The organism is Methylomonas defluvii (genome assembly GCF_033949435.1).
GTDB classification, from domain to species: Bacteria; Pseudomonadota; Gammaproteobacteria; order Methylococcales; family Methylomonadaceae; genus Methylomonas; species Methylomonas defluvii.
Map to the genome: position 1 here is coordinate 111658 of NZ_JAXARY010000011.1, position 57671 is coordinate 169328.

At 54.1% G+C, this 57671-nt stretch carries 55 protein-coding genes, 1 other RNA gene and 1 riboswitch (2 of these 57 only partly in view); of the genes, 30 read left to right on the forward strand and 26 right to left on the reverse strand.

The window, feature by feature from the left end:
• The 9 genes from QLH52_RS13240 to QLH52_RS13280 form a co-directional block, all read left to right on the forward strand.
• Nucleotides 1-22, forward strand: the 3' end of a protein-coding gene (locus QLH52_RS13240) for a hypothetical protein (protein WP_084153507.1). Its footprint begins 518 nt before the window's first position; 22 of the gene's 540 nt are visible here — the last part of the coding sequence; the start codon falls outside the window, past its left edge; its stop codon occupies nt 20-22.
• 74 nt (nt 23-96) lie between these two features.
• On the forward strand, nt 97-219 hold the full coding sequence (locus QLH52_RS13245) for a hypothetical protein (RefSeq protein WP_256438917.1): 123 nt from the start codon (nt 97-99) through the stop codon (nt 217-219).
• Nucleotides 220-224: 5 nt separating this feature from the next.
• On the forward strand, nt 225-539 hold the full coding sequence (gene nifW / locus QLH52_RS13250; protein WP_033159105.1) for a nitrogenase-stabilizing/protective protein NifW: 315 nt from the start codon (nt 225-227) through the stop codon (nt 537-539).
• Nucleotides 536-1012 (forward strand): nitrogen fixation protein NifZ, encoded by a 477-nt coding sequence (locus QLH52_RS13255; RefSeq protein ID WP_033159092.1) that lies wholly within the window; start codon nt 536-538, stop codon nt 1010-1012. Before nifW ends, QLH52_RS13255 begins: the two co-directional genes overlap by 4 nt.
• A complete protein-coding gene (gene nifM / locus QLH52_RS13260) occupies nt 1012-1866 on the forward strand; it encodes a nitrogen fixation protein NifM (protein WP_319961903.1) in 855 nt (284 codons plus the stop codon). The genes QLH52_RS13255 and nifM overlap by 1 nt, the downstream gene beginning before the upstream one ends.
• 1 nt (nt 1867) lies before the next feature.
• Nucleotides 1868-3169 carry an ATP-dependent Clp protease ATP-binding subunit ClpX gene (clpX, locus tag QLH52_RS13265; protein WP_101054171.1) on the forward strand — a complete coding sequence of 434 codons (1302 nt, stop codon included), beginning with the start codon at nt 1868-1870 and terminating at the stop codon, nt 3167-3169.
• Between the two features lie 74 nt (nt 3170-3243).
• The gene (gene grxD, locus QLH52_RS13270) at nt 3244-3861 is read left to right on the forward strand and encodes a Grx4 family monothiol glutaredoxin (protein ID WP_033159089.1); all 618 of its coding nucleotides are present in this window, start codon (nt 3244-3246) and stop codon (nt 3859-3861) included.
• A 24-nt stretch (nt 3862-3885) separates the two neighbouring features.
• Nucleotides 3886-4416, forward strand: coding sequence for a flavodoxin (locus QLH52_RS13275; protein ID WP_020483339.1), 531 nt, complete (start codon nt 3886-3888; stop codon nt 4414-4416).
• 10 nt (nt 4417-4426) lie between these two features.
• Complete coding sequence (locus QLH52_RS13280; RefSeq protein ID WP_205451327.1) at nt 4427-4867, forward strand: SoxR reducing system RseC family protein; 441 nt, start codon at nt 4427-4429, stop codon at nt 4865-4867.
• 57 nt (nt 4868-4924) lie between these two features.
• Here the strand turns inward: QLH52_RS13280 and QLH52_RS13285 are convergent, their stop codons facing one another.
• The 4 genes from QLH52_RS13285 to QLH52_RS13300 all read right to left on the reverse strand — a co-directional run bounded on the left by QLH52_RS13285 (nt 4925) and on the right by QLH52_RS13300 (nt 9984).
• A complete protein-coding gene (locus QLH52_RS13285) occupies nt 4925-5854 on the reverse strand; it encodes a 2OG-Fe(II) oxygenase (RefSeq protein ID WP_319961904.1) in 930 nt (309 codons plus the stop codon).
• Nucleotides 5855-5986: 132 nt separating this feature from the next.
• Entirely contained in the window at nt 5987-7297 is a 1311-nt protein-coding gene (locus tag QLH52_RS13290; protein ID WP_319961905.1) for a hemolysin family protein, read from the reverse strand.
• Between the two features lie 89 nt (nt 7298-7386).
• The gene (locus QLH52_RS13295; protein ID WP_101054162.1) at nt 7387-8184 is read right to left on the reverse strand and encodes a transglutaminase domain-containing protein; all 798 of its coding nucleotides are present in this window, start codon (nt 8182-8184) and stop codon (nt 7387-7389) included.
• 99 nt (nt 8185-8283) lie between these two features.
• Entirely contained in the window at nt 8284-9984 is a 1701-nt protein-coding gene (locus tag QLH52_RS13300; RefSeq protein ID WP_319961906.1) for a glycoside hydrolase family 17 protein, read from the reverse strand.
• Between the two features lie 331 nt (nt 9985-10315).
• On the opposite strand from QLH52_RS13300, the gene QLH52_RS13305 reads away from it, so the two are divergent.
• The 10 genes from QLH52_RS13305 to QLH52_RS13350 all read left to right on the forward strand — a co-directional run bounded on the left by QLH52_RS13305 (nt 10316) and on the right by QLH52_RS13350 (nt 21505).
• On the forward strand, nt 10316-10834 hold the full coding sequence (locus tag QLH52_RS13305) for a sigma-70 family RNA polymerase sigma factor (protein WP_319961907.1): 519 nt from the start codon (nt 10316-10318) through the stop codon (nt 10832-10834).
• A gap of 137 nt (nt 10835-10971) precedes the next feature.
• Entirely contained in the window at nt 10972-12123 is a 1152-nt protein-coding gene (locus QLH52_RS13310; protein WP_319961908.1) for a FecR family protein, read from the forward strand.
• A gap of 301 nt (nt 12124-12424) precedes the next feature.
• Nucleotides 12425-14959: a TonB-dependent siderophore receptor gene (locus tag QLH52_RS13315; protein ID WP_319961909.1), complete on the forward strand. Its 2535-nt coding sequence runs from the start codon at nt 12425-12427 to the stop codon at nt 14957-14959.
• 78 nt (nt 14960-15037) lie between these two features.
• Nucleotides 15038-15116, forward strand: a riboswitch (cyclic di-GMP riboswitch).
• Nucleotides 15117-15185: 69 nt separating this feature from the next.
• Nucleotides 15186-15974: a hypothetical protein gene (locus tag QLH52_RS13320; protein WP_319961910.1), complete on the forward strand. Its 789-nt coding sequence runs from the start codon at nt 15186-15188 to the stop codon at nt 15972-15974.
• A gap of 319 nt (nt 15975-16293) precedes the next feature.
• Nucleotides 16294-16959, forward strand: coding sequence for a hypothetical protein (locus tag QLH52_RS13325; protein WP_319961911.1), 666 nt, complete (start codon nt 16294-16296; stop codon nt 16957-16959).
• Nucleotides 16956-17816 carry a hypothetical protein gene (locus tag QLH52_RS13330; RefSeq protein WP_319961912.1) on the forward strand — a complete coding sequence of 287 codons (861 nt, stop codon included), beginning with the start codon at nt 16956-16958 and terminating at the stop codon, nt 17814-17816. Before QLH52_RS13325 ends, QLH52_RS13330 begins: the two co-directional genes overlap by 4 nt.
• Nucleotides 17816-19606 carry a hypothetical protein gene (locus QLH52_RS13335; RefSeq protein WP_319961913.1) on the forward strand — a complete coding sequence of 597 codons (1791 nt, stop codon included), beginning with the start codon at nt 17816-17818 and terminating at the stop codon, nt 19604-19606. Before QLH52_RS13330 ends, QLH52_RS13335 begins: the two co-directional genes overlap by 1 nt.
• 117 nt (nt 19607-19723) lie before the next feature.
• Nucleotides 19724-20305: a cohesin domain-containing protein gene (locus QLH52_RS13340; protein WP_319961915.1), complete on the forward strand. Its 582-nt coding sequence runs from the start codon at nt 19724-19726 to the stop codon at nt 20303-20305.
• Nucleotides 20306-20446: 141 nt separating this feature from the next.
• Nucleotides 20447-20983 carry a GNAT family N-acetyltransferase gene (locus QLH52_RS13345; protein ID WP_033159076.1) on the forward strand — a complete coding sequence of 179 codons (537 nt, stop codon included), beginning with the start codon at nt 20447-20449 and terminating at the stop codon, nt 20981-20983.
• A gap of 366 nt (nt 20984-21349) precedes the next feature.
• The gene (locus tag QLH52_RS13350; RefSeq protein WP_171697586.1) at nt 21350-21505 is read left to right on the forward strand and encodes a hypothetical protein; all 156 of its coding nucleotides are present in this window, start codon (nt 21350-21352) and stop codon (nt 21503-21505) included.
• Nucleotides 21506-21522: 17 nt separating this feature from the next.
• Here QLH52_RS13350 and ubiH read toward each other — a convergent pair whose 3' ends face one another.
• From ubiH to QLH52_RS13375, 5 genes are read right to left on the reverse strand one after another with little or no spacing between them, the layout of a single operon-like run.
• Nucleotides 21523-22737, reverse strand: a complete 1215-nt coding sequence (gene ubiH, locus QLH52_RS13355) for a 2-octaprenyl-6-methoxyphenyl hydroxylase (protein WP_171697587.1) — start codon at nt 22735-22737, stop codon at nt 21523-21525.
• A gap of 5 nt (nt 22738-22742) precedes the next feature.
• Complete coding sequence (locus tag QLH52_RS13360; protein WP_101054125.1) at nt 22743-22979, reverse strand: DUF2442 domain-containing protein; 237 nt, start codon at nt 22977-22979, stop codon at nt 22743-22745.
• A gap of 12 nt (nt 22980-22991) precedes the next feature.
• Complete coding sequence (locus QLH52_RS13365; RefSeq protein ID WP_171697588.1) at nt 22992-23261, reverse strand: DUF4160 domain-containing protein; 270 nt, start codon at nt 23259-23261, stop codon at nt 22992-22994.
• Between the two features lie 19 nt (nt 23262-23280).
• Nucleotides 23281-24591 (reverse strand): Xaa-Pro aminopeptidase, encoded by a 1311-nt coding sequence (pepP, locus tag QLH52_RS13370; RefSeq protein WP_171697589.1) that lies wholly within the window; start codon nt 24589-24591, stop codon nt 23281-23283.
• Between the two features lie 16 nt (nt 24592-24607).
• A complete protein-coding gene (locus QLH52_RS13375) occupies nt 24608-25135 on the reverse strand; it encodes a UPF0149 family protein (protein WP_033159072.1) in 528 nt (175 codons plus the stop codon).
• A gap of 103 nt (nt 25136-25238) precedes the next feature.
• Here QLH52_RS13375 and QLH52_RS13380 point away from each other — a divergent pair, with 103 nt between their 5' ends.
• The 6 genes from QLH52_RS13380 (at nt 25239) to QLH52_RS13405 (ending at nt 30641) form a co-directional block, all read left to right on the forward strand.
• Nucleotides 25239-25466 carry a TIGR02449 family protein gene (locus tag QLH52_RS13380; protein WP_033159102.1) on the forward strand — a complete coding sequence of 76 codons (228 nt, stop codon included), beginning with the start codon at nt 25239-25241 and terminating at the stop codon, nt 25464-25466.
• Complete coding sequence (locus tag QLH52_RS13385; protein ID WP_101054117.1) at nt 25463-25762, forward strand: cell division protein ZapA; 300 nt, start codon at nt 25463-25465, stop codon at nt 25760-25762. The genes QLH52_RS13380 and QLH52_RS13385 overlap by 4 nt, the downstream gene beginning before the upstream one ends.
• Before the next feature lie 23 nt (nt 25763-25785).
• Nucleotides 25786-25965, forward strand: a non-coding RNA gene (ssrS, locus tag QLH52_RS13390) — 6S RNA.
• Nucleotides 25966-26191: 226 nt separating this feature from the next.
• Nucleotides 26192-28090, forward strand: coding sequence for a GspE/PulE family protein (locus tag QLH52_RS13395; RefSeq protein WP_033159070.1), 1899 nt, complete (start codon nt 26192-26194; stop codon nt 28088-28090).
• Nucleotides 28091-28112: 22 nt separating this feature from the next.
• A complete protein-coding gene (locus tag QLH52_RS13400; protein ID WP_319961916.1) occupies nt 28113-28949 on the forward strand; it encodes an HDOD domain-containing protein in 837 nt (278 codons plus the stop codon).
• A 162-nt stretch (nt 28950-29111) separates the two neighbouring features.
• Nucleotides 29112-30641, forward strand: a complete 1530-nt coding sequence (locus QLH52_RS13405; RefSeq protein WP_319961917.1) for a hypothetical protein — start codon at nt 29112-29114, stop codon at nt 30639-30641.
• Between the two features lie 466 nt (nt 30642-31107).
• Here QLH52_RS13405 and QLH52_RS13410 read toward each other — a convergent pair whose 3' ends face one another.
• The 11 genes from QLH52_RS13410 to nifH all read right to left on the reverse strand — a co-directional run bounded on the left by QLH52_RS13410 (nt 31108) and on the right by nifH (nt 39879).
• The gene (locus QLH52_RS13410; RefSeq protein WP_319961918.1) at nt 31108-31968 is read right to left on the reverse strand and encodes a GNAT family N-acetyltransferase; all 861 of its coding nucleotides are present in this window, start codon (nt 31966-31968) and stop codon (nt 31108-31110) included.
• Nucleotides 31969-32028: 60 nt separating this feature from the next.
• Nucleotides 32029-32358 (reverse strand): hypothetical protein, encoded by a 330-nt coding sequence (locus tag QLH52_RS13415; RefSeq protein WP_319961919.1) that lies wholly within the window; start codon nt 32356-32358, stop codon nt 32029-32031.
• A gap of 103 nt (nt 32359-32461) precedes the next feature.
• The gene (locus QLH52_RS13420; RefSeq protein WP_319961920.1) at nt 32462-33424 is read right to left on the reverse strand and encodes a hypothetical protein; all 963 of its coding nucleotides are present in this window, start codon (nt 33422-33424) and stop codon (nt 32462-32464) included.
• Nucleotides 33417-34181, reverse strand: coding sequence for a 4Fe4S-binding leucine-rich repeat protein (locus tag QLH52_RS13425; protein WP_033159065.1), 765 nt, complete (start codon nt 34179-34181; stop codon nt 33417-33419). Before QLH52_RS13425 ends, QLH52_RS13420 begins: the two co-directional genes overlap by 8 nt.
• 9 nt (nt 34182-34190) lie before the next feature.
• Nucleotides 34191-34457 (reverse strand): DUF6129 family protein, encoded by a 267-nt coding sequence (locus QLH52_RS13430; RefSeq protein ID WP_026603355.1) that lies wholly within the window; start codon nt 34455-34457, stop codon nt 34191-34193.
• 2 nt (nt 34458-34459) lie between these two features.
• Nucleotides 34460-35152: a nitrogen fixation protein NifX gene (gene nifX, locus QLH52_RS13435; protein ID WP_319961921.1), complete on the reverse strand. Its 693-nt coding sequence runs from the start codon at nt 35150-35152 to the stop codon at nt 34460-34462.
• A gap of 4 nt (nt 35153-35156) precedes the next feature.
• The gene (locus tag QLH52_RS13440; RefSeq protein WP_020483289.1) at nt 35157-35357 is read right to left on the reverse strand and encodes a 4Fe-4S binding protein; all 201 of its coding nucleotides are present in this window, start codon (nt 35355-35357) and stop codon (nt 35157-35159) included.
• Nucleotides 35358-35361: 4 nt separating this feature from the next.
• On the reverse strand, nt 35362-35583 hold the full coding sequence (nifT, locus tag QLH52_RS13445; protein WP_033159063.1) for a putative nitrogen fixation protein NifT: 222 nt from the start codon (nt 35581-35583) through the stop codon (nt 35362-35364).
• Between the two features lie 99 nt (nt 35584-35682).
• Nucleotides 35683-37266, reverse strand: a complete 1584-nt coding sequence (nifK, locus tag QLH52_RS13450; RefSeq protein ID WP_033159062.1) for a nitrogenase molybdenum-iron protein subunit beta — start codon at nt 37264-37266, stop codon at nt 35683-35685.
• A gap of 149 nt (nt 37267-37415) precedes the next feature.
• Entirely contained in the window at nt 37416-38897 is a 1482-nt protein-coding gene (nifD, locus tag QLH52_RS13455; RefSeq protein WP_033159061.1) for a nitrogenase molybdenum-iron protein alpha chain, read from the reverse strand.
• A 103-nt stretch (nt 38898-39000) separates the two neighbouring features.
• Nucleotides 39001-39879 (reverse strand): nitrogenase iron protein, encoded by an 879-nt coding sequence (gene nifH / locus QLH52_RS13460; protein ID WP_033159060.1) that lies wholly within the window; start codon nt 39877-39879, stop codon nt 39001-39003.
• 478 nt (nt 39880-40357) lie between these two features.
• Between nifH and QLH52_RS13465 the strand changes: the two genes are divergently transcribed.
• The 3 genes from QLH52_RS13465 to QLH52_RS13475 all read left to right on the forward strand — a co-directional run bounded on the left by QLH52_RS13465 (nt 40358) and on the right by QLH52_RS13475 (nt 45211).
• Complete coding sequence (locus tag QLH52_RS13465) at nt 40358-41683, forward strand: cyclic di-GMP phosphodiesterase (protein WP_101054099.1); 1326 nt, start codon at nt 40358-40360, stop codon at nt 41681-41683.
• 156 nt (nt 41684-41839) lie between these two features.
• Nucleotides 41840-42316 (forward strand): type IV pilin protein, encoded by a 477-nt coding sequence (locus QLH52_RS13470; RefSeq protein ID WP_033159058.1) that lies wholly within the window; start codon nt 41840-41842, stop codon nt 42314-42316.
• A 15-nt stretch (nt 42317-42331) separates the two neighbouring features.
• Nucleotides 42332-45211, forward strand: a complete 2880-nt coding sequence (locus QLH52_RS13475) for an EAL domain-containing protein (RefSeq protein ID WP_319961922.1) — start codon at nt 42332-42334, stop codon at nt 45209-45211.
• Here the strand turns inward: QLH52_RS13475 and QLH52_RS13480 are convergent.
• The 5 genes from QLH52_RS13480 to QLH52_RS13500 form a co-directional block, all read right to left on the reverse strand.
• Nucleotides 45198-48272, reverse strand: a complete 3075-nt coding sequence (locus QLH52_RS13480; RefSeq protein WP_319961923.1) for a multidrug efflux RND transporter permease subunit — start codon at nt 48270-48272, stop codon at nt 45198-45200. The two genes, QLH52_RS13475 and QLH52_RS13480, sit on opposite strands and share 14 nt — an antisense overlap.
• On the reverse strand, nt 48269-51391 hold the full coding sequence (locus QLH52_RS13485) for an MdtB/MuxB family multidrug efflux RND transporter permease subunit (protein WP_319961924.1): 3123 nt from the start codon (nt 51389-51391) through the stop codon (nt 48269-48271). Before QLH52_RS13485 ends, QLH52_RS13480 begins: the two co-directional genes overlap by 4 nt.
• 2 nt (nt 51392-51393) lie before the next feature.
• Nucleotides 51394-52602, reverse strand: a complete 1209-nt coding sequence (locus QLH52_RS13490; protein ID WP_425257480.1) for an MdtA/MuxA family multidrug efflux RND transporter periplasmic adaptor subunit — start codon at nt 52600-52602, stop codon at nt 51394-51396.
• 114 nt (nt 52603-52716) lie between these two features.
• Nucleotides 52717-52992, reverse strand: coding sequence for a cupin domain-containing protein (locus tag QLH52_RS13495; protein ID WP_033159054.1), 276 nt, complete (start codon nt 52990-52992; stop codon nt 52717-52719).
• A gap of 62 nt (nt 52993-53054) precedes the next feature.
• Nucleotides 53055-54521, reverse strand: a complete 1467-nt coding sequence (locus QLH52_RS13500; RefSeq protein WP_319961925.1) for a GumC family protein — start codon at nt 54519-54521, stop codon at nt 53055-53057.
• Between the two features lie 690 nt (nt 54522-55211).
• Between QLH52_RS13500 and QLH52_RS13505 the strand changes: the two genes are divergently transcribed.
• Nucleotides 55212-56435 (forward strand): HD-GYP domain-containing protein, encoded by a 1224-nt coding sequence (locus QLH52_RS13505; protein ID WP_319961926.1) that lies wholly within the window; start codon nt 55212-55214, stop codon nt 56433-56435.
• Nucleotides 56436-56480: 45 nt separating this feature from the next.
• Nucleotides 56481-56999 (forward strand): DUF3391 domain-containing protein, encoded by a 519-nt coding sequence (locus tag QLH52_RS13510; protein WP_319961927.1) that lies wholly within the window; start codon nt 56481-56483, stop codon nt 56997-56999.
• Between the two features lie 12 nt (nt 57000-57011).
• Here QLH52_RS13510 and waaC read toward each other — a convergent pair whose 3' ends face one another.
• Nucleotides 57012-57671 carry the 3' portion of a lipopolysaccharide heptosyltransferase I gene (gene waaC, locus QLH52_RS13515; protein WP_319961928.1) on the reverse strand. Its footprint extends 351 nt past the window's final position, so only the last 660 of its 1011 coding nucleotides appear in the window; the start codon falls outside the window, past its right edge; it ends in the stop codon at nt 57012-57014.

The following is a 57671-nucleotide window of genomic DNA, read 5'->3' on the forward strand; positions in this document are numbered from 1 at the left end:
CATGCCGCAAGCTTTCGGGTAGGCATCGCCCAACAATTGGATGCCCACGATAAGTGATGTTTGTTGTTCCGCGCTATTAACCTAAAGGTGATCGCCATGATGAAAAAACAAAAATCCGATCCATTTTTGGCCCAAACAGCTGTGATGCTGGTGGTTTTATTAGTGGTGTACGCATTGGGAGAACAACCTGCCAATCTCGATCACCTGATGATGAGGTAATGACGATGAGTTTAGAAGAAGATATGGAAGAGCTGGAAGCTGCGGAAGACTTTCTGCGCTATTTCGAGCTGGAATACGATACCACCGTCGTCCACGTCAACCGGCTGCATATTTTGCAGCGCTTCCACAATTATCTGAGCCAAGCCGGCGATAACATGCCGGAAGACGAAGATGCGCAACGGGAAGTCTACAAAAAGCTGTTGCAGCGTGCTTACAGCGATTTTGTGGACTCCGACGCACAGACCGAAAAAGTATTTAAGGTCTTTAAGATGATGGAACCGCAAACCGTGTTTGTTTCCCTAGCGGATATTAAAACATGATAGACGAACGTTACGACGAAGAGCGCTTCGAATTCGGCGAACGGGTTAGGCTGACGCGCAACGTTCGCAACGATGGCACCTATCCGGGTATGGATGTCGGCGACTTTTTGCTGCGCCGGGGCAGTGTCGGCAATGTCATCGAAGTCGGCACCTTTCTGCAAGACCAAGTGATTTACACCGTGCATTTTTTGGATGCCGGGCGGATGGTTGGCTGCCGCGCCGAAGAATTGATCCCGGCTGATGCACCCTGGAATCCAAGCCGCTTCGAGTTTCGCGACCAGGTCGTGTGTACGATAGACATCCCCACCCAGGACGGTAATTACCCCGCCGGCACCCAAGGCGAAATCCTGAAAGTGTTGCGAGACAGCGATCCCTTGCTCTACCACGTGCGTTTTCCGGGTAAAACCATGCAGGTGCCGGAAAGTGTATTGGAGCCGGCGGATCCGGCCACCTTCAAAGAACCGGAGGCATAATGATGAACCAGACGTCGATAGAGCCTTACACCCTGTTGCGGGCCGCCTTGAGCCTGTTCCAGAAAGCGCCGGCCGAATTGGAGCAACTGCAATTGCGCCAGGTGGAAGTGCAAGCCAAAAACGAATACGAAATCGAAGGCCGAGTCCTGAACTCCGCCGAAGCGACTGGCGTGGTGATTTCCGATACAGAGCTGGACCGCGCTTACAAGGAAGTGCGCGGCCGCTTTGAAGATGAAGACGCTTTTTTAGCGGCATTGAACGCCAACAGCCTGGATGTCGATATGCTGAAAGCGGCTTTGTATCGGCAGTGCAAAGTCGATGCGGTGATGGATAGAGTGGCCGCCCGCGCACCCAAGGTTAACGAGGTGGAAATCGGCATCTTTTATCACTCGCACCCCGAAAAATTCCATAAACCCGAGACGCGCCAGGCCAGACATATCTTGATCAGTATCAATCCGGATTACCCCGACAATACCCGCGAGGCGGCGTGGCGGCGGATTAACGAGATTCTCGGCACCTTGAAACGTAAGCCGCATAAATTTGCCGATTTGGCGCTGAAGCATTCGGAATGTCCCACGGCAGTGCAGGGCGGCGAAGTGGGGACAGTGGCCAAAGGCACCTTGTTTCCGGAACTGGATGCGGTATTGTTTAATTTGAAAGAAGACGCCATTAGCGATGTGGTGGAAACCGAGATGGGTTTTCATGTGATTCAATGCCTGAAAATCATCCCGGCCGAAACCATGTCGCTGAAAAAAGCGACACCGAAGATTCAGCAGATCATGCAGGATCGTTACCGCAGAAATTGCCAGCGCACGTGGCTGGCCAGTCTGCCCGCAGTCAACAGGAGTGCCTAACATGTTAAAAGAACCCAAACATTGTTCGTTTTGCGGTATCGAAGCGTCGGCGGCCGTGCCGATGATTGCCGGCACGGAAGGCTACATCTGCGAAGCCTGCGTGATGTTGGCCAGCCAGGTGGTATCCAGCTGGGGCAAGAAGAAAGAATTAGCCGATATGCAAGGCCCTTTGCCCAAGCCCGCCGAGATGAAAGCCATGCTCGATCAGTATGTGATCGGCCAGGATTTGGCCAAGGAAATTCTGTCGGTCGCGGTATACAACCACTACAAGCGCTTGAAAAACGTCAGCCGTAAAGTCGGCGGTTTGGGCGAGTCCGATGACAGCGTGGAAATCGGTAAATCCAATATTCTGATGATAGGCCCTTCCGGTACCGGCAAAACCTTGCTGGCTAGCACGCTGGCAAAAATCGTCGGTGTGCCGTTCGCGGTCGCTGATGCCACCACGTTGACTCAGGCCGGTTACGTTGGTGACGACGTCGAAAATATTCTGGTGCGCTTGCTGGATGTGGCCGACGGCCAGATCAGCAAAGCCGAATGGGGTATGGTGTATATCGACGAAGTGGACAAAATTGCCCGCAGCCCGGAACAGGCTTTCGGTACCCGCGATGTGTCCGGCGAAGGCGTGCAGCAAGCCTTGTTGCGGCTGGTCGAGGGCTCGCATGTCAAGGTTCCTTCCAAGGGCCGGCGCAAGGATCACAGCGGTAATGATTCGGTCATGGTGGATACCAGCAATATTCTGTTCATAGCCGGCGGCGCATTTCCGGGTCTGGAAAAACACGTGGAAAAACGCTTGCTGCCGCCGAAAACCGCTATCGGTTTTCATGCCGAAGTCAGCAACCCGGACGACAAACCGACGCTGGAAGCGATGTTGAATGCCACACAGCCGGACGATTTGAAACGCTTCGGCTTGATCCCGGAATTTATCGGCCGCTTCCCCGTGTTGGCGCCGTTAGAGCCCTTGGATGTGGATGCCTTGATCCAAGTCTTGACCGAACCGAAGAACGCTTTGGTTAAACAATACCAACATCTGTTTGCCTTCGATGATGTGGAGCTGGAATTCACCCAGGATGCCTTGGTGGAAATCGCCGAAAAAGCCATCGCCCGCAACACCGGCGCCCGCGGTTTGCGCGGCATCATGGAGCACGTACTGCGCCGCACCATGTTCGATTTACCTTCCCGGCCGGACGTCGAGCGCTGCATTGTGAATGCCGAGGTGATACGCGGCGAAGCGGAAATTGAAGTCGTGCCGCGCGACAAACCCACTGACGGTGACGATTTGAAGCGGTTGTCGGGCGGGGAGTGAGTTTGGCGGCCGGGCTGTAAAAGCCGAAGCCCAGCCCTAGCATTGAAAAGTTTTAGTTAATCGAGAAATCTACTATGAGCGTTAAAGAAAAAATCTTGCAACAACTTGCCGAAAATCCGGTGATTATTTACATGAAAGGCGTGCCTAGCGCTCCGGAATGCGGATTTTCCGCGAAGACTGTCGGCATCTTGAACGAAACCAAGATCCCTTACGCTTATGTCAACGTCTTGCAATCGCCGTTCATCCGCGAAAAGCTGCCGTCCATTTCCAAATGGCCCACCTTCCCGCAAGTGTTCATCAAAGGTGAACTGATCGGTGGCGCCGACATTGTCGAGGCTATGTACAAGGAGGGGACTTTGTTGCCGCTGTTGCAAGCGACCGTTCAGCCCGCCGAGAGTGCGGACGCCAGTCAAACCATTACCCATTCCGAAGTGGAAGCCTTGATTCTGGCTGCCTATCCGGGGGCGACCATCGGCATCGAAGGCGCTGGCTGCGATTTGAACATCACCGTGGTCAGCGAATTGTTCGCCGATCAACCCATGATCAAACAACATCAAGGCGTCATGGCTACATTGAGTGCGCCGCTGGCTTCCGGCCGTTTGCATGCCGTCACGCTAAAGACACATACGCCTGAAGCTTGGGCCGCTCAGCAACCGGCGGCAAATCCGGGCTTACTGCAAATTCAAATCTGATCTAGTTAACAAGGAGACAACACTATGGCAAAAGTAGGCATTTTTTTCGGTACCGATACCGGCAACACACGCAAAGTAGCCAAGACCATTGCGACGAAATTGGGCGATGCGGCCGACAAGCCGGTCAATATCAATAAAGCCTCCGTGGACGATTTGTTGGCCTACGATGTCTTGATCGTCGGTTCGCCGACTTACGGCGAGGGCGAACTGCCGGGCATGAGTGCCGGACACGATAACGAGAGCTGGGAAGAATTTCTGCCCACGTTGGCGGGCGCCGATTTCTCCGGCAAAACCGTGGCGATCTACGGTTTGGGCGACCAGGAAGGTTATCCCGGCAATTTCGTCGATGCCTTAGGCTTTTTATATGACGCCTTTGCCGACGCCGGTGCCACTATCGTCGGTATGACCAGCAGCGAAGGTTACACTTTTAAAAAATCCAAAGCCTTGCTGGGCGACCAATTTGTCGGTTTGGCGTTAGACGAAGACAACCAGAAAGAACTCAGCGAAGGCCGGCTCAGCGCTTGGCTGGATTCAATTTCCTCCGCCTGGGCTTGATAGGCGAACCATGATCGAAGAAGCGGCCATCGTTACCCGCGTTAGCGATGGCCGTACCTGGATCAAAAGTCTGCAAAGCAATGCCTGCAGCGGCTGTTTGCAACAACAATCCTGCGGCACGGCGACACTGGCAAAAGTGCTCCCCAAGCGCGAATTTCCAGTCGATTGCGACATAAACCTGCAAGCCGGCGACCACGTGATGGTGGCGATAGACGATGGTCAACTGCTGCTCACGTCGCTGTTACTCTATCTGGTGCCGTTGATTTTTATGCTGATCGGGGTGGGCTTGGCCGAAGCCTGGCTACCCGCTCCGTATAACACGGATTACTTGCCCGAAGTGGCGTTAAGCACATTGCTGACCGGCTTTTGGTTGATAAATCGCTGTCAAAATCTGCTACTGCTCCATCTTTGTTTTAAGCCGCAAATCGTCAAGAAACTGGGTAGCGATTGATTTTTCGCTGGTTGACGCACTGGTTGTGTAAAGTCAGTCCGCTTCCGTTTGCTTGCGCTACGCCGGCAGACAAAGCTGCCATGTCGGTTTCAGGCGTGTAAACATTTCCATTCCTTTGAGCTCGTGTTGCAAGATTTGCCAACGGGCCAGATCAAACGAATCCCGATACAAACACGCAACCCAATCCGCCAGTCGCACGGCGGCATAGGTTTCTCCATTGTTGCTGTCGCAGGCGGTAAGGCCGGCGCTGTGGTGGTAGCCGGTGATAATGCTAGCCGCATCGTAGCCCCAGCGATGCAACGCCAGCGCCGCTAGGCCGGCATGAAAGGTCGTCTCCTCGGGCAGATGCGATTCCGCCGCCGAGGCCACCGCATTGAGTGTCGCCGGCAGCTCGGAAAAATGCATGTCGGCAAACAAGGTTTGCACGTGCGCGGCAAGCTCGGGGGTATTTGCCGCATGCCAGAAATTGAAGACCAGGCTTTGCCGTGGCTGAATAGCCTCCGTAACGCCATGGTATGAATCGGCATGCAGCAAAAAGCCGAAGGCTTTGTTGTATTCCGGATTGACACGAAAAACCGCGTCACTCTCCGGCGAGGCGAATAGTTCCAGCACCCCGCCATGCTCGGGTTGCCATTGCTTATTCAGTTGCACAACCAGCCGGGCAATCTCATAACCCACCAGCGGCCGGTCGCTGTGTCTGCCTATCACTTGTCCAGGCAGCATGCGTTGCGCCGTGACTAACAGACGATTCGTCAGCGGCAATCCGGTAATCTCGCGCATTCTAGCCAGCACTTCGGATTGAAATGCCGCTGGAATATGCTCGGTAACGTCTCTAAGCGAGCACCGGTAAAACGCCCCATCCCGATGCTGCCACTCGGCATCCAGCAAAAATAAACGCTCAAGCGCCGCGCACTGCTCCCTAGAAAATGCGGAATTGTCGTAAAAAAACGGGAACGGGCTATCGTGGTGGATGGGCTGTGAGAGCAACAGCTAAGCTCCTATTAGAATCAAATTGAGAGGTAGCAATACAACTACAACTGATCATTCCCGCGATTACGCTTCGCTAATCGCGGCTACAAGGGGTGGCTGAGTCGCTAGCTACACTGTGATCTTTTTACATTATTGCTTCGGATAAACCTGTACCCACTCGATGCGTGGGCCGTTCATTTCCTTGACGACGATTTCAAAGTCGTTAAAGGCGATGCGCTCGCCGGCTTCGGGGATGTCGCGCAATTGCGCCAGGATCATGCCGCCTACCGAATCGACATCATCCAGATCCAATTCTTCGTTTTCCACGTCGATGCCCAGAATCCGTTCCAGCGAAAAAATCGGCAAGCTGCCTTTACCCAGCAAGCTGCCGTCGTCCTGGCGGGTCCAGTCGCTTTCGGTTTTTCGGAATTCGTCGCGGATTTCGCCGACCATGGCCGACAGCAAATTGTCCAAGGTGATGAAACCGTGCGGCTTGTGGCCTTTCTGGCCGATGACGGCAAAGTGCGGTGAGCCTTGGGTAAAGCGGCGGAATAATTCCAGAGCGGGCATATGCGCGGAGATATGTTGAATCGGCCGTAAATAGGGTTCCAAATCGTCGATTTGCTGGCCGTTTTGTTGCGCGAGGAATAAGTCCTTCAAGTGGATCACACCCAAGACGTCGATGCCGTTGCCATCGAAATACGGGTAGCGGCTGAAGCAGCTTTTATACACCGTATCCAGCATTTCTTGCTGAGATTGCCCTTGGTACAGCGCGGTGATTTCGTGGATAGGCCGCATTAAATCGGATACTTCCAACTTGCCGAAATCCAGGGCCTTGGCCAGTACATTGCATTCGTCGCTGGTCAGGTTTTCACCGGCCCGGCTGGAGCGCAAAATCAGTTTCAATTCGTCGTTGGAATAGTGGCTGTCTTGATTGTGGCTGTTGCTCAAGCCGGCTATGCGCAACACCAGATTGGCGCTGCCGTTCAACAACCAAATCGCCGGATACATCAACCAATACATCGCATACAACGGTCCGGCACTCCATAAGCCTATGCCTTCCGGGTTGCGGATCGCCAGCGATTTGGGGGCTTGTTCGCCTACCACGATATGCAGAAAGGAGATGGTGCAAAAAGCAAAGCCAAACGAAATGTTGTGGATGATTTCCGGTGAGGTGATTTCGGCTTTGGCAAACAGCGGAACTAACAGGTCGGCGAAAGCCGGTTCGCCGATCCAGCCCAAACCCAGGGAGGCGAGGGTAATGCCGAGCTGGCAAGCGGATAAGTAGGCATCGAGTTGTCTGTGTACTTTGGCGAGTATTCTGCCTCGCCAACCTTCGGTTTGTTCAATGGCTTTAATCCGGGTTTGTCGCAATTTAACCAAACTGAACTCGACTGCGACAAAGAAGCCGTTGAGACATACCAGCAGCAAGGCGCAGGCGACCAGGACAAGATTACTCATAGATAAAGCATTGATTACAGCGGAAACAGCATTATACCGGTAATCCGGGTCTTTGCTTGTTACGTGATGCTGCTCAGCTCAGATCGCGCTTAATCGGGCGGGCCGGGCAGGCGTTCGACATTGGCGGCCATATGGCTCGGATACAGCGCCGGGCCGAATTGGGTAAAAATGGCCACATCCGCCGCATCGTGGCCGTAAGCGACGATGACCCGACCGCCGCAAGGTTCGGCTTGAGTGGGATCGAAGGTGTACCAGCGCCCATCCACATAAGCCTCGAACCAGGCGTGAAAATCCATGGGCTGCAAACCGTATAAATAACCGACCACCATTCGCGCCGGAATGCATAAAGCCCGGCACAGGGCGATGCCCAAATGCGCCAGTTCGCGGCAGACGCCTTCGCCGGCCAGATTGGTTTCAACCGCCGAGAGCTGGAAATGCGGCGAATCAGGATTGAAGCGGATATTCTCGCGCAGCCAGCGGTGCACGGTGGCGACTTGGTCATAGCCCGGGATGGCGTCGGCGACGATGTCCTGGGCCAGGTCGATAAACCGGTCGGATTCGCAATAGCGGGTGGGTGTCAAATAAGTCAGCACACTATCCGGCAAATGTTGCACTTCGGTGAACGGTGCGCCGGGGCAGACGTCGATATGCTCATGGGTGTGAATATCGGCGCTGGTGCGCACGGCAAACTCGCCGGGTGGGGCAATCAGGCGCTGGCAGAGATTCCCGTAGTAGTCGGTAAACTCGAAGACCGGCACCGTCGGTGTCAACGTATACGACTCCCGCGCCACCCATTGATTTGCGCCGCTACGCGGCCGCAGCATCAAAATAAAAGGGGTGTCGATGCTGACATCGAAGGTTATTTCGCAACTCGTGCGCAGCCACATATGAGGGTCCTGGTGTTGATTATCGAAAAATCAGCGTTGATGGCAAGCGCAGCCCGTTAGATGCCGATACCAGCCGCTTAAGCCACTTGGTCTTGCACGTTAAATCTTGGCTTTGCCTGAGCGGAGAGGCCAGAACGGGATCGACAGCACCAGTATACACAGCAACCACGCGACGAGCTGCTGATTGTAAAACGTATACCCCAGCGCCACCGGCAAACCCTCACTAAAGCCGGGATGCGCTTGGATAAAGTCGTAGGCGGCCATGAACTCGTGAGTTTCGCCTATAACCACAGCGAATGTGCCGGCGCTTAAAAAATAGGCCAGCAAGCGGTCGCGTGGCGTTTGCGAATCCCCGCCGGATAGACTATCAAAGCGCAGCATCTGCCGGGAAAAGCGCCGCTGGGCCAGGCATAGGCACACGGTCAAACCGCAGACGCCGAGGGCCGGAATCGCGAATTGTTCGACGGGAAAGCTTAGATACCGGCCGTTGAGCGCCAGGCTGTAAGTTTTGTACAGCGCCAAAATCCCGAAAAATAAATAGGCGCTTCTCAAGCGATGGGCCAGTGCCGGTGCTGCGGATTGCTCGGCTAAAATCGCATAGCTGCGTTGCAGCAGCAAAGCGCTCAACACGCCGTTGGCGGCGATAATCAAGAGGGTGTAAGCCTGTTGCCAAATGCTATAGCTGGTAAACCACGCAAAACTTGCCAGCGTGACCAGACAAACGCTAAATACTTGGGCCAACGTCAAAAAGACCAACTGGCGCGGCCAAGGCAACTGGGCCAATTTTTTAAAATAGACCGCAACCATTACCAGCCACAAACCCGTCGCCCAGGCAAAATGCCCTAGCCAGTCCGGATTTTCGTAAACCGGGCCGGTCAGCGGAAACACCGGTTCGCGGTCGATAGTCAGCAAGCCCCAGTTGGCGCCGACCACGCCTTCGTTATGGCTTTTCCAGGGTTGGTTAAAGGCTTCGACGATGTTGTAGTCCAAACCGTGCCGGTTGACGACCTCGATCAGGCTGCGGATGAAGCGGGTTTCGTTGACCACGCTGGGCACGGCTTGGCCGCGCTGGCGGCCGGCGGCCGGCCAGCCGGATTCGCCGATTAGAATCGGCTTGTTCAGGCCCATGCTGTGGGCTTTGGCTTCGATTTGTTGGACGATTTTCTCCACATGTCCGGCCGCCTCCTCAATCGCCACCGGCTCGTCTTCCCAATAGGGCAGAATGTGTACGGTGATGAAGTCCACTTCCTGCATCAGTTGCGGATATTTTAAGTAGATAGACCAGACATCGGCATACGACACCGGCTGTTTCACCGCCTGTTTAACCTGGCGGATATAGCCGATCAGCGTGTCTACATCCATGTCTTTCCGCAGCAGCACTTCGTTCCCGACCAGCACTCGTTTGATCACGTCCGGATGGGCGTTCACCGCTTCGATCAGCGCGGCGATTTCCTTTTTGTTACTGGCATGCCCATCGCCCAGCCAGCCGCCTTGGATCATTTCCACCCCGTGTTTGCGCGCAAATTCGGGCGTCGGCTGCATGCCGCCGAGGATGGAGTAAGTGCGGATGGTATGGGTTTTATCGGCAATTAAGCCCAGATCTGCGTCGATATGCTCGGGCAACGGAAACTTTTCTTCAATTGGGCTAAACCCCTCGCGATAAGGAGCAAACGACAAACTGCGCAATTTACCCGAAGGCACATCGACACCGGCATCCTGCGGGCGATTCAGGCTCCAGGCGATGGCGCCGTGAACGGCAAGGATGAACATGAGGCAGAAAAACAGATGGGTGGTGCGCATGACTGGAGGATGGTTAAGCTGAGTGAATAAATATGTGGGTTGCCGGGATTATACAGTCTTGGCGCGCGCTAAAAATCAAAGTCGCTGAGTCTGACGGCGATTCTCGATAAAACTATGTTATCTGCCGGTTATGCCGCAGGTTATTTGCCGCATTCGCGGGCGGCCTGCCACTAAGGCGCAAAGCAGGGCAGGACGCCGGGCGGGGCTTGCCGGCAATATTCGCCTTTGGTTCGATAATTGCAAACGCTCTGACGCAGCTATGCGGTAAGGCTTTGGCGGGGTGCCGGCCGGCTGCTGTTTTTGATTGAAGCTTTGGATATTTCCGATACGCATGAGTGCACAGCCAATGACCGATATTTCCGCGTTCTGGACCGAGTCCTTGGCCGATGAGTTATTGCGCTTTTTAACCGGGCGCTTGAAATGCCCGGACATTGCCGCCGAATTAACCCATGACACCTATCTGGGCTTACGGCAAATCGCCGAGAAAACGCCGCCGGATAATGCTCGCGCCATGGCGTTTCGGATCGCGATCAATCTGACCATCGATCATCAGCGCAAAACCATGGTCAGGGACCGTTACGGTGCCGACGAAGATATTGATGCGCTGGTTGATACCCTTCCCGGTAACGCCGCGCCGCCGGAACAGGTGTTGATAGGTCAACAACGTCTGGCCGCGTTGCAGCATGCGCTGGGCGAGTTGCCGCAAGCCTGCCGCACTGTGTTTTTACTGCATGGGGTCGATGGCCTGACCTATACCCAAATCGCCGAACGTTTGGGGATTTCCAAGTCCCAAGTCAATAAGCTGCTGGCCCAAGCCATGGCGCATTGCGCCCGGCAACTGGCCGATTAAACAAAAAGCCCGCATTCTTTTTCCGCAACCCACTTCATCCCGATGCCGTTGACTGCCGCCGCTTGCCTTACTTGGTATGATCGCTTTCGCGCCTCGCACGTCTTTATCAATAACAGCCTTGCATAATGGGAGATTGCATGCCAGCGCCGTCCGACAAATCCGCTCACACCAGTCTGCAAGATCAGGCCATCGCCTGGTTGATTTGTCTGCGCGACGACAGATTGGACGATGCGGAACTCGAAGCCTTCGCCGATTGGTTGAGCCGCGACCCCTTGCATGCCCAGGCATTTACCGAGGCTGAGGCTTTGTTCAGCGATATGGTGCTGGCAGGCAGTTTGTCCAGTGCGAGCGAATCGCTGCAACCCGCGTCTCTACACGCGGCGGCGGAAAAAAATGCTGCCGCTGGCCAGATTATTGACCCGGCCCTATCTATCAGAAGGATTCCGTGTCAGCCGAGCTCGTCGAAGCCCGGGCTGGTGACCCCTGCGACAGGTTCAGGGCGAATGGTAATCAAGAGTAGGGCCAATAAACCAGCCAGCCGCCGGCCGTCGGCCAGGCCGCGCCGGCCCTGGTTTGCGGCCGGGCTGACTGTCGCGGCGATGTGGCTGTTGGCGATTAGTCTGATCATGCCGCAACAAGCGCGCTTATTTAGCGATTATTTAAGCGACTACCGCACGCAAACCGGTGAAATTCGCGAGATTCAACTCAGCGACGGCAGCCGTTTGCTGCTGAACACCAATAGCGCGGTTTCGGTAGCGTTCACCGCCGCGGCCAGGCGTATCGTCTTGCACCACGGCCAGGTGCAATTTACGGTGGCAAAGGATAGCCGGCGGCCTTTCGACGTAGTGGCCGACGATTTGACGGTCCGCGCCTTGGGCACCGTGTTTGACGTGTATAAAACCGCGACCGGGCCTACCGAGGTGAGCGTCCAGGAGCATGCCGTAGCGGTCAGTACGGCGGATCAGGACAGTGACGTTACCGTCGCCCAGGGGCAGGGCTTGGTCTATCAACCCGGACTGCCGCTGCCGCATCCGCGGGCCGTGGGCGCGGAGCAGTCCGCTTGGCGGCAGCATCGCCTAGTGATCAACGATAGACCTTTAGCTGACTTGATCAGCGAGTTGGAGCGCTATCGATTGGGACGGATATTTCTGGCGGATGCCGCACTTAAAAATCTGCGGGTAACCGGGGTGTTTTCTCTGGATGCGCCCGATGAGGCACTGTCCTCGGTGCGTAAAGCGCTGGCGTTGCAAGAAACCCGTATCGGTCCCTGGGTGTTACTGCATCGCTGATTTTTTGGGTGCTGTAAGCCACTCCGGGCAGCGCGCGCATGTCCAAAACGGTTTGGCGCATATGGGTCGAAAAATCCAGCCCACCGGCTCAAGCCTTCAACTGCTGTCCCTCATTACCCGCATTCAAGCAAAAGTCGTCCTTCCGCCGGAAACTTCCTCAGTCGCGCAGCGCTGCGATTTTTTCAACGCGGTTTTGCCGGAATAGCGACGATTTTTTGCCAATCAGGAAATTTTTGTGATCGATTTTTGTGCTGAAACGACTTCTATGTTGAGAAACATTATTTTTCGGACAGGACGGATCTTGAAAGCACGGATTAACGATTTTCGCTACCCGCTGGCAGTGGACGTATGGCATCGGCCAGCCGTATATCTGTGCTATGCGCTGAAAGGCAACCGCGTCGGTGTCGATACCTGGGTGTTGATCGGGCTGGTGGCGGCCGGCGGACAATTGAGCAGTAGCCAGGCGGTCGCTACGGAAGTGGTTCGCCACTTCAATATCGGCCGCCAGTCCTTAAACAACGCGCTGATTCAATTTGCCGCGCAAGCCGAGTTGGAATTGATTTTTTCAGCGGACATGTTGCGTGAGCTCGCCAGTCCGGAGCTGCGCGGGGACATGTCGGCAGAGCAGGCGTTGACACACTTGCTGCATGGCAGCGGTTTTACCTACCGTTTTATCGATACCGACACGGTGACTTTGGAACGCAGTCCGGCGGCAAAAGAAGTGTCTAGCCTGCCGCCCCCCGTTACCTTGGATGCCATGACTGTCGTGGGCTCGAAAACAGCGGAGGCCGGTGCGGAAATCGTCACCGAGCCGATGCTTGACGAGGCGCGGACCTATGCCGTCAGGCATATTGCCAGCGCTACCGGAACCGACACGCCAATCAAGCAAATCCCGCAGTCGGTGCACGCGCTTAACCGCCCCTTGTTAGACGACCAGCAAACGATCAACCTCAGCGAATCCTTAGTCAATGTTAGCGGCATAGTGGCGCGCAATACGCTCTACAGTCCGGTTATCGAAGGCACCTTAATTCGCGGTTTTCGTTCCGAACAACTGCTGGACGGCTTTACCCAGTACTACAACCCCGGTGACCGGGAAAGCACTATTAATATCGACAGAATCGAAGTGCTGAAGGGTTCTAACGCCTTGCTCTACAGCGGTGGCTCGGGCTCCCCGGTGGGCGGGGTGGTGAATCTGCTTGCCAAATTGCCGCAGGCCAAAGCCTTCGGCGAAGCGGGTTTTAGAATCGGCAGCCACAGCTTTTATCAGCCGTATTTCGATATCAATCAACCGCTAAACGCCAATATTTTGTTGCGCATGACCGGCGAATATACCAACGCCAGACATAACATCGACATAATCGAAACGCAGCGTTTTAACCTTAACCCGGCCCTGACGCTGACCGATAACGACCAAACCCGTTTGACGATCCAAGCCAAACTGTCGCGTTGGCAGCAACCGGAGTACCAGGGCTTGCCCGCCACCGGCAGCATCGCCGGCGATTTTGCTACCCGGCCCGACTTGTTCCCGGGGCCGGCCAATCTGCCCGATAGCCATTCGGATGCCGATGCGGTATGGGCGACGCTGGACCGGCAGCTCACCCGGAGCTGGCACTTAAACCTGAAGGCGCGCTATGCGCAGGCTAAATTCGACGAGAAAATTCAGACCTTGTTCGGAAGCGATGGCCTGATCGCGGACCGGCCTTTACTGCCGGTATCGAGCTGGGCATTGGTGAATGCCGAATTGTTTCAAGAACAGCATGAACGTAGCGTATTGGGCAATTTACAGGGCAAATTTAAGTTGGGTCCCAGCGAAAACAATCTTTTGTTGGGCGCTGATTACAGTCGTTTGCAAGATGCCGGCTTTATCGAGGGCGATTTCGGCGCCTTGGGTTTTGGTGTTGGTACGGTCGATTTGCGGGCACCGATATTTGACTCCCCTTATGCCGTACCCGGTCCTGGCCAGGAAAATCAGTTCATCGAAAACCTCACTTACGGCGCTTACCTGCAGTGGCAAAGCACGCTGTACCGGCGTTTGCATTGGCTGTCCGGTCTTAGGCTGGGCAAGGTTGGCATCGATTTTAATAATGCGCAAACCGGTGTGCACGAGACAACGGATACGCTGAAATGGTTGCCGCGCCTCGGCGGCGTGATCGATCTGAACGAGGAGGTTTCCTGGTTTGTTTCCTACAGCGAAGGCATGCGCGGCCAACCGTTTGTCAATTTCGTCGATACGCCGGCGCCGGAATTGTCGAATCATCTGGAAACCGGCTTGAAGTTCAATTTTGCGAATCAATTCAGCGGCCAACTGGCGCTGTACCAAATTGAGCGTAGCCAGGTCGCGGTCACCGACAGTAGCGATTTCCTGCGGCGTTCGGTCGCGGCAGGGCAGCAACGCTCGCGCGGTATCGAAATGGATTTGCTCTGGCAACCGGTCGAGGGCTTCAGCGTGCTGGCTAACTATGCGCATACCGACGCCCGCTTCATGGACGACAAAGCCGGGGTGGCTGCCGGCAATCGCTTGGCTCAAGTTCCGGAGGATGCCGGGCGGCTCTGGGCGCATTACCGTTTTCAGCAAGATGAGTTGCAAGGTTTTAGCTTGGGTTTCGGCGTGTACGCCCGCGCCGGCGCTTATTTATCCAATAACAATCGCTTTAAAACCGCCGGCTACCACAGCTTCGACGCGGCGTTGGCTTACGAAACCGGGCGTTTCCAATGGGCGGCCACGGTCAAGAATCTCAGCGATGAGGATTATTTTCAGCCCTATGGCTATTTCGAGGGCCGGGTGGCGCCGGCGCCCGGCCGCGCCGGGTTTCTGAGTTTTTCAATCAAATATTGATGCCGTCTTTAGCTATTTGCCACAGGAGTTTTTCAGGAGCACCTCACTCAGGGATTTAGAGTGATGTCGTAAGGACCGCGACAAACATGCCACATCCGCCGCGAGACGGAGCCGGAAAGCCACGGGTCTTGGAGATTAAGACAGCCGGGTTACCTGCAAGTTAAAGACCCATACTCCGGGTCGCAATTTGCGGATTAACTTTAACCGTACTATTAAGGAATAAAAAATGACAATCTTGCATTACAACCGCACTCAACTGGTAAGCGCCAGCCTGCTCGCCTTCAGCGCATTGGCCGCCGCTTTGGCGCCTGCTACTGCCAGCGCCGCACAAGTCACCGGTGATGCCACCATCACCATCAACAATGCGGCTTTTGCAGCGGCATCGGTCAATGTCGGCAGCGGGTATCCGAATGGCTGGATTGTCGCGAAACATTGGGGCGCCAGCGATAATTTATTGGGTATCACCGGTGCAACCACGGGCGGAACGACGCTATCGGCAACCGCCAGCACCGCGATGTCGTTTGCGGTTAATGCCAACACCACGACCAACAGCTATCCGGCTGCTGGTCCCTATGGCCGTACCGAACAAGCCACGACGATGGACGCCGGCAATACCTCGGTCGGTCAAATCGGTCTGAGTGGCGCCTGGTTGTTGACCAGCCAAGGCGGCAGCGGCATTTTGACGCCCTACGACTTTAGCCTGGTAAAAACCGGAAGCACCTGGAATATCAAAACCTACGATACCGGTTTTGGCTACCAAAATTTCTTGAAGCTGACCAACGTCTCCGAGTCGCTGAACGGCAATGGCGAATTACTACTGAGCGGCGACTTGCAATGGACCGGTTTGTGGGCCGGTTTGGTTGGCGCCAATACCAATGCCGTGGTCGGTACTTTTAGCCTGGCTCCCAGTACGGCGCCATCGGCGGTACCGGTACCGGCGGCGGTCTGGATGTTCGGCAGCGGGCTGCTGGGCTTGCTGGGTGCAAGTCGTAGAAAAGCCTCGGTCGCGGCTTAACGCGCAACATGGGCTTGGAGCGGTCGGCAAGATTCGCTTCGGGCCCGGACTTTCGGCAACAAATTCCTCTTCGTGCCTGCATGCCGCCGACTACGGCCGCTTGTGTATTCAGGCAGGGAGAGGGCTTATTCTGACCATCCGCTGATAGGGATTTTATGAAGATCAACAAAAACTGTGGCTATCCCGCTTTGGTCGTGCGGGCGATGCTAGCCATCGGTATGGGAATTGCCTCAGCAAGCGCTGAGGCCACGCTATTGAATGCACCTTCCGGCGGTACGTTTACGATGAACCTGGACCGGAATGCGCTGGGGGCTATTACTTGTCGACGTTTTGGAGTACGGCAACGTCCAATGCTGATAATCCGGCCAATACCGGCGACCATTTGCTTAGCCAACTCAATACCACCGAGATTTCCGGACTCAATCAGGTGTTTGAGTTGACGGCTATCGGTAACGATCCTAGTCCGCAAGCCAGCCAGCGTTACGTCAAAGCCACATCAGCCGATTTTGCCATCGATACCATCACGCTGGCCGGCGTGGCCGGGGCACAAGTGGGCATGACAGGCGTGCAGGGTTTTTATGCGCCGAACTGGCCGCCGACTGGAGCCGGCTTGGTCAACGGCGATTTTTCGCTACGCTACGATGCCGACCGGCAAACTTTGGGCCGCACCGGCTGGTACCTAGCCAATAACATTTATTTCACGATGGCGGTGTACGACTTAAACAACCTAAGCCTGAGCTTTAGCAACGCCGGAAACTGGCAGTTGAGTGGCGATTTACTGATGTCGCCGGAAAACGCCGGCATGTTGCAAGGCGCGCAACTGGTTGATGTCGGCAGTTTCTGTTTGGGCACGGGTGCCTATGCCGGTTGCGGACAGGTGTCGGCGGTGCCGCTACCCGCTGCGGTCTGGCTATTCGCTAGCGGCTTATTGGGTTTTATCGGCATAGGCCGTAAGCCATATCTTTCAAGGAGTGTGACATTATGAAAATCAATAATCATCGATCATCCACCTGGCTATTAGCCGTTCTCGGTGTATTGTCGATCAGCCAAGTTCAAGCCGCTACAGTCAGCGGCGGTGCGCTGGTCCTTAACCTAAACCGCGATGCGTTAATCGCCAGCGTCGATGTGAATGACTATCCGGACACGCCCACCGCCGACTTTCCGATTTGCTGCCGGCCTTCCATTTATCTGGAAGAGTTTTACGATGCTTCGGCCGCATCGAAAACATTTGTACAGTTGCGCGACGGCAATACGCCGGATTTATACGATCTGGTGGCCGATGAAATTCCGGCAACCGGGTTGCAATTCAGCGTCAACGGGGTAAGTCCGATAGTGAATCCTGGTGGGCGGCAGAACAGAAATACTACTTTCACGTTCGAACCCGGCAATTTGTTCGGCACTGCCAGCGGCAGTATCGGTCTGGGCGGCGTGATGCGTTTTAGAGTGGATGTCGATCCGCCGACCAATAGAGTGTTGTTGGGCGATATGACCTTGGAATACGATCCTATTCTTGAAGCGGCAACGCCCGGGCGTTCCGGTTGGGTGATTACTAATCACATTGGCTTCGATGCGGGCGGTTTTGAGTTGTTTGATGTCACCACCGCAATAGTGGGGAATACGTTAAGCCTTAACGGAAATTTGGGTTTAGGGTGGGGTTTCGATCATCTGGGGGCTCGCGACGCCCGCTTGCGCGATACACGTATCGGTACTTTCAGCTTGCAAACCACTGTGGTGTCGGGAGAGCTGCCGGCGACTGTGCCTTTGCCGGCTGCTGTCTGGTTGTTTGCCGGCGGTTTGGCCGGACTGTTTCTGAATAACCGTTCCGACAGAAGGATGGCGTGATGAAACCAGCCGAAGATCCAGAATTGATTCGGCCGTTGACTGCGGTTTACCCAGCGCCTGACGAACGCCACCCAGCATATTTCCGCCACGGGGGCTGGATAAAAATCGCGGCGGGCATAGGCGTCGGTTTGACATTGGCGACAGCCTTACAGGCAGCGCCTTCTCCCGATGTCGGCTTTGGTGTGTACCGCAGCCATCAAGTCAACGTCGATGCGGATGGGCAAAACATCGTAGGCGACAAAGGCAATGAGCCGACGCTGGCCCTGAGTCCGCTAAATCCCGCCAATATTGTCGTGGGCTGGCGCAGGTTCGATTCACCGCCCACTGCCGTCAAACACGGCGGCTATGCCTATAGCTTTGACGGCGGCGGGAGTTGGAGTACCGGCATGCTGCCGGCCTTACCGTTGCAAACCCGCACCGATCCGGTGTTGGAGGTTGATACCCTGGGCAATTTTTATTACCAGTCCTTGGCGGTATCGGATAGCACTTCGGTGTTTAAATCCGGCGACGGCGGCGTGACTTGGTCGGAACCCGTGTATCAGTTTAAAGGCGACAAGAACTGGCTGGCCATCGATAAAACCGGCGGTCCCAGCGACGGGCATATTTACAGTACCTGGCGGCGACCGGCCGACAGCAACCCCGATCCAAATTATGTGCCCAAATATTTCATCCGATCCACGGACGGCGGTGTCAGCTATCAAGAACCGGATGCGGCATTGCCGGTGGCAAACTTTGGCTTTGGCCGGCTGACCATAGGCGCGGAAGGCGAGGTTTATCTATTCGGCGTCGATGAAACGATTTTGTCCGTCAGTGCCTTGGGCATAGTGCGTAGCGGGCACTATTTCCTGAAATCGGTTGATGCCAAAGATCCCGCCGCTTCACCCACCTTTACCGCGCAAAAGGTCGATATGGGCGGCAACAGCATGATGTTCCTGTCGCCGAGTTTGCAGTTGCCCAACCCGCTGGGCGGCGACGGCGATGTGCAAATTGCCGCCGATCAATCGGCCGGGCCGTTGCGCGGTAATATCTACCTGCTGGCGCATGTTTCCCCCTATGCTTGGCAAACCGGCGGCGATCCGCAGGATATTCATTTCGTGCGCAGCAGTGACGGCGGCGCGACCTGGTCGGCACCGGTGCGGGTGAATGACGATCCACCCGCCGCCAATGCTTATCAATGGTTCCCGATGTTGGGGGTGGCGGCCAACTCCCGCCTAGACGCGGTGTGGTACGACACTCGCAACGGCAGCGGCAGCGCGCCATACCGCTATTCCCAGCTTTACTACGCCTACTCTTGGGACGGCGGCGTAACTTGGAGCAAAAACCAGGCGGTCACGCCGGTGTTCAATACGCATCTGCCGTATAACATCGTGAACGGCGAAGAGCGGCAAGGCGACAAAATGGGCGATTACACCCAGTTAGTCTCCGACGCCAACGGCGCGCACATTGCTTACACCGCCACCTACCACGGCGAGCAGGATGTGTATTACCTGAATGTGTTTCCGGACTGTAACAACAACGGCAAATCGGATGTGCTGGATATTCAAAACCGGGTCAGCGGCGATACCAACTTCAATCATTTACCCGACAGCTGTGAAAACATCAGCGTAAAAGGTGATCTGGACGGTGATCGCGATGTCGATCAACTGGATTTGAACGTGGTCATTGCGGCGCGCAACCAACCGCCTACCGGCATAGCCGATCCCCGTGATCTGGATAAAAACGGCGTGATCAACGCATTGGATGTGCGCAAGCTGACTTTGCTGTGTACGCGCTCGCGCTGTGCGGTTTAAGCCGGCTTGACCCACGCGGCTGGTAATCGATTTCTCCAATCTGACGCACGAACCGAAAGTACTCCGTCATTCCCGCGCACGCGGGAATCCGGGATGCCGAATATAGGACTAACAACGATGATGAAACAATTCAAAGCCGGCATAGTCGGTATAGCTTTATTTGTCGCCGGCGGTGTGGCCGATGCGGCCATTGATTTACATTTCACGCCCCGTAGCCAAACCGCCGACGCCATTGAAATCGGTTTGAACATTTCCGGTTTGGGCGACGATGCGCTAGGAACTTATGACTTTAATATTCAGTTTGACCCAACACGTTTGGCCTTTGCCGGTGTGGTTTTCGGCGATCCGGTGTTGGGTGACGAATTGGATGTGTTTGACTTGGGTGGCAACAGTACCGCCGCCGATGTGCTGGGTCCGGGAGTGCTGAATTTGTTCGAATCGTCCTTGGACAACGCGGCGGATTTACAAGCCCTGCAAGCCGATAGCTTTACGTTGGCGATCATCCGTTTCGAGGTGCTGAGCGGTGGTAGCAGTCAGCTTGGTTTATTGATTAACGGTTTGGCGGATGCCGGGGGTGACGGCTTGTCTGCAAACACAGCGCCGCTCACCATCAACCCGGTCGCCGCTGTGCCGTTGCCGGGGATGGTTTGGCCGATGGTTGGTGGGTTTTGGGTGGTGTTGAGGTGGCGTAGGAGTTAGTCAAAGTAGCCTGGATGAAGCGGAGCGTAATCCAGGCGCTCTTTGGAAATAATCCAGTTTTCGTTGCACTTCATTCTGAGTTATTGCTAAGCACGTATTTGGGTGATATACGGAACTTTGAATTACTTGTTAAGCATCACAATGTCCGACGCTCCCAAATACATCGTTCGCAGGCTCGAGCTCTCAGATGCCGGGGCCTTCTATTCAGCCGTCCGCGAGTCTATTGATGAACTCGTTTACTGGATGCCATGGTGCTCTAAGGACTATACACCGCTGGATGCGGAAAACTGGATCAAGACCACCATGCAACTCTGGGCAGCAGATGCCGAGTATCCTTTGGGCATCTTCGATGCTGTCTCAGGCGCAGTGATTGGCGGGACAGGCGTCAACCACATCAACCGAGCCTATCGGATTGGCAATATCGGGTACTGGGTGAGCTCGCAGCATACTGGTCAGGGAGTCGCTAGGTTCGCAGCCCACCACTCGGCACTACTTGGATTCAGTCAACTGGGCCTGACCCGCCTTGAAATTGTCGTGCTTACTCACAACAAAGCAAGCCAACGGGTGGCTGAGTCGCTTGGTGCCAAACTGGAATGCGAAGCGAGGAACCGTCTCTACTTTCAAGGCAAGCCGCACAATGCTTTGGTCTACTCGCTCGTACCCGGGGACTTACGGTGATACCTAAGCCCTCGCTCAAGCTGACCTGCTATGGCAGGCCTTGTAAGTCCTGCTATAGCAGGTCAGCTTAGCCTCGTATGTCAGGGTGCGCGTTATCTGTTCGTTCCCTGACATACCCAAATGCGAGTATTGAATGTCACATAACCGCTTACGCGGCAATGTGGCCTAAGGCTACGATTCGCACGAAATTCGAAAGCCGCATTCCATGTTGGCATCAAGCGCGAAATTTTGTTCCGGGAGGTTCAAATCAGTTTCAGACGGCTATTGCACCTGGCGGGTGCCATTCTCTCGGTCGCTTTGGGAGTCGGCTTGTGGAAGCAGTGGACATTAATCTGCAACGAAGCGTGTGCGCCGGGGCGGGCGTTAATGATGATTTTGCTGAGCTTTTTGCTGCCGGCCGTGGCGTATTCGACGCTCTTGGTATGGACGGCTACACGTCCCAGCCCTGTTGCCCGCGTTATCTCCGCTGCTTTGACTTTTGCCAGCCTGATGGCGGCGATTTGGCTAAGTTTTTTTGCGTGAGGTAGCGCGGTTTGGGTTTATTTGCGTTCGCCGATTTTTGGCAGCCGATCCGCCAAACCCATCGCATGCCGCGTCAGCAGTTTTTTCGCAAACGGCAGGTGGTCCAGCATGGTCAATCCGGCGTTGCGGACGGCGGCCAGCGGTAAATTGTCGTTGGAGAACAGTTTCACCACGCTATTGGTGAAGCCTATGGTTTTACCGTGGTCTTGTTGGCGTTGCCGGCTGTAGTTTTTCAGCAGGCGGGCATCGCCCAAATCGCCATCGCGTTCGTGTTGGTCTATCAGCATTTCCGCCAATAAGGCCACATCGCGTATCCCTAAATTAAAGCCTTGGCCGGCCACCGGGTGCAGTTGATGCACGGCGTTGCCGATGATCACGGTGCGGCCGGAGACCATGCTTTCGGCGCGGATCAGGCTTAACGGAAATGCCCGGCGCGGTGCGGCCAGTTTTAGTTCGCCCAAGCGGTAACCGAAGCAGTTTTGCAGTTCGGCGAGAAATTCGCGGTCGCTGACGTTAATCAGGGTTTCCGCTTGTTCGTGAGTGCGCGTCCACACCACGGCCGATTGTTTGCCGGCCACCGGCAGCAAGGCCAACGGGCCGAATTCGGTGAAGCGTTCGAAGGCAATGTTGCGGTGCGGCAGCGCCGATTGCACGGTGGTGACCAGCGCGGTCTGGCCGTATTCGGTGATTTGCTGGGGAATTTCCAACAGCTTGCGCACCGTGGAGTTGCCGCCGTCCGCGCCGACCAGCAATTGCGCACTGACGTTTAACGAACTGCCGTCGTGCTGCTTCAAACTGACGTTCACCGCATCGCGGCCGGACATCAATCCGGCGACCCTAGTTTGATACAGGCAAACCGTGTCGGTTTTCTCGACCAGATCGGCCATGTGTTGTTCGATGTCGCGGGCGACGATCACATAACCCAAAGCTTCCACGCCCTGATCAGCCGCATCCAGCCGGGTTTTTCCGAAATGGCCGCGGTCCGAGACATGGATGTGTTTGATGGCGGTGGCTTTATCGGCCGCGCCGCGCCAGGCGCCCAAGTCGTTGAGTAGTTCCACGGTACCGGCCGCCAAGGCTAGCGCGCGGTCGCCGGCGGGGGAGTGGCGTAGTTGCTCGCGGCTATTGGCTTCGACCAGGGCTATCTTCAAGCCGCTGTTTTTCAGCGCCAGGGCCAGACAATTACCGGCTAGGCCGGCGCCGACAATGATCAGGTCGAAGTCGTGTTGCATCTGCTTTAGCCCAGTGCTATGGATCGATCGTAAAGCGTTTCCGGCGCGACATCTAGCTCACCCGGCCAACACACGGTACCCAGTCCGACATAGGCTTGATCGAATAGTGAGCGGTCCTTAAGTTTAATGAAAACGCCTTTATTCAGATAAGGGGACATGTCGAACAAGCGGTGCTCGCCGTTATCGAACCAAAGTTCCAGTTTATAGTTGTCTTTAGGCTGCACTTGAATCACGGATTCCATAATGACCTTCCTTTAGCGTAAAGGATCGATAGGGAAGAGTTTTTCGCCATTGATCGCCAAGTTCCAATCGGCTAACAAAGATTCCCGATGAATTTCAATCCAGGCCTGCACCAGCCCGGATTTGGCAAGCGGCAGGTCGTCGCCAAGTAATGAGCCGTCGGCTATGGAGAACGAGGCATTGTAGTCTTGATATTTGGCTTGGATATGCCGAAGTTTATGGCGCTCATCGTCGAAGAAATACATACAAATGACGATGCCATAAAACATGCTGATGGTTGGCATATCGAATTTCTCCGTCACGCTAGCTCGATTGCATTAACGCTTCGATGGCCGCTATCGACTTTGGCACGCCGCCAGTCAGTATCTCATGACCGTCTTTTGTTACCAAGACATCGTCTTCGATGCGAATGCCGATGCCGCGCCATTGTTTATCCACCGTTTCGCAGTAGGCCGGCACATACAGGCCCGGTTCCACGGTTAACACCATGCCCGGTTCCAGCAATCGCCATTCGTCCTTGATCTTGTAATCGCCGACGTCATGCACATCCATGCCCAGCCAGTGGCCGATGCGGTGCATGTAAAACTGTTTGTATTTTTCATCCTTGATTAGTTTTTTGGGTTTGCCTTTTAACAGGCCCAGTTCGATCAGGCCTTTGGTCAGGGTTTCCACCGAGGCGTCGTGGGCGTTGTTCCAGGGATTGCCGGGTTTGATTTCGGCCAGCGCCGCGGCTTGGGCATCCAGCACCAATTGGTACAACAACCTTTGCGGTTCGCTGAACTTGCCGGACACCGGGAAGGTGCGGGTGATGTCGGCGGCATAATGGTCACATTCCACACCGGCGTCGATCAGCAGCAAATCGCCTTTGTTGAGCTTGTCCTTGTTTTCCACGTAATGCAGCGTGCAGGCGTTTTTGCCGCCGGCGACGATGGACGGATAAGCCACCGCGCGCAGACCGTCCTGGATAAATTCGTGGAGCAGCTCGGCTTCGATTTGGTATTCGTACAAACCGGGTTTGCAGGCTTGCATGGCGCGAATATGGGCTTTCGCGGATACTTCACCGGCGCGGCGCATCAGTTTTAGTTCTTCCGCACTTTTGAATAAGCGCATTTCGTGGACAATATGTTCCAGCGACACCAGTTCGCCCGGTGCGGTGACGCCGGTACGCGACTGCTTGCGGATGTGGTTGATCCACTCCAGCAGTTTGTGGTCTAAATCGCTGTCCTTACCCATCGGGTAGAACACTTTGCTTTTGTTTTCCAGCATGCCGGGCAGGATGTCGTCCAGATCGTCAATCGGAAACGAATCGTCGGCTTCATAGTGTTTGGTGGCGCCTTCCAGACCGGCGTGGGCACCTTCCCACTGGGCTTTTTTCTCGTCGAATTCGCGGCAGAACAAAATATATTCGCCTTGCTCACGGCCGGGGATGAATACGGCCATGGATTCGGCTTCGTTAAAGCCGGTCAGATAATAAAAGTCGCTGTCTTGACGGAACGGGTAGTGGACGTCGCGGTTGCGGGTGCGCTGCGGGGCGCTGGCAATAATGGCGATGTTGCCCTTGCCGATTTGCTTCATCAGGCTGGCGCGGCGTTTTTTGAATTCGCTTTGTTTCATGGTCGATCTACTTAGATTAATGCGGTTGCGATGGGCCGAGTTCGGCAAATTGATCGCGCACGGTAAACACGGCGGCGCGCACATATTCGCGCAGTTCGACCAAGGCATTTTCGTCGTCTTCATCGCCGACGTCGGTGTCGATTTTGGTGAGCTCTATCATATCGCGCATCACTTCAGCGGTATCGCCCGGCCAGTCGGCGCCGGTTTGCGCATAACCCACGCCGAACAAAAAGCCCTGGCACCAACAGCGAAGGGCTTCCACTTGTTCGTCTAACGGATCGTCGTCGTCAGGCATCAGCAAATCGAAGGCGAAATCGTCGTTTTGATTTTCCAGCAATACTCGGGTTCTTTCGAACACACCATGCAGCAGCGCTTTGTCTTCGTCGATCAACTGTTGCTCGTCGTCAATGAGTTCCCGTAGCCAGTTTTCCGCATCGGCGCGGATTTCGACGCAGAGCATGCCGGTGGCGATACCGTGCGCCTCGGCAGCGCCGATGTCGGCGTCATGTTGCTCTAAAATTTCTTCAACCGAACGGTAGGTCATCTGGGCTGCGTTTCCTATATAAAGCTGTTTAATAACATGGCTTATGCTAACATTCTTAACCATCTACGATGATTATAACGTCATATCGGCCCATACTCTTGCTATGTCTCAAACAGAAAAAGATCCGTCAACCGAACTGGAAGCATTGGAAGCGAAACTGGATACGCTCATTGCCCAGTTCAATCAAGTCAAAAGCGAGAATAAGTCCTTGAAAGTTAAACAGGATGCCTTGGTTAAGGAAAAAGCCAAGCTGCTGGAAAAAACCACGTTGGCCAAAACCCGGGTGGAAGCGATGATTGCCCGCTTGAAAGCCATGGAGCATGATTCGTGAGTAAAGCCGTCCAGCCCGTTTCACTGAATATCCTGGATAAGGAATATAAAATCGCCTGTGCCGCCGATGAAAAAGAGGGGTTGATCAACTCTGCCCGGGAACTTGACAGGCAGATGCGCAAAATCCGTGACACCGGCAAAGTCAGCAGCACCGACCGCATCGCCGTGCTGGCCGCATTGAACTTGGCTCACGACTTGACGGCATCCAACAAGAACGAAGCCAACGGCAGTTTGGATATTGGTCAACGCTTAGCCGATTTGCGCAGCAAAATAGAAAACGTTTTGGAAAATTCGTAAATCATCCGGTAGACTATCAGTCCAATCTCCTGCGGCGTTCGAGCAGTACTGGGTGTTTCCTGAACCTGTTTTTACCCCGGAAACTTTTTGCCATTCATGGTGCGCATGCCTGTTTATTCAGGAAGCCTGATTGACTGGATTTGGTTTCCACTTGAACCTTCGGTTCAAGGACGAAAGTATCAGACGGCGCAGGCGGGAGATCTCTTGATTTTGCTTGTCTCGGTTTCTCGTCTTCGTTCGAAGCCCCCCTCGTGTTTGTTGTTAGTCTGCTGGTAGGTGGCGCGCAGGGTGGCGTAAGGCCTGGCGACTGTAGTCGCGGCTTAAAATTCGTTTAGCTAGCGCTGTATAGACTATGATCCATCCTCCAACACCTGTTGATAGCATGCCCCCTTTCTTTTCGCTCCGCTGGACAACGACGATTACGCGGCAATGAACATAAGCAACAGCAACGCTGGTGATTCCGGCAAAAGCTTCACAGAAAACTTCTTGGGCCTATTGGTTGATCAGGGCCTGATCGATGCCGAAAAACTGAAATACGCCTTGCGGGTGCAAGGCAAACTGGAGTCGCCAAAGCCGATTTTGTTGGTGCTTTGCGATCTGGGTTATGTCACCCACAACCAACTGGTCGAGTTGTTTCGTAACCACCCGGTCAAAGTCAAGTTAGGCCTGTTCCTGGTGGAGTTCGGGTATATCACCAACACCGACCTGGATTTGGCGCTGGCCGAGCAACGGCAAAAAGCAGGACGCAAACGCCTGGGCGAAATTCTGGTGGAACGTAATCTGATATCGGAAATGAAAATGCTCGAGGTTTTGGCGGACCTGATGGGCATTTCGGTTATCGATTTAAGTACTGCCGTGATCGATCAGACGCTGATGACCAAGCCGATGTTGAAGTCCGCCAACAAGCATTGTTTTTTGCCTATCGAAAAACAAATGGACGGCGTATTGGTGGCTTTCGGCGACCCGCTGGATCAAAACGCCATCGAGATGGCCCGGCACGTCTTGGGCGCCGAGATCATTCCGGCGGTGGGGCGGTATTCGCAGATCATGCGTTTTCTGCTCAATTACGAGCGTAATACCGGCGCCGAAAAAGTAGCCGTCGGCGAGCAGTCGGCCGTCGCGGTTGCCAACCGGATCTTTGAAGACGCGATACGCCAGGGAGCCAGCGATATACATATCGAACCGCTGGAGCATAAGGTCCGGGTGCGGCAACGGATCGACGGCGTAATGGTGCACTACCGGGACTTTCCGGTTGAAATTGCCCAGGCCTTGATTAGTAGGATTAAAGTGATGGCCGGCGCCGATATTGCCGAAAAGCGCCGACATCAAGACGGTCGGGTCATGTTCGAACAGGCCAGCAGCAATCGCGTGATCGACATGCGCGCTTCGTTTTTCAGTACCATCAACGGCGAAAAAATCGTCTTGCGGCTATTGAACCGCAAGACAGAATTGCTGGACATACACGAAGTGGGCATGGCGCCCTTGATGCTGGAACGCTTTGTTCAAGATTCGCTGGACGTGCCGACCGGCGTTGTCATTATCACCGGACCGACCGGTTCGGGTAAAACCACGACGCTGTATAGCGCAGTGGATTACCTGAACGCTCCGGAAGTCAGCATCGTTACCGCCGAAGACCCGGTCGAATACGTGATTGACGGCGTCGCACAATGTTCGATCAATCCGAAGATCAATCTGACTTACGAAGAAACCCTGCGCCACATCGTGCGCCAGGACCCGGACATCATCGTACTCGGTGAAATCCGCGACAAGTTTTCCGCGGATACCGCAATTCAGGCGGCCCTGACCGGCCACAAGGTGTTGACCACATTTCACACCGAGGACAGCATCGGCGGCTTGCTGCGGCTGCTGAACATGGAAATCGAGGCTTTTCTGATTTCTTCGACTGTAGTTTCGGTAGTCGCCCAGCGCCTGTTGCGCCGAGTGTGCCGGCATTGTGCCGAACCGTTCAAGCCTGACCCGGCTTTGCTGCGTCGGCTGAATGTGACGCCGGATGACATTGCCGGCGCTCAATTTTTGTTGGGCAAGGGCTGCGAAAAGTGCCGGTTTACCGGTTATTCCGGCCGGGTATGCGTGTTCGAACTATTGTCGATGAACGAATTGGTCAAAGATGCGATATTGCAGCGCAAAACCTCCTATGAAATCCGGCGGGTGAGCCTGGAGACGGCGGGTTTGGTTACGCTGCTAGAGGATGGTTTGGTGAAAGCCGCCGCCGGTGCTACCTCGTTACAGGAAGTGATCCGCAATCTGCCGCGTTTTGGAAAACCCCGCCCTTTATACGAACTGCGCCGCTTGTTGGGCAGTCGATGAGCCAATAATACAATCCAATCTTATGAGTGAAAAATCGCTTTCCGAATTGATAGACGAGGCCATTACCTCGGGAGCCAGTGCCTTACCGGTATTTCCGCGGGCGGTAACCGAGCTGCGTTTGGCCTTGCAAGACGAAAATCGCTCGCTGGACGCGATTGCCAAACAATTGGCGATGGACGCCAGTTTAGCCAGCCAAATTTTGCGCGTTGCCAACTCGTCATTCTATGCCGGCTTGGGATCAATCAACACCGTCAAGGATGCTCTGGTCCGCTTGGGTTTGCCGCGCATCGTCCAGATTGCCACTTTGGTTACGCAGAAAGGCTTGTTTGCGGCAAAAGATGCCGCCACTCAGCAATACATGGTCAAACTTTGGCAGCATAGCGTTGCGGTGGCCTTGGGCGCCGAATGGCTGGCCAAGCGTTTGTCGTTCCAGACGATAGCGGAAGAAGCCTTCATGGCCGGCCTGTTTCACGATATTGGCGAACTATTGCTGCTGCGCTGCTTGGAAGATCTGGCGGCCAAGGACCTCAATCTAAATTTACCTGCCGATTTGCAGCGAGAACTGATCATCCGCCAGCACGAGAGCAAAGGCGCATGGTTGCTGCAAGAATGGAATTTACCGGAAACCTATCGTAAGGTTGCCGCCAATCATCATCAGCCGGCCACCGAACATACCGGCACAGTGGAACTGTTGGTGCGCGTAGCCGACATGGTCGCCTACAAACTGGGTATCGCGCCGCGGCCGCAGCCTGATCTGGTGATCTCCAGCAGCGAGGAAGCCGGCCGGCTCGGCCTGTCGGAGATTATGCTGGCCGAGCTGGAAATCGCGCTGGAAGATTCGCTGGCCTTGTCTGCCTGACACGCCAACCCCGTTCATACACCTGCGATGCAGGGTAATCCTGTTGCTACCGATTCCAACCGGCTCGACTAATTGCCTTCGCTAAAACGCGAGGCTTTGCTTTAGAATGGCCGTCAGCCGGCATGGCCGCTTTCCCAAACTTTGCATAATCACGTTGGAACAATGACCATCGAATTTCTGATCAATTTTCTGATTCTGTTGCTCGGCACTCTGGCCGCCGGGTTTTTGGCTTACCGCTCGTTTCAAAAGCGCCGGATCCAGCTCGGAGCGGAACCGACCTTGCCGCAGTACTTTATCCGGCGCGGCACTTACTGGAGCGGAGTTGCCCTTTACTGCGCGTTAATGGCCGCTTTGTTCTATTTGCTGACCTGGCAGTGGCTGCCGTTGGAGCCGCTGGTGACGTTGATCGTCAGCCATTTGCGCGTCGGCGAATTTGTGAATCTGCTGTACGGTTTGGACGGTAGTAAACTGTTGCCGCTGATTGCTGCCGGCATCATGTTATTTTTCGTCGCCTGGGAAAGCCCGTTTAACCCCTTGCTAATTTTACGGGACAGTATTCACGACGCCTTTGCCATTCCGACTAAAGCGGTCGAAGTGTATAACGCGCTGATCAAATCCAGGCTGTCGGCGGTTGACGATAAAATCAAAGCCCAAATCGCCGATCGCCTGTTGGTGCAAAGCATCGACGCCGGCGATTTCGATAAATCCGGCGCCACGGTCGAATACAAATGGGCCCATAACAGCCTGCTGTTCGACCAGATTCAACATTACGCCGACCAATCCTCTTACCGACGCTTGTTCAGCGAGCCTTCGCTGAAATGGGGCGAAATCTGCATTTCCTATAATGCAATGTCGGAAAAAGTGAATATTTGGAAAGAAGCCGAGCCGCATTACACCAAGACCGTCAACTTGCTAAAAGACTTGGACCGACTGACCAGTCTTCTGTGCCGATTACTGGCGGCGGCGGTGGTATTCGGCAGCCCTAGCGAAAACGACATGTGGGAGACGGTCAGAAAGCTCGGCGGTAATGTGCACGAAGCGCGCTTGAAGCACACCTATAAATACTTGCTGATATTCGCGGCGGCGACCGCGTTTGGCGTGATTTTGGGGCGCGAAGTGTCGGTGGCGCTGCACAATGTATTTTTGTTTCCGGATAAACCGTTGCCGCACTTTAGCTATACCACCCTGCGCTGGATCGCCTATTCGATCGCGATTTATGTGGTGCCGATCACGCTGGTTTTCGCTTTGCGCAGCGTCGCATTCCGGCATCAACAGGAACCCGCCGAGCATAATTACGGCTTCTACATGGCAATCATGTTCGTCTGCTTCCTGGTCAGTACCACCATCTCGACATTTATTCTGGAGTTAACCTTTTATCGCCGGGATGATTTTAATTTCCTGGACAGTTTCCTCGACCACGCCCGCTGGGGGATTATGCCGGCGCTGATTTGCGGTTTCGTCGCCTACCGGATGGACGCGCCGGCCAGCGAATCCGAAGCCTTGAGCAAAACCATTTTGTCCGCCGTATTGGGCTTTCTGGCCTGGGGCGGAATTGCAGTGATTTTCATGCTGTATGCGACGGACGATTTGGCGATTGAGAAATTGAATCTGCGGTTTACCTTGGTGGGGACGGCGTTTTTTGTTACCGGGTTGCTGGGGGCTGCGGCTCGGTTTAAGACGGCAAGTGATTAGATTGGATTTGTCGGGTGGGCGCGTGGTTGAAGTTTATGTGTCGCTGGCGCGACGGCTGGTTTTAATGTCGGGTCTCGGCCCGACAGCCGAGTAACTTTTCTTTGTTTGGCCAAAGAAAAGTCACCAAAAGAAACGCCACCCGGATGCCGCTTTGATCCTGCGCTCCAGAGCTTTTATCGAGGGTCGGCAGAAGGGGCTTCCCAGCCCCTCCGCCGACGTGCGGCATCCCTGCCGCACCCCTTCGGGCTGATCTCGATAAAAGCTCCGGTGCTCGGCGCGGCATACGGGAGAAACCCCGCGCCGAACTCGACAGATTATTTTGTATGAAATTTTGTAGGGCGCATTAGCGACAGCGTAATGCGCCGAATGATTTAAAGCCAACATACGGCGCAATACGGCTACGCCTATTGACGCCCTACGATTGCACGTTACGGCCTTGCCCTCAATTTCTTGGCTTGCATTACATTCATATTGTGACTGCATCGATATAGAAGCCATTTAGGCACCACTTCACGCCGTGAGCTTGGGCTTCTGGATACTTAGCCTTATCCCTGAAGATCAACTTACCATCCACTATGATTTCTATAACTGGATCGCGACTCATGCGGCGAAAGTCCATCGGAAACGAAGCGCGCTCAACCAAATGTATCTTTCCATCCGCAGCGAGGATGGCGTCGAGGTGATACCTGGCTAGTGCTGGAGCATCCTCTTGCCATTTTCTTTCTTCGGGAAACAAGCTAATCGTTGCTAATGTTGGTTTTCCGCCAGGCGGTAGCGCTAGCTTCTTGGACAAGACTTTGAAGCCCTTGGCGTTTTCTCCGAAATCGCCCTCAATGATCGTGAAGCCCATTGCCTCCCAAAATGGGATAGAGGAAGAAGGTTTGCACTCAATTCTCAAAACCATCTCATCCTGCTGCAATGCAAGCTCTATACAATATTCAACAATTAGCCGCCCAAGACCTTTTCCCCTCCAACCATTACGAATTTGGAGGATGCCCGATCTCAGCAACTGGCTCCACTGGTAAGCGACTGGAATGCCTTCAATTTCATCAATCAGAACAAGCAGCGCCCCTTTTTCATGGCACTTCTGAGTCAGGTTCCAGTTACAGAGGAAATTGCCGTGAACGCCCAGCGCATCCTCTTCTTGTAACCAATCGTGAATTTGCTGCATATCGTGGTTGTTGGACCAACGTATTACGAAGGGTCGCTCAATGGTATCGACGATATGGATTACCGTTTTGGTCAATGGAATCTCCTTGAAGCATAACGCTTGATTCATTGAATCAAATTGACCGAAAGACAGCAAGGGGGAGGCGATCCCGGTCAATCAATATCTGCCTGCACGATCAATCGAATAGCTATTTCATAAATTTTGAGATTTTTTTCATTAATTATGAGAACTGACAGAGACGAAACGGAATCCAGCACAATTGAAGTCACCAAAACTTACTTTGTTTACATTCTGACCAGCTTTTAAGATTGGATTGGTTTTGGTCCCGTATGCCGCGCCGAGCACCGGAGCTTTTGAACGGAATAGCCCGCAGGGGCGATGCAGGGATGCATCGCGTTGCCGAAGGGGCAGGAAGCCCCTTTCGGCGACCCCGTTCAAAAGCGAGGAGCGCAGGGAATAAGCGGCATCCGGGTCGCCTTTTCTTTGGATACTTTCTTTTGACGATGCAAAAGAAAGTATCTCGGCTGTCGGGCCGAGACCCGACATTAAAACAACCGTCGCGATAGCGACACATAATCCCCTTCACCGCGTGGGCACAAAAAACCGTGCCCACCCTACGCCCAGCAAGGACGACGGCCAATTCAACACCTCAAACGTTATACGGCGTAGCAATCCAATCCCTCAACACCGCCTCATCCCGCTCCGGCAAATAAGCAAAATCCCCGGAAATATCCTTGTAGACTGCGTCAGCGCTGTGAGTGGACACCAACTTGCCTTTGACCATATAAAAAAACCAGGCAAACGGATAACCGGCTTGCCGGTCAAAGCGATTCAATACATTACTTAACGCGCTGCCTTTCTTGCCGGCGAAGTCTTCCAGATGCGGCAGGTTGTTTTTGTGGGTGTTGACGATTTCCACGTTGACGATTTGCTCGCCGAAGCGGCCGGTGTGTCGGTAGGGGCGGATGATCCAGTCTTCCGACATACTGTATTTTTGCCCGGCGCTGCTGCGGTTCCAGTCTTCCATGAAGCGTTGTACCGGATGTTCGCCGGGATGGCGCTCGTTAATCACTTCCATGAACAGCTTGACATCGGTCTTGCGCCGGTAGGTGTACCGAGAATGCCCAAAGCCGAAACTCTCGATGCAGAAGGGTTGCAGCGGGTCGATGAATTCTTCCAGGTCGTCAGGTGGATTGTTTTCGTCGACCAGCATTCGATCAGAGACTTCGTGAGTCTTGTCAATTTCGATCAGCGTAAAGTCTTCGGCTTTGGTGCCGGTCTGTACCACAAAATACAGGGTTTTGCCGGTTTGCTTGGTGGCGATCAGTTTTTGTTCCAGCGTGTAATCGATCAGGGTTTGCAGGTTTTGTCCGCATTCCAGATAGGTGCGTTCCACCCACTCGATTAAATCGTTGGCGATGCGTTTGCCGTCCATATCCACCACGCCGCCCAGCCGGTACCACTCGTCGCCGGTTAAGGCCAGGCGGATAGGGTGGTCGGGAATTAGTGCCTGGAGTTTGCTGAGCAGCAAATCGTCGGTTTGGCCGGGGATGATTTTTTTACAGCAATCGGTAATGTCTTGTCCGGCAAGATTGAGTCTTGATTCAGTCATGATCGGCTTCAGGTGTGGAGTTTGAATGTAAGCGTTGCCTTACCAGTTCGCGGACATCCGGTTCCGGATCCTCGGCGAGAGCGGCGAGTTGCGCGGGATCGACCTTTAGTGCCGCTGTGTAGCGCACAACCCAATCTTCGTCGTTTAACAGCATGGTTGCGTCTTCCGGCGCCATGCGTTCCGCGACGATGCGCCGCACATCCGGCGAACGGTCGTTAGCCATCAGCCCCAGGCTGACTTCCGGCAGCCGTTCGGCAACGCGCTTGCGTACTTGTAAGTCTTCGTCTTTGATGAAACGAAACAAGCGGCCCGGTGGTAGGCGTTTGGCGACCATCAAGCGCACGATATAGTCGGGGTCGTCGGCCAGCAACTCCAGGTGTTCCGGATCGATACGGTCCGCGACCGTCATGCGTACTTCGCGGTCCGGGTCGTCGATCAGGGCTTGTAACTGCTGGGCCGGCAGGCGAAACGCGACAGCGCGGCGCACCACTTCGTCTTCGTCGGTGATGAGCGCCGACAAGGCTTTTAGCGGTGCGTAGCGCACGGCGATGGCCCGGCGTTCCCAGAACGGGTCTTGCAAATAAAGCGTGGCGTAGGCCGGATTGACCCGAAAGAAACGGTCGATTTGCCGGCCGCTATTGATGAACACGCAGGTATCGCCGGGCATGCAACGGCCCATCAGCAGGGTTTTCCCCCGGAACGGGCAGAGGCTGCAATCGGCGACGGGCAGAGTAACAGGGCTGTCTTGTTCCGCCATATTATCGTCTTATTCGGGAATAACTTCGGCGATCACAATGCCCGAGGCATTTTCGTAATTATCGGTAATGCGTAAGCAATGTTCGCGGCCATCGACCAAGTAAAGATTGAAGCCTGCACCTTCCAATAACGGTTCATTGTTGGGCAGGTCGTCGTCCATGCAATAGGTGAAATGGACGCCGGGGTATTCGCCGCGCAGTCCACTGACGACGGTTTCGTTCAAGGCTTGGCCGTTAATTTTCTCGGCTATGGTTTGCAGTTGCTCTGGACTAATCATCGCTAGGATTCCTGTTCGAAACAAACGCGCTGCACGGGCTGGATGCCCATCGATTTAGCCAGCCACGGCGGCGGGGCATGCGCTAAAACGATTTGCAGTTGTTTGATAATTTGAGTGATGGCTTCGCCCTGGTCGGCTTTAACCGGATGAATGCCGTATTTGATAAGTTTTGCCGCCGCCGGGCCGCCGATAGAAGCAATATACAACACTCGGCAATCGGCGATCAGTTCTGCGCGATACACATTCTTGTCGTCATGCAGCCGTTGCGCGTCGCTATCGATGCTGCGCACATCGACGAGCCGGGCGTCGTCCGCGGCAATCTGATAAATCAAAAACTGCCGGCACGAGCCAAAATGCCCGCTGATTAACTGCGGATCGTCGCTGCCGATGGCAATTCGGATCGAGCTGGCGGATGCAATTGTCTGGCAGGAATCGGCTATCGGCGCGGGTTCCTCGCTGTTTTGCAGAATGCGCAACGATTCACGGATGCTTTCGGCGTTGGCGACAATACCGAAATTGTTCAAGGCTTGTTGGAACTGGGCTTTGCCGAGTTCGGCCAGGTTTTTGTCGTTTAAAGCTGTGCCTATACAGGCACGGAGCACGGAGATAAACAGTTTGGGAGGGGTATCGGGCAGGGCGCGAGCCGCCAGCCCGATGCGCAGTGCCAGTTCACGGGTTAAGGTAGACTGGCTCATGGCGTCAAGCCACTAAAGGCAGAATGCAGTTGTCGATTGGGCAAACCTTGACGCATTGCGGTTCGTCGTAATCGCCATTGCATTCCGTGCAGGTTTTTTTGTTGATTTCAAAAACAATTGCCCCTTCCTTGATGGAATCGGTAGGGCAGACCGGCAGGCAATCGCCGCAGGAAATGCATTCTTCGGCAACAATATACAGAGACATGGCTTTATTCCTCCGATAACCGTTTAGCTTGCAAAGTTGTAGGGATTTTAGGCGGAGGTGACAGCGGATCAAAGTAATATTTGGATCCGTCACCCAGAGTGACTTCACCGCCCCATTTATCGGCGCTGTCAAATTCTAAGGATTCGATGGTTTCTTCAAGGTCTTTTTTAGCGATGTAGAACAGCAATTTGCCGTCTTCGCGTTTCCTGAGCATGACGCTAGGCATTGGGATTCTCCAGACAAGTGTAGGTCGGGTTAAGCCTGCGCTGTAACCCGACACGATATGATTGACTGGTGGGCGCCTGAATCGGTGCCCACCCTACGCTTAACGAATCAAGTCGTAGTTGTAGTCGGTGGTTCCCATACCTTTGGTTTCTTTATCCAACTGCTCCAACAAGGCATTAACGATGGTGGTCAACATGTACATGCCGCCTTCGTAGCCCAATGTGGTCATACGGTGCAAGTGGTGACGATCGAAGATGGGGAAGCCGATACGGATCAACGGTACTTCGAACTCTTCGCCTTTGTAGAAGGTGTCACGTTGGATAAATTTGCCGTAGGAGTTACCGATCATGAAGTCCGGTTTGTTGGTGAACATCAATGAACGGAAGTGCCACAAATCTTTGCCGATATGTACCGTCGCTTCTTGGCCGTAAGGCGAGGCTTTCAACACTTCTTCAACCGCTTTTTTGTAGCGTTTGTTGGCGTGGTTGACTAACACGTCGGTTACCTCGGCGCCCATTTCCAGCAGGAATTTGGTCATACCCAGAGCAAAGTCGGCGTCGCCGTACAAGGCAAATTTTTTGCCGTGTAACCAAGCGTGCGAGTCGGTCATCATGTCCACATAACGGCCGCGTTCCACTTCCAGCGATTTTGGAATCGGTTTGCCGGTCAGTTCGGAGATTTTCATCAGGAACTGGTCGGTCCATTCCAAGCCCATCGGGATGTTCAATTTCGGCGCGTCGTGTTTCCAACTAGTTTCAACGAATTTTTTGGTTTTTTCCAACTGCCAAGGTTGCAGCAACACGGTAGTGATCGCGTTAGGCGCATCTGCAACTTCGGCGATCGTGGTGCCGCCGGCATACATGTTGAAGTGGCCATCAGCTGGGGTATCCAACACTTCGGTAGGATCGCTCAACAGCGTGTGGTCAACACCCATTTCGTTCAACATCCGGTGAATGACGCGGAAGTTGCCCAAATAGGTTTCAAAGCCGGGGACTAAGTTGATTTTGTTGTTACTGCCAACTTCGTATTTACCTTCAGGCAACATACCTTTTTCAAGGGTGAAGTAGCGGGCAATACCTTCGAACATGTTGTCCCAACCCGTGGTATGGCTACCGACGAAGCTAGGCGTATGCGCAAATGGCACAGGGTAGTCTTGATCGACGTGACCTTCTTTTTTGGCATTGTTGATGAATGCGTTCAAGTCGTCACCGATCACTTCCGCCATACAGGTGGTTGATACTGCGATCATGGTGGGTTTGTAAAGGGCTTTGGCGTTTTCCAAACCGGCAAACATGTTTTTCTGACCGCCGAATACCGCCGCGTCTTCAGTCATCGAGTCAGATACGCAAGAGATAGGCTCTTTGAAATGACGGTTGAAGTAAGTCCGGAAGTAAGCCACGCAGCCTTGTGAGCCGTGTACGTAAGGCATGGTTTTTTCAAAACCCAGTGCGCAAAGTACCGCGCCCAGAGGTTGGCAAGCTTTGGCAGGGTTAACCGTGATCGCTTCACGTTGGAAGTTCAGTTCTTGATATTCCTTGGTAGTCGTCCATTGGAACACTTCATCAATGGTGTCTTGTGGATGACGTTCTTCGTACTGTTCGCGTTTGTTGGCCAAGCTTTCCTTGTACTCGTCATTTCTGAATAAAGGATAACTGGGTTCTATTTTATCGACATTTTGGCTCATGATAATCTCCTAACGCGCCACTAATCTGTGGTCCGGCGTTGATTGGATTTTGCCGGGAATGAAATCCCGACCGACATTTTGGCTCCTAGTAGGGTGGGCAGTTTGCCCACCTTTCCGGGAGTTAAGATGGGCAATGCCCACCCTACGGATTACGCAACCGCTTTGACAGGTTCGCTCTCGGTCGCTTCGGTTTTCCAAGGCGCTTTGAAGCTTTTCCAGCAAGGGTTGTTGATGGTCATGTCCATATCGCGGGCGAAGATGGCGAAACCGTCGTAGCCGTGATAAGGGCCTGAGTAATCCCAGGAGTGCATTTGGCGGAAAGGCACACCCATTTTTTGGAAAATGTATTTTTCCTTGATACCGGAGCCGACCAAGTCAGGTTGGACTTTTTTCACGAACTCTTCGAATTCGTAGCCGGTGACGTCGTCATACAACAAGGTCGCGTTGCCCATTTCTTTAATGGTGCGGTCGTAGTCGTCGTTGTGACCGAACTCGTAACCGGTACCGACCACTTCCATGCCCAAATCTTCATAGGCACCGATCACGTGGCGAGGACGCAGACCGCCGATGTACAACATTACCCGTTTGCCTTCCAGGCGAGGTTTGTATTTAGCGATAACGGCATCGTATTCGGCTTTGTAGCGTTCGATGACGCGCTCAGCACCTTCTTTGATAGTGTCATCGAAGTGAGCGGCGATTCTGCGCAAAGACTCGGCGATTTTAGTCGGGCCAAAGAAGTTGTACTCGATCCAAGGGATGTTGTACTTTTCTTCCATGTGCCGGGCGATGTAGTTCATCGAACGGTAGCAGTGAATCAGGTTCAGCTTCACTTTTGGGGTTTTTTCGATCTCGGCAATGGTACCGTCGCCAGACCATTGAGCCACAACGCGCAGACCCATTTCTTCCAACAAGGTACGTGAAGCCCAAGCATCACCACCAATGTTGTAGTCGCCGATCACGGCTACGTCGTAAGGGGTAGTTGGGAAGCTTTCATCGCCGTCGCGGTTTTCCAATACCCAGTCGCGAATCGCGTCGTTAGCGATATGGTGACCCAAAGATTGAGAGACGCCACGGAAACCTTCGCAGCGCACCGGCACGATGGTTTTGTTGTACTCTTTGTTTTTAACTTTAGAAACCGCTTCGATGTCGTCGCCGATCAAACCGATTGGGCACTCGGATTGAATGGAGATGCCTTTGTTGAGCGGGAACAAGGTTTCGATTTCGTCGATACATTTGGCCAGTTTTTTATCGCCGCCGAATACGATGTCTTTCTCGGTAAAATCCGAAGTAAAGTTCATGGTACCGAAGGTGTTGACGCCTGTAGTACCTACATAGTAGTTACGGCGACCGGCACGGGAATATTGACCACAGCCAACCGGGCCGTGTGAAATATGGATCATGTCCTTAATAGGACCCCAAACTACCCCTTTGGAACCCGCGTAGGCGCAACCACGAATGGTCATCACGCCGGGCAGGGATTTACGGTTGGAAGTGATACATTTGTTTGATTTTTCCAAGCTTTGATCGTTGATGGCCAAATGTTTGGCGCGATCAGCTTTAGCTTTTTCGGGATAGACTTCCAGCACTTCTTGAATAAGCGCTTCGGTCTCTTCTCTTGTCATGGCTGCCATGATGAAATCCTCCTGGTAGTCCTGGGTAATCCCCCACAGACTTGTTAGGAACTATGCGAAAGCAGGTTGGACAGGCTAACAGCCGGCCCAACCTACATACTGATTAAGCTTCGGCTGCTGCGGTTACACCGACAACGCTTTCGTCAACTTCTTCCATGACGCCGAATTCCATCAACAAGTCTTCCAACTCGTCCATAGTGATTGGCGTTGGGATCACCAAGTTGGTGTTGTTGATGATTTTTTGCGCCAAGTCGCGATACTCTTGTGCTTGTTTCGCGGTTGGTTCGTACTCGATTACTGTCATACGACGGATTTCGGCACGTTGGACAACGTTGTCACGTGGTACGAAGTGAATCATGTGTGTGCCCATTCTGGCAGCCAATTGCATGATCAGTTCGTCTTCGCGAGCGGTGTTACGGCTGTTGCAGATCAAACCGGCCAAACGCACGCCGCCTGAGTTAGCATATTTCACGATACCTTTAGCGATGTTGTTGGCAGCATACATAGCCATCATCTCGCCTGAGCATACGATGTAAATTTCTTGGGCTTTGTTTTCACGAATTGGCATCGCGAAACCACCGCAAACAACGTCACCCAATACATCGTAGAATACGAAGTCGAGGTCGTCGGTATAAGCACCTTCTTCTTCCAAGAAGTTGATCGCGGTGATAACACCACGGCCGGCGCAACCTACACCTGGCTCTGGACCGCCTGATTCAACGCATTTAACGTCGCGGTAACCCACTTTCAATACGTCTTCCAGTTCCAAATCTTCTACGCTACCGGCATCAGCTGCCATTTGCATGATAGAGTTTTGCGCTTTCGCATGCAGGATCAAACGAGTAGAATCGGCTTTAGGGTCGCAACCGACGATCATTACTTTTTTGCCCAGCTCTGCCAAGCCAGCAACCAGGTTTTGCGTGGTGGTAGATTTACCGATACCACCTTTACCGTAAATAGCACATTGACGTAATTTCGCCATGATCTTCTCCTCTTGAGTAGGTGTTGTTAATAACAACCTGATAATTGCAATGGCCGTGCCAAAGTTTTGATGTGTTTTAAGTAATTGAAAATAAAGGATTAAAAATAATATTTCTAGCTTTTTCGATGGTCGGATTAGCAACATTCTTTGTAAGGCCTGTTATCTAACCAACATAAATCGCGGGGTTTTTATTTGAAGCGGGGGCTAGGTGCGTATTCGCCGCGGATTTTGGCCCCGGTCCTTTAGCGATCACGCTGTGTCTTGATTTGGCTTGCTGATAACGGGAGTTTGCTGCTTTGCCCGGACGACTTCGGTGAATAATCGCCTACACACTCTATAATTGATGCCAATCTTGGGCGCCGGGCATAAGCAGGCGTATATCCGGTTTTATCACGGTACCTGTAGGTGGCGGTTTGCAGCCACATTTTTTAGTTACTCATGCGGTATTTCTCGAATTTAATAATGATATTGTCTTTGTATGTTCTTTAAGAATTGGTGGCCTTTCCGCCGCAAGCTGAAAAGTCAGGCGAAGAAGGATGATTCCTTCGATGTCAATCAGCGCATCTACACGCCGGTTAGCCAGTTGACCGTCGGCATGTATGTCATCGAATTGGACCGGCCTTGGTTGGAGAGCCCGTTCTTATTTCAAGGGTTTGAACTGGAAACGGAAGCCGATATTCGCGCGGTAAAAGATGTTTGCCAGTACGTCTATATCGACGCCACCCGCAAAAGAAAACGCCCAGTCCAAGCTAAAACCACTCAAGACAGTTTGCTCAGCGAGAGCAATATTGATTTTGGTGCGCCGCCGCCGCCAAAGCTAAGTGTTTTCGAGAAAGAGTTTGCACGTGCCGAACATGTTCATAAAGAAGTGGGTCAGTTGGTATCCAACTTTATGGAGCGCATCGCCAATGGCGAAGGGATAGACACTCAAGCCGCCAAAGAAGCGGTCGCGCAATGCGTGAACAGTATTTTGCATTCGCCGGATGCTTTTTTGTGGCTGAACCAGCTCAAGAACAAAGACAAATACACCGCACAACATAGCTTGAACGTTTGCGCCTTAGCCATTGTGTTGGGCCGCTACCTGAATTTTTCCGTAGCCAACCTCAACAATGTCGGCTTGTGCGGGATGATGCACGACATGGGCAAAATGTTGGTGCCTTTGGATATTCTGAATAAGCCCGGCAAGTTGGAACCTGAGGAGCTGGCGATTATGCGCTCGCATGCCGCTCTGGGCTACGAACTGCTCAAATCCAGCGATCAAATGTATCCAGGGGCGATAGACACGGCCTATTCTCACCACGAAACCTTGGACGGCAAAGGTTATCCCCGGCGTATCGGCGAAAGAGGGATTTCGCTCTTCACCAGAATCGTTACCATCGTGGATATGTACGATGCCATCACCAGCGACCGGGTGTATCAGAAAGGCCGGACGCATCTGGAAGCGACCAATATCCTGGCCAATATGGCCGGCTCTCAGCTGGATGAGCGTTTGGTGATCAAATTTATAGAATGTCTGGGGGTTTATCCGCCCGGCAGCATCGTCATGATGACCAACGGTTACATCGCCATTGTGGTGGAGGTGAATGAATTGCAGAAGCTGCGGCCGAAAGTCATCCTGTTGCTCGATGCCAAGAAACAGCGGATTCAGGAAAGAATTGTCAATCTAGCGGATATGCTGCTGGACGATCGCGGCAAGGTGTTGACTATCAAAGGCATTGTCAAAGCCCAGGATTACAACATAGACATCAAAAAATATTACCAACAAGGTGTTTTGCAAAAGGGCTTTGCGAACGAAAAACGCTAGGGTACCCTACGAAACCGGACGTTTAGAGCAACTCTGCTAGAATAAGCAACCTGGCGATGGTCACGAAAGGGTTTGTGCGTGGGATTATCGTCCGTATGCTTTTGCTCAGCTTTGCCAAGCCAGGGCTGCAAATTTCTCGAGGCGTTTTGGAATCAAATGTACAGAAAAAACAGGGGAGGGCAAGGCTTTACGCTGATGGAGATGCTGTTGGCGGTCGCCATCATGGCGGTGTTGACGGCCATTGCGATACCTGCCTACAACGGTTATATCGATAAAAGTAAGAACGACCTTGCGATTAGCTATCTGCTAGCCATACAGACGGAAATCGAACGGTATTACACCCGCGAATTTCACTACCCGAATGCGCTTAGCGACATTACCTCTGCTCTGCCCAACAACGGCAAGGACCCCTGGGGTAGAGACTATGTCTATCTCAATATCATAGAGGGGGGGCCAGGCACCATGGGCTCAGTCCGAAAAGATCATGCGCTTAACCCCATCAACACCAAATACGATTTGTACAGCCTGGGTAAGAATGGCGTCACTAAAAAGCAGATCAGCCAGAAGGACAGTCTGGACGATATTATCCTGGCCCGAGATGGCGGTTTCGTCGGTTTGGCGGCGGATTTCTGAGAGAACCCCTTAGCAATGGAGCGCAAGCTGTCTTTTAGCCATAGCAAGGTTGCCCGCCGCATTCTGTTTTCTTTCGTGTTGGCCGCGTTGATCCCAATCGCTATATTGGGCGTCCTGTCATTCCAGCAAGTGAAGCAGCAGTTGCAAGCACAGACTGCCAAGGCATTGCAGAGAGGCTGTAAGGATTACGCCTACGGACTGGTCAGCCGTTTGTTGTTTGCCGAAAATTCTCTGCGGCTGGCGGCCTTGAAAATTCATAAATCCAACAAGGAGGATAAACCTGTGGCGCTGGCCGGCGAACAATGGCTGCAAGGCCAGTTCACCGGGTTGGCAGTGCTCCGCGCCGATGGTCAACCATCCGCATTGTCCCGAGACAATGCAGCGATTCCGACCCTGACGGCAGAAGAGCTTGCGCAGATTCTGGTCGGGAAAACGCTGATTAAACCGGTGAGTGGCCAGCGGCTTGAAGACAATCGCTTGTGGATGGCTATCAATCTGGTCGAAAACTCACCGAAAGCCGGTATCCTGATGGCCGAATTGAAACCCGACTTGTTATGGAATTCCGAAACTATCGATCCCAACAATCTGCTGTGGGTGATGGCTGCAGACTCGCTACAGATATTGTTCGCGCTGGAGCAAGATTTCGATCCGTCTCCGGAGCTTAGGGCGCAAGTCGCGCAAGCCAATAGCGGCCGCTTCTCGTGGCAAAGGGACGGCGAAGCCTACCTCGGCGCGTATTGGAAGCTGCCGGTCGCCACGCTATTTTTCGGTCCGGACCTGATCGTCGTGCAAAGCCTGCCTGAATCGTTGGCGTTTGCGGCAATTCGGCAATTTAGCGCGATTTACCCACCGGTGATTCTGCTGGCCGCGCTGATTGTCGTGTATTTGAGCAGCAGGTTGATTGCTAAATATTTAACGCCGCTCGAACGCTTAAAAATAGGCACTCAACGTGTTGCCGACGGCAATCTGGAATGTCGAGTAGATATTGATAGCCATGACGAATTTGAAGAGTTGGCGGATTCGTTCAACGAAATGACCCGCCGCCTGCGCAGCCAGTTCGATATTCTCGCCACCATGGCGGAAATCGACCGTCATATTCTCTCCGCCTTAAATGCCGAAGACATTATCGACACGGCGTTGAATCGCTTGCCCAGCATATTGTTTTGCGATTTGATTTCCATCGCCGCGGTCAATCCCGATACCGGTATCGCCGACGAGATTCGGGTTCGGCGCAGCGGGCACGATGCCGAAAAATTAGCCGAACCGGTGATTCTTAGCCAACAGGATGTAGCGGATTTGCGCACCATGCACAATGGCGCCCTGGAGATTGCTAACAATGACGAGCGGATGTCCGAGTATTTGCAGGTGCTCGGCGTGTCCGGCGCATGGCGTTATTTGGTCGTTCCCGTTCATGTCAACGGTGCACTGGCTTCGCTTATTTGCTTGGGTTATCAAGCGCCGAAACGGATTCCGCCGGAATCGCGCAATGCGGCCATCAACTTCGGCGACCGTATCGCCGTCGCGTTGTCCAATGCCGCCTGGGAAGAGAAGCTATACCAGCACGCCCATTACGATTCCCTGACCGGCTTGCCCAATCGCTTGGTACTGCATGACAGGCTGGGGCAGGAAATTGCGCGGGCCCGGCGCGATGACGCGCAACTTGCCGTGTTTTTTATGGACTTGGATCGCTTCAAAAACGTCAACGACTCGCTGGGACACGCTGCAGGCGACGAATTGCTGCGGCAAGCGGCGCGGATTTTTCTCAATTGCGTTAGAGCGACCGATCTGGTTGTCAGACTGGGCGGCGACGAGTTCGTCATCGTGATCGGTGAATTGCATACTCAGCATAACCCGGCGGCCTTCGTCAGCGCGGTTGCCGAGAAAGTTCTGGCTGCGCTGAAGCAACCCGTGACGGTGGCCGGATTGCCCATGACCGTGACGACCAGTATCGGGATTGCACTGTTTCCCGACGATGCCGACAACGTGCCGGATTTACTGAAGAATGCCGATGCCGCCATGTACCACGCCAAGAGCGAGGGGCGCGCCAATTTCCGGTTTTATTCGCCGGAATTGAATGCGGCGGCATTGGAAAATATCAAGCTGGAACAAGAACTACGCGGCGCGATCGGCAGAAACGAGCTATTGGTGTTCTATCAACCCAAGGTCGATTGGGATGGCCGCATCGTCGGCGCCGAAGCCTTGATCCGCTGGCGGCACACCGAGCTGGGCATGATTTCGCCGGCTAAATTCATTCCCTTGGCCGAACAGACCAGTTTAATCGTGGAGATCAGCGATTGGGTCTTGGAGCAAACCTGTTTGTGGGTAAACGCTTGCCATGCCCAAGGCCTGGGGCCCTTGCGGATTTCTGTCAATCTTTCCGCGGTCGATTTTAAGCACCCGGAATTGGTCGAGAAAATCGCGGCGGTGTTGAGCAAAACCGGTACCGACCCAAGTTTCATAGAACTGGAACTCACCGAATCGGTGGCTATCGGCAACATCAAGGCTTGCATCGAACGCATGCATCATTTGAAAGCGCTGGGACTAACGCTGTCCATGGACGATTTCGGGACCGGTTTCTCCTCGTTGTCTTACCTAAAAGAATTGCCGCTGGATGTGCTGAAGATCGATCAATCGTTTGTCCGGCAGCTGGAAAGCGACGACAGTAGCGCTGCTATCGTCCGCGCGATTCTGGCACTTGCCGACGGCTTGGGTATGGAAACTATCGCCGAGGGCGTGGAAACCGCAGCGCAACTAGAACTATTGAAACAACATCACTGTGGCTTATTTCAAGGCTATTTATTCAGCCGGCCGGTGCCTAGCGATGAATTTTTAAGTTTGTTGCAGGCCGACGCTGCCAAGCGTGGCGCAGACCTGCCGGCGATTAGTTCCAGCTAAACCAGCGGCGGCCCCAGGCACTGACACCATCCAGATACAGATACACCACCGGCGTGGTGTACAAGGTCAGCAATTGACTGAAAATCAAACCGCCGACAATGGAAATTCCCAAGGGCTGGCGCAACTCCGCGCCGTAACCCGAACCCAAAGCCAACGGCAACGCACCCAGCATCGCCGCCAACGTAGTCATCATGATCGGCCTAAAGCGCAATAAACAGGCTTGGAAGATGGCTTCCTCGGCGCTCAGCCCTTTGTGGCGTTCGGCGTCCAAGGCAAAATCGATCATCATGATCGCGTTCTTCTTCACAATGCCGATCAGCAAAATCACGCCGATCAAGGCGATGATGCTGAACTCGGTATCGCAAGCCAGCAAGGCCAGCAAGGCGCCGACCCCGGCCGAGGGCAGGGTGGACAAGATCGTCAGCGGATGGATATAGCTTTCATAGAGCATGCCCAGCACGATGTAAATACTCAGCAGTGCCGCAGCAATCAGCCAGGGTTGGTTACGTAGCGACTCCTGAAAAGCCTTGGCCGAGCCCTGAAAACTGCCGCGCACCGCCGCCGGCGTGCCGAGGTCGCGCAGGGTTTGTTCGATGAATTGGGTGGCGGTGGACAGCGAGGTGCCGGGCAGCAGGTTAAAGGACACTGTGGCGGCGGCGAACTGGCCTTGATGGTTGACGGTCAGCGGCGCGTTGCTGGTCTGGAAGCTAGCCAGCGTGGCCAGCGGAATTTGGGTGCCGCTGCTGGCGCTGACGTAAATCTGTTGCAAGGTGCGCGGGTTTTGCCAGTATTCCGGCGCCAGTTCCAGCACCACCCGGTATTGGTTCAACGGTTTATAGATCACTGACACCTGGCGTTGCCCAAAGGCATTGTTCAAGGTGGTATCGATGGCCGCCTGACTGACGCCCAAGCTGGCGGCTTTGTCTCTATCCACCACCAGCGATATTTGCCGGCCCTTGTCTTGCTGATTGGTGTTGACATCGGTCAGCTCCGGCCGCTTGCGCAACGCCGCGACGATCTTGGGTGTCCATTCGCGCAATAGGTTCAAGTCCTCGGATTGCAAGGCAAACTCGTACAGCGCCGCCGAGCCACGGCCACCGATGCGCAAATCCTGCACCGGCTGTAAAAACAGGCTGGCGCCGGGTTCGTCGGCAAGTTTTTCCCGCATGCGCCGGCTGATTTCAGCCATCGGCGCGTCACGCTGCTCGGGCGGCTTGAGTACCGCAAACATCAGGCCGGAATTGGTGTTTTGCATGCCGCCGGCAAAGCCCACCACATTGGTCACTGCCGGATCTTGCCGCAAAATATCGACAAAATCATGCAGTTTGCTTTGCATGGCTTGGAAGGAAATGCTTTGATCGGCCTGGATGGTGCCGCTGAGCCGGCCGTTGTCCTGCACCGGGAAAAACCCTTTCGGGACGATGATGTACAAATACACGTTCAAACCAATGCAAGCCAGCAACACCGTCAACATCAATTTGGGATGGTGCAGCGCCCAACTCAAACTGCGGCGATAGCCGTTTTGCAGGCGCTGGAATTGGGCTTCCAGCCAAGCCGACAGCTTGCCGGGCGTATGATTTTCCGCCGGTTCCAGCCAGCGGGCGCACAGCATCGGCGTTACGGTCAAGGACACCACCAGCGACACCAATACCGCCGCCGATAGGGTCACGGCAAATTCCCGAAACAGCCGGCCGACGATGCCGCCCATCAATAATATCGGCGTGAAGACGGCGATCAGCGACAAACTCATCGCCAACACCGTAAAGCCCACCTCGCCAGCCCCGCGCAGCGCCGCCTGGAACGGCGGCACGCCGTTTTCGATATGCCGGCTGGTGTTTTCCAAGACCACGATGGCGTCATCCACGACAAAGCCGGTGGCGATGGTCAAAGCCATCAGCGACAGATTATCCAGGCTGTAATCGCACAAATACATCACCGCGCAGGCACCTATCAGCGATACCGGCACCGCTACGACCGGGATCAGCGTGGAGCGCAGCCGGCGCAGAAACAGCAATACCACCAGGATTACCAGCACCACCGCGATCAATAAGCTGCGTTCCACCTCATCGACCGAGGCGCGAATGGTTTGCGAACGGTCCGAGACTATCGATAATTCCATGGCCGCCGGCGTCAGCGCGCGCAATTGCGGCAGCATGGCTTTGACATGTTCGACCGTGTCGATGATATTGGCGCCGGGTTGTTTATTGATGATCAATAACACCGCTGGCTGGCCGTTCTTCAGGCCGGTACTGCGCAAGTCTTCCACCGAATCCACCGCGGTCCCCAGATCGGCGATGCGCACCGGCGCGCCGTTGCGGTAAGCGACGATCAGCGGCAGGTAATCGGCGGCGTGTTCGGCCTGATCGTTTGCGTGAATTTGCCAATGCCGCTCGCCAGTTTCCAGCGCGCCTTTGGGGCGATTGGCGTTACTGGCGTTGATGGCTTGGGCGACCTGATCCAGACCGATGCCGTATTGTGCTAACGCGCCGGGATTCAGTTCCACCCGGACAGCCGGCAGCGAGCTGCCGCCGACATTGACCTGGCCGATGCCGGGCAACTGGCTGATTTTCTGCGCTAATATCGTTGACGCGGCGTCGTACATTTGGCCGCGGCTGAGGCTGGTGGAGGTGAGCGCCAGAATCAGAATCGGTGAATCGGCCGGATTGACTTTGCGGTAGTTGGGCCGATTGGGCAGATTACTGGGCAGCAAGCTGCTGGCGGCGTTGATCGCGGCTTGTACGTCGCGGGCCGCGCCGTCGATGTCGCGATTTAAATCAAACTGCAAGGTAATTCGGGTCGAGCCCAGGGAACTGGCCGAAGTCATTTCGCTGATGCCGGCGATACGGCCCAGCGCTCGTTCCAGCGGGGTGGCGACGGTGGCCGCCATGGTTTCCGGACTGGCGCCGGGCAAATTGGCGGACACCGAAATGGTCGGGAAATCCACTTGCGGCAAGGGTGCGACCGGCAGTTGTAGAAAGGCGATGATGCCGGCCAATGCCACGCCGAGCGTCAGCAGCGTGGTAGCGACCGGACGATGGATGAACAGCGCCGATATGTTCACGGCCGGCGGTCGCCGTTGTCGGCTAAAGGCGATTCGGCCGCGCCGCGCAACCTTCGGGCCAGCTGGTCCAGGCTCAAATAAATCACCGGTGTGGTGTACAAGGTCAGCAATTGGCTGAGCAATAAACCGCCGACCATGCTGATGCCCAAGGGATGACGTAATTCCGAGCCAACGCCGCTACCCAGCATCAAGGGTAGCGCGCCCAGCAAAGCCGCCAGCGTGGTCATCAAAATCGGCCGGAAACGCAGCAGGCAGGCCTGAAAAATCGCTTCGCGCGGCGGCAGGCCTTGCTTGCGCTCAGCTTCCAACGCAAAGTCTATCATCATGATCGCGTTCTTTTTGACGATGCCGATCAGCAGCACGATGCCGATTACCGCGATGATGCCCAAATCGTTGCCGGACAACTGCAAGGCCAGCAGCGCGCCGACCCCGGCCGAGGGCAGGGTGGACAGGATGGTGATGGGATGAATATAACTCTCGTAAAGCACACCCAACACAATATATACCGTGACGATGGCAGCCAGGATCAACCAAAGCGTGCCACTCAGCGAGGCGTTAAATGCCAAGGCCGCGCCCTGATAATCGCTTTGCACCGCTAACGGTAAACCGATGTCCTGCTTGGCCTGTTCGATGGCTTGAATGGCGTCGCCCAAGGCGGCGCCCGCCGGCAGGTTGAAGGAAATGGTCGCGGACGGAAACTGATCCAGATGGTTGATGGCCAACGCGGTTTGCCGTTCGGAAATGCTGGCCAGGGCCGACAGCGGCACTTGGCTGCCATTGCTGGAAGGAATCCGCAGTTCTTGCAAGCCTTCCGGGCCGCGCTGCTGCTTGGGGTCTACTTCCAACACTACCCGGTACTGATTGGACTGGGTGAAAATGGTCGAGACTAGGCGCTGGCCGTAGGCGTTGTATAAAGCGTTGTCGATGTCGGCGGTGCTGACGCCCAGCCGGCTGGCGCTGGCGCGGTCGATTTCGATGTAAGCTTGCAGGCCCTGGTCTTGCACATCGCTGGCGGCATCGGCGATACCAGGCAGGGCGCGCATGCGCTCGACCAGACGTTGGCTCCAGCGGTTTAATTCCGCTAAATCCACGGTTTGCAAGGTAAATTGAAACTGGGTGCGGCTGACCTTGTTTTCCAAGGTCATGTCCTGCACTGGTTGCAGATAGACCGAGATGCCCGGTACATCGGCTAGGCGTGGCCGTAAGCGTTCGATCACTTTGCTGGCGTTGTCGCGTTGGGCTTGCGGTTTCAGGTTGATTAAAAAGCGGCCGCTGTTCAGGGTCGGGTTACTGCCGTCCACGCCAATAAACGACGACAGGCTGGCCACGGCCGGATCGGCCAGGATCTGTTGAGCCATCGCTTGCTGGCGTTCGGCCATTGCCGCGAAGGAAATGCTGGGCGGCGCCTCGGTAATGCCTTGAATCAGACCGGTGTCTTGGATGGGGAACAGGCCCTTGGGCATGGCCGCGTATAACAACACGGTCAACGCCAGCGTGGCGATGGCCACCAACAGCGTTAGGCCTTGGTGCTTGAGTACCCATTCCAGGCTGCGGCCGTAAGCGGCGATGACTTTGTCGAGCAAGCCGCTGTGTTGTTCGTGGCCTGTTTCGCCGGCCCGTAACAGCCTTGCACACATCATCGGCGTTAAAGTCAGCGACACTACCGCCGAGATCAGTATCGCCACCGCCAAGGTGATGGCAAATTCGCGGAATAAACGACCCACCACGTCGCCCATGAACAGCAGCGGAATCAGTACCGCCACCAACGAGATGGTCAAGGAGATGATGGTAAAGCCGATTTGCTCCGAGCCTTTCAAGGCCGCCTGCAAGGGCGATTCGCCGCGCTCCCGGTAGCGGGAGATGTTTTCGATGACAACGATGGCGTCGTCCACCACAAAGCCGCTGGCGATGGTCAGCGCCATCAAGGTCAGATTGTTGATACTAAAACCGGCCAGGTGCATCACCGCAAAGGTGCCGACCAACGACAACGGCACCGCGACCGCCGGGATTATGGTCGCCGGCAGATTGCGCAGAAACAGAAAAATCACCATCACCACCAGCGCCACGGCCAGCAGCAACTCGAACTGTACATCGTGCACGGAAGCGCGGATGGTGACGGTGCGGTCGGTCAAGGGCAGTACTTCAATCGCGGCCGGCAAGGTCGCCCGCAGTTGCGGCAGCAACTTGTTGATGCGGTCCACCACCTCGATGACATTAGCGCCGGGTTGGCGTTGGATATTGACGATGACGGCGGCTTTGTCGTTGGCCCAGGCCGCCAGTTTGACGTTTTCGGCGGCGTCGACCGCGTCGGCGACTTCTGAAAGGCGTACCGGCGCGCCGTTGCGGTAAGCCACCACCAAGTCGCGGTACTCAGCGGCCGAGCGCAGTTGGTCGTTGTTGTCGATGATGGCCGAGCGTTGCGGGCCGTCGAACATGCCTTTGGGTTGGTTTACATTGGCGGCGGCGATGGCGTTGCGCAGGTCTTCCAGGCTGAGGCCATAGGCGGCCAGGGCTTGATGGTTGGCCTGGATTCTGACTGCCGGCCGTTGACCGCCGCTGATGCTGACCAGGCCGACGCCGGGCAATTGGGCGATTTTCTGCGCCAGGCGGGTGTCGACCAAATCCTGGACTTTAGGTAAGGCCAGGCTGGATGACGTCACCGCCAAGGTCAAAATCGGCGTGTCCGCCGGGTTGACCTTGTTGTAAATCGGCGGCAGCGGCAGGTCTTTGGGCAGGAAATTGTTGGCGGCGTTGATGGCGGCTTGCACGGTTTGTTCGGCAATGTCCAGATCCAAGGCCAGATCGAATTGCAGCGTCACCACGGACGCGCCGCCGGAGCTGGTCGAGGACATCTGCCGCAGGCCGGGCATCTGCCCGAACTGGCGTTCCAGCGGCGCGGTAATCGCCGAGGTCGTGACTTCCGGGCTGGCGCCGGGATAGAGCGTGGTGACTTGAATGGTCGGGTAATCGACTTGCGGCAGCGCCGAGATCGGCAATAAGCGGTAAGTCAAAACCCCGGCCAGCAGCAGGGCCAGCATCAGCAAGGAGGTGGCGACCGGACGCAGGATAAAGTGTCGCGACGGGTTAAAGCCGGGAAGCGGGTTTTGCGCGGCGGCCATGTTTAGTTGGCGGTTTTGCCGGAGGCGGTGGGTTGGGTTTTATCGATTACCTTGACTTGGCTGCCTTCGCGCAGTTTGTCGGCGCCATCGATCACCAGTTTTTCGTTCACGCCCAGTCCTTCCGGAATCGCGACCGTTTCGCCGTCAGCCGGTCCGGCTTTTATCCGCTTTACGGTGATGGTGTTGTCGTCCTTCACCACGTAGACGAATGCGCCATTGGCCCCGTGCTGAATGGCGGAGCTAGGGACTAAGGTGGCGGCACGCAAGGTGTCCAGACGCATTTTGATATTGACGAATTGGTTGGCGAACAGGGTGCGGTCTTCGTTATCAAATTGGGCTTTTAATTTCAGTGTGCCGGTGCTGGCGTCGATCTGATTGTCCACCGCCAATAGCTTGCCGCTGGCTAGTTTTTGCCGGCCGGCCCGGTCGTAGGCGTCAATGGCCAGCGTCTCGCCGGAACGCCAGCGCCGCATTACCTCGGGTATCACATCTTCCGGCAGCGTGAATACCACCGAGATCGGCTGAATTTGGGTGATGACCGCCAGGCCATTGACGTCGCTGGCGCGGACCATGTTGCCTTGATCCACCAGCCGCAAACCGATGCGGCCGGATACCGGCGCGGTGATGCGGGAATAACTGAGTTGCAGTTTGGCATTGTCGAGTTGGGCGCGGTCGATTTCGACGCTGCCGCGATATTGCTTGACCAGCGCGGCTTGGGTAGCGGTTTGCTGGGCGGCGATGGAGTCTTGCTCCAGCAAGGTTTGATAGCGGGCTTGGTCGATTTCGGCGTTTTTTAGCAGCGCTTCGTCGCGCAGCAATTGGCCTTCGGCTTGTTGCACGGCCACTTGATAAGGTCGGGGATCGATTTCGGCGAGCAGTTCGCCTTGTTTAACCGCTTGGCCCTCGGTAAACGCCACCCGGATCAGTTCGCCATCGACGCGCGAGCGCACTGTCACGGTGTGCAGTGGGGTGACGGTGCCCAAGCCGTTTAGGTAAATCGGCAAATCGCCTTGCCAGCTTGAGGCGACTGCGACGCTGATGGGAATGTTTTCGTTGGGATTGGCGCGCGCATCCTGATTTTCCTGCGGATGCTGGCCGGCATGGTGCAAATAATAGCCGCCCGCCGCGACAGTTAATATGAGAATGGTCGCCCAGTGCCAGCGCGACCTCGGCTTTAATGCGGAAAAATCCTGATCCTGGTTCATAGCCATGCGAATAACAATAAGTGGGTGCCGGCGTCATGCCGGCCAGCCGAGTCTACCGGTACAACTAAAAAAGGCATCGTGAAGATGCCTTTTTCGGATTGTCTGCCGCTGTCGTGACGATCAATCGTAATGGTAGTGTTTGCGCAAAGGCTTGACCACTTCCCAATGGCTGTCCAGGCCTTCATGAAACATCACCAGGTCGCCAGGTAAAATCCGCACCGGCTCTCCGCCCACTGGAGTGACGATGATTTCGCCTTCCAACACATAAGCGGTTTCGGTTTCGTCGAAATCGATGGTGAATTTGGAAATTTCTTTTTCCCAGATCGGCCAGCTCGATACGCCCAGCTCTTTTAAACGTTCTTCGCTGGGGTTATGTTCAACGGTAATTTGGCTCATGGGTTTCCTGTTTGAATGAAGTTGATCGAGCGGCGGATTTTAGCATTGTTGCCGAGCCGCAGCTATGAATCGGTGGTTTCGTCCGGTAATTGCTTCAGATCGTCCGCGCGGCGCAGCCTGTTACGCCGTTCCGTCCCGACCGTGAGGTTATCGGCATTGTTCTCCAACTTGGGTTCGCTTTGCTGGTAGATTTGAAATTCGGTGACGGAATTTATCGTGGTCAGTGTCGGCTCCTTGTTCAAATAATCGTTAAGCCAGACCACCAGTAACGCGATTGCCAGGCTGGCCGCGCCGGCGATGCCGGCGTCCCGGCCGTAATCGGGTTTCACCGGCTTATCGGGCAGCGAGGCCCAATCCACGACGTCCAGTTGCGGATTGCTTTGCCGTTGTTTGACGTCGATTTCCACTAGACGTTGTTTGGTTTGTTGCAATAATTCTTCCAACTTAACCAGTTCTTCCTGCATGGCTTTGTGTTTGGCGAATTGATTGGTGTATTCGGCGGCTTTTTGTTTATGCTCGGCCATTTGCTTTTGAAGGGTCAATACGGTGCGGTGCGCCGCACCGTAGGCGTTTTCGGCCTCTTGCGTGGCATAGCTCGAGCCGGCTTGTTCTTTACTGGCAATTTTTTCATCCAGCTCGGCCAATTGGGTTTTTAAATTGCGCAAGCTGGGGTGAAATTCGATGTATTCGTCGGTGTATTGGCTTCTTTGCGCTTCCAGGCGTTCGCGCAGGCGCTCGGCTTGCTGGGTTAACGCCGCCAGACTTTGCGAATCGGCTTCCGGCACCACGGCTTTACCTTCCGCGATGGCGGCATGAATGGCGTCCAGCTTGGCCTTGGCTTTCGCTTCTTCTTCCAAGGCGGCGTTCAAGGAATTGTTTAAACCTTGTAAGCGGGCGTGGGCCTCGTTATCGGTGCTCTCCAGGGAGAGGATGTCATGCTGCAAGCGGAACGATTCAATGTCCTGGCGTTTGTCGCGCACTTGTTGTTCCAGGCGAGTCAATTCCGATTTGATCGAGGTACTGGCTTTATCGGTGATTTCGGCAATGTACTCCGCGCGAATTTGCTGGTAGGTTTTGATCCAGGTATTTAAGGCCATTTGCAGGAATTGCGGATGACTGCCTTCAGCCGCCAATTGCACTAGATTGGTGTCCGCAACCGGTTTTACCTGGAACAGCTCTTTTAGCTGGTTGATATTGGGATGCTCGATACCATCCTGCTGTTTTAGCGTCTCGGCGGTTTTTTCCAATACCGGTTGCCCCAGCAAGACCTGCTTTTGAATGTTGACATGCTCCAGATCCGCCTCTGCATGCGTTTGATCAATATCGGTTGCCGCAGTCGTCAATACCAAGGCTTGGCTTTCAAAAACCGCCGGCTGGAGAAAGACATAGGTTTCGGTAATCAGCAGCAAGGGCAGAAGTACCAGCAAAAATAAGGTCCGGCGCCGTAAACGGCGTGGCCAAGGCGTTGGATGGGAACGGTAAAAGTCGTCTCCGACGATCTGGAAATCATGGCGATAAGGAAACATCACGATTCTCTCCCTGGCGCTTAGTCCGCAGGTTATAGTTTTTGTTGTAATCCGCTTTGCGGAAAATTTTCTCAGCGATCCCTGTCGAGAAAATTTTTAACGCCCGGACCGAGTCTGTGCACGTCCGCTTCGGTCAAGGGCGATTAAACGACTGTCTGGTTTTGTTGTTGTCGCTACTGACTGCTAACTTCAGTGGGAATTTTGATTGCTCAAGACTTAATTGATAGCCCATTTTCAGGCTTTAGAGCTCAAGATCCGCGCTGGCTGGTCTGCTCTGGTGCCTAAACAGTCAATATCGGCGAGCTGCCAGTTTAAACCAATACAAAAATCAAGCAATTCTTAATTTGCCAACGGCTATAAAGGCTGGGCTTCAGTTTGAGGTTATGTCGGGTCAATAATCGAAGGCGCCAAAGGCGGTGACTTGAACCGAAAGCGATTAGCAAATCGGTTGTAGACGTGTCACTCAAATCCGAGATATTAGGCCACGATAAAATCTGCTTCGCCTATACTAAAAAGCCAATTGGATTTGTGATCCGCCGCCGGTTTGCGGGCTTTTTGTTCGGACAAGACCGGGTGAACTAGGTATGCTGGCTAACTGGCGTCCGAGGCTAGTCGGACACAATTTTCCTTGATGCCGTTTTGGCGGCTATTTTTCAAATTTTTGGATTTCTACAAATCCCCGATTGGATTGGTATGGCAGATAAAGAGGATGGAATACTCAGAATTCATGTATATGAGCTGAGAGTGGGTATGTGCGTAAGCCGTCTGGAAGCGCCGACGGCGGATTCACCTTTTTTATTGGATAGAATTGTGATTGAAAGTCATGCGGATATTCAAGCCATCCAGGCGATTTGTGATTATGTCTATATCGATGTCAAATACCAAAAGTCCTTCTCCGGGGCGATTCCCACCAGAAATACCGAAGCGCGTAAACATCTGAGCTTTGCGCGATCTTTTAACCAAACCGCCAATACCTTTCAACGCACCGGTAATTTAATTAAAACGGTGATGGACGATATTCGTTTCGGGAATCAATTTAGTGTCAGTGCGGTTAAACAAGCTGTTTCCGAGTGTGTCGATAAAGTATTGGAAAACCCCGATACGATGCTGTTGCTGACCCAAATTAAAGATCAGGATCAATATACTGCGCAACATAGTATGAATGTTTGCATATTGTCTATTCTGTTGGGGCGTGAGTTGAATTTTTCGATGGAAGACCTGAATAAAGTGGGTTTTTGCGGCTTAATGCACGATGTCGGTAAAATGAAAGTGCCGCTGGAAATCCTTAATAAACCGGGCTCTTTAGAAGACTATGAAATGGACATCATGCGTAAGCACACGCTCTACGGACGCAACGTGTTAATGTCGGCTCGTAATGTCTATCCCGGCGCTGTTGACGTTGCCTACGATCATCACGAGCATTTGGCCGGTACCGGTTATCCGAGAGGTTTGAACAAAACCACGCTATCGATATTTACCAAGCTGGTAGCGGTGGTCGATACCTACGATGCCATCACTAGCGACCGGGTGTATCAGCGTGGTAAGCCGCATCTTATGGCGTTGGGAATTTTGGTAAAAGGGATGGGACAGCAATTTGAAGCTAATTATGTGACGCAATTTATCAATTGCATCGGATTTTATCCGCAGGGCAATTTAGTGGAATTAAGCAGCGGCGAAATCGGCTTAATAGTCGAGCAAAATAAGGCCGATAGGCTTAAGCCAAAAATATTACTGATACAAGATAGCAATAAGAACCCTATTGAAGAAAAGATACTCGATTTGTCCTTGAATATTGCCGATGCAAGCGGTAAGCGCTATGGTGTTAAACAGGTAATAAGGCCGCAGGATTGTGGTGTCGATTTAGCCAAATATTATCAAGACGGCAAGTTTACGAAAGAATATGCGGTAGTTGGCTAAGGGTTTAGTTTTGTAAATTATCTTCCTTGGATATTGTTTTTCAACATGGTTAAAAAAATTAATATTAACCAGCTCAGAAAAGGCATGTTTGTTTGCGGCACCGATCGGAAGTGGCTAGATACCCCTTTTTTCAGAACTAAATTTCTGATTTCATCTGATAAACAAATTAATACCTTAAAAGAGTATTGCCAAACCGTTTCTATCGATACCGGCAAAGGTATCGACGTGGATAAGCCCGCTGAAACCGACATAATCGATTTCGCCAGCCCTGCGGCTGCGGAGATGCCCTGCTGCGCCGAGGAAAGCGATTCTGCTTACCCAGTGAATTGCATCGTCGAATTGCAGACCGATGAATTGGCGGTGGTGGTCCAGAAAAACTCACAATCGCCCTTGCAACCGTTAGTGAAGGTGATCACCAATCCGCAGAAACAATTGCTGTTTCAAGAGCGCCTGCTTGATCTGGCCGATGAGCGGCAAAATCAGACCAAGATAATCAGGGTGTTGGCTAGTGACGAACCGATTGTCGAGTTACTGAAAATGTTTGTCGAACTGGAAAAAACTTAGCCGGCCATTCACTCAGGCGCGTTGTTGGGTTTTGCCGAATAGCTCGTTACTCAGGGCTATGACAGCACGCGGGTCGATTTCGGCAATCGAAAAATCGTTTTTATCCAGCTTGAACGGATTGACCGGTGAAGGCGACTTCAAGGCTTTATTGATGGCGGTTTGATAAATTCGACTGACCGGCGTTGGCCCGAACAATGTAATCGACGGCCGGTTTAAACCCCAGGCCATATGCGTCGGTCCGGTATCGTTACCGATCACTAAATCGGCCCTGGCCAGCGCCGCTTTCAAATCATTGAGGCTTAATTGCGGTAATACCCGCGCCAGGCTGCGTTCTGCCAGCCATTGCGCCATCCAGTGCTCCTTCTCGTTGCCCCAACTGATCAGAAAATTAGCTTCCAGGCCGAAGATGACCTGTAGAAATTTTTCTAATGGGTAGTTCCGGCTGGGCCAAGTCGAGCCGATGACCAGAATGATGTTGGGCTGACCCGCCGGAAAATATTCATCCAAGGCCGTTTGCGGCGGCTGAAAAAACAAAAACGGCTGCTTTGCCTGAATTTGCTCAGTTGTTACATGCAGACCCAGCGGCTGGGTCAGCACGGCGACATTGCGATCGATGGTGTTGGCGTCGTAAGGGTAGACGACGTGCCGGCTATAGAACAAAGCCGCCCATTT

Excerpts from the sequence above, each read along its gene's own strand:
- QLH52_RS13340 (WP_319961915.1), top strand. The coding sequence starts at position 19,724 with ATGATGAAACAATTCAAAGCCGGCATAGTCGGTATAGCTTTATTTGTC.
- QLH52_RS13495 (WP_033159054.1), bottom strand. The coding sequence starts at position 52,992 with ATGAGCCAAATTACCGTTGAACATAACCCCAGCGAAGAACGTTTAAAA.
- QLH52_RS13380 (WP_033159102.1), top strand. The coding sequence starts at position 25,239 with ATGTCTCAAACAGAAAAAGATCCGTCAACCGAACTGGAAGCATTGGAA.
- QLH52_RS13330 (WP_319961912.1), top strand. The coding sequence starts at position 16,956 with ATGAAAATCAATAATCATCGATCATCCACCTGGCTATTAGCCGTTCTC.
- QLH52_RS13400 (WP_319961916.1), top strand. The coding sequence starts at position 28,113 with ATGAGTGAAAAATCGCTTTCCGAATTGATAGACGAGGCCATTACCTCG.
- QLH52_RS13425 (WP_033159065.1), bottom strand. The coding sequence starts at position 34,181 with ATGGCGGAACAAGACAGCCCTGTTACTCTGCCCGTCGCCGATTGCAGC.
- QLH52_RS13415 (WP_319961919.1), bottom strand. The coding sequence starts at position 32,358 with ATGTCGGGTCTCGGCCCGACAGCCGAGATACTTTCTTTTGCATCGTCA.
- nifM (WP_319961903.1), top strand. The coding sequence starts at position 1,012 with ATGATGAACCAGACGTCGATAGAGCCTTACACCCTGTTGCGGGCCGCC.
- QLH52_RS13350 (WP_171697586.1), top strand. The coding sequence starts at position 21,350 with ATGATGATTTTGCTGAGCTTTTTGCTGCCGGCCGTGGCGTATTCGACG.
- QLH52_RS13335 (WP_319961913.1), top strand. The coding sequence starts at position 17,816 with ATGAAACCAGCCGAAGATCCAGAATTGATTCGGCCGTTGACTGCGGTT.
- QLH52_RS13395 (WP_033159070.1), top strand. The coding sequence starts at position 26,192 with ATGAACATAAGCAACAGCAACGCTGGTGATTCCGGCAAAAGCTTCACA.
- QLH52_RS13290 (WP_319961905.1), bottom strand. The coding sequence starts at position 7,297 with ATGAGTAATCTTGTCCTGGTCGCCTGCGCCTTGCTGCTGGTATGTCTC.
- QLH52_RS13430 (WP_026603355.1), bottom strand. The coding sequence starts at position 34,457 with ATGATTAGTCCAGAGCAACTGCAAACCATAGCCGAGAAAATTAACGGC.
- QLH52_RS13440 (WP_020483289.1), bottom strand. The coding sequence starts at position 35,357 with ATGTCTCTGTATATTGTTGCCGAAGAATGCATTTCCTGCGGCGATTGC.
- QLH52_RS13365 (WP_171697588.1), bottom strand. The coding sequence starts at position 23,261 with ATGCCAACCATCAGCATGTTTTATGGCATCGTCATTTGTATGTATTTC.
- QLH52_RS13320 (WP_319961910.1), top strand. The coding sequence starts at position 15,186 with ATGACAATCTTGCATTACAACCGCACTCAACTGGTAAGCGCCAGCCTG.
- QLH52_RS13485 (WP_319961924.1), bottom strand. The coding sequence starts at position 51,391 with ATGGCCGCCGCGCAAAACCCGCTTCCCGGCTTTAACCCGTCGCGACAC.
- nifH (WP_033159060.1), bottom strand. The coding sequence starts at position 39,879 with ATGGCGAAATTACGTCAATGTGCTATTTACGGTAAAGGTGGTATCGGT.
- ubiH (WP_171697587.1), bottom strand. The coding sequence starts at position 22,737 with ATGCAACACGACTTCGACCTGATCATTGTCGGCGCCGGCCTAGCCGGT.
- QLH52_RS13300 (WP_319961906.1), bottom strand. The coding sequence starts at position 9,984 with ATGCGCACCACCCATCTGTTTTTCTGCCTCATGTTCATCCTTGCCGTT.
- nifX (WP_319961921.1), bottom strand. The coding sequence starts at position 35,152 with ATGAGCCAGTCTACCTTAACCCGTGAACTGGCACTGCGCATCGGGCTG.
- QLH52_RS13305 (WP_319961907.1), top strand. The coding sequence starts at position 10,316 with ATGAGTGCACAGCCAATGACCGATATTTCCGCGTTCTGGACCGAGTCC.
- QLH52_RS13465 (WP_101054099.1), top strand. The coding sequence starts at position 40,358 with ATGTTCTTTAAGAATTGGTGGCCTTTCCGCCGCAAGCTGAAAAGTCAG.
- nifT (WP_033159063.1), bottom strand. The coding sequence starts at position 35,583 with ATGCCTAGCGTCATGCTCAGGAAACGCGAAGACGGCAAATTGCTGTTC.
- QLH52_RS13295 (WP_101054162.1), bottom strand. The coding sequence starts at position 8,184 with ATGTGGCTGCGCACGAGTTGCGAAATAACCTTCGATGTCAGCATCGAC.
- QLH52_RS13360 (WP_101054125.1), bottom strand. The coding sequence starts at position 22,979 with ATGGAATCCGTGATTCAAGTGCAGCCTAAAGACAACTATAAACTGGAA.
- grxD (WP_033159089.1), top strand. The coding sequence starts at position 3,244 with ATGAGCGTTAAAGAAAAAATCTTGCAACAACTTGCCGAAAATCCGGTG.
- QLH52_RS13310 (WP_319961908.1), top strand. The coding sequence starts at position 10,972 with ATGCCAGCGCCGTCCGACAAATCCGCTCACACCAGTCTGCAAGATCAG.
- QLH52_RS13275 (WP_020483339.1), top strand. The coding sequence starts at position 3,886 with ATGGCAAAAGTAGGCATTTTTTTCGGTACCGATACCGGCAACACACGC.
- QLH52_RS13510 (WP_319961927.1), top strand. The coding sequence starts at position 56,481 with ATGGTTAAAAAAATTAATATTAACCAGCTCAGAAAAGGCATGTTTGTT.
- nifW (WP_033159105.1), top strand. The coding sequence starts at position 225 with ATGAGTTTAGAAGAAGATATGGAAGAGCTGGAAGCTGCGGAAGACTTT.
- QLH52_RS13475 (WP_319961922.1), top strand. The coding sequence starts at position 42,332 with ATGGAGCGCAAGCTGTCTTTTAGCCATAGCAAGGTTGCCCGCCGCATT.
- pepP (WP_171697589.1), bottom strand. The coding sequence starts at position 24,591 with ATGAAACAAAGCGAATTCAAAAAACGCCGCGCCAGCCTGATGAAGCAA.
- nifK (WP_033159062.1), bottom strand. The coding sequence starts at position 37,266 with ATGAGCCAAAATGTCGATAAAATAGAACCCAGTTATCCTTTATTCAGA.
- QLH52_RS13405 (WP_319961917.1), top strand. The coding sequence starts at position 29,112 with ATGACCATCGAATTTCTGATCAATTTTCTGATTCTGTTGCTCGGCACT.
- QLH52_RS13255 (WP_033159092.1), top strand. The coding sequence starts at position 536 with ATGATAGACGAACGTTACGACGAAGAGCGCTTCGAATTCGGCGAACGG.
- QLH52_RS13505 (WP_319961926.1), top strand. The coding sequence starts at position 55,212 with ATGGCAGATAAAGAGGATGGAATACTCAGAATTCATGTATATGAGCTG.
- clpX (WP_101054171.1), top strand. The coding sequence starts at position 1,868 with ATGTTAAAAGAACCCAAACATTGTTCGTTTTGCGGTATCGAAGCGTCG.
- nifD (WP_033159061.1), bottom strand. The coding sequence starts at position 38,897 with ATGGCAGCCATGACAAGAGAAGAGACCGAAGCGCTTATTCAAGAAGTG.
- QLH52_RS13470 (WP_033159058.1), top strand. The coding sequence starts at position 41,840 with ATGTACAGAAAAAACAGGGGAGGGCAAGGCTTTACGCTGATGGAGATG.
- QLH52_RS13375 (WP_033159072.1), bottom strand. The coding sequence starts at position 25,135 with ATGACCTACCGTTCGGTTGAAGAAATTTTAGAGCAACATGACGCCGAC.
- QLH52_RS13345 (WP_033159076.1), top strand. The coding sequence starts at position 20,447 with ATGTCCGACGCTCCCAAATACATCGTTCGCAGGCTCGAGCTCTCAGAT.
- QLH52_RS13280 (WP_205451327.1), top strand. The coding sequence starts at position 4,427 with ATGATCGAAGAAGCGGCCATCGTTACCCGCGTTAGCGATGGCCGTACC.
- QLH52_RS13245 (WP_256438917.1), top strand. The coding sequence starts at position 97 with ATGATGAAAAAACAAAAATCCGATCCATTTTTGGCCCAAACAGCTGTG.
- QLH52_RS13420 (WP_319961920.1), bottom strand. The coding sequence starts at position 33,424 with ATGACTGAATCAAGACTCAATCTTGCCGGACAAGACATTACCGATTGC.
- QLH52_RS13490 (WP_425257480.1), bottom strand. The coding sequence starts at position 52,602 with ATGGCTATGAACCAGGATCAGGATTTTTCCGCATTAAAGCCGAGGTCG.